The sequence below is a fragment of the Morganella sp. HSTU-ASny43 genome, from assembly GCF_022819185.1.
GTDB lineage: Bacteria > Pseudomonadota > Gammaproteobacteria > Enterobacterales > Enterobacteriaceae > Morganella > Morganella morganii.
This window is the reverse complement of record NZ_WSPG01000030.1, coordinates 1-48,629: the sequence shown is the minus strand read 5'-3', so window position 1 is coordinate 48,629 and position 48,629 is coordinate 1. Positions and strand designations below refer to the sequence as shown.

Sequence of the window (48,629 nt, the reverse complement as noted above, 5' to 3'; positions counted from 1 at the left end):
AAAATAATATTTTTTGTGATATGTCCTGCGAGTGCCCACACAGATTGTCTGATAAATTGTTAAAGAGCAGTTGCAACCTTCGCTGCCGTTGCCGGTCTTCTGCGTTGTTGCGAGGCTGCGTATATTACGTTTTCAGCCCCTTTGAGTCAAGCGTTGTTTTTCAACTTTCCGCGTTTTCTCTTTCTGCCGGAACCGCGTGTTATCGCGTTGTTCCGTGTCAGTGGTGGCGCATTATAGACACTCGCTGAGATCACGCAAGTGTTTATTTCAACTTTTTTTCTGTTTGCAGATAAAACACCCAATCGGGTTACTTTTTAGGTGATTTTGCGCTTTTTTGTACGGGTTTCAGCAGTGCAGGTAAATCCGCGATACTGTTAATCACAATATCTGCCGCCGCTTCGGCGTCTTCCGTTACCGGTTTACCGGTGCGTACCAATACGGTTGTACCCACTTCGGCTGCCCGTCCGGCCAGCATATCGTCGAGCTTATCCCCTACCATATAAGAGTTACTCATATCGATCTTCAGAAATTTCTGTGCATCCAGCAGCATACCCGGCTCCGGTTTACGGCAGTTACATTCCTGACGAAACTCTTCGACAGTACCTTCGGGATGATGAGGACAATAATAGATACCATCCAGGTCAACGCCGCGATCCGCCAGAGACCAGTCCATCCATTCTGTCAGATGCATAAACTGATCTTCGGTAAACATACCGCGGGCAATACCCGACTGATTTGTGACTATGATTAAAGCGTAGCCCATCTGCTTGATGGCCTGCATTGCTTCAATCGCGTTCTCTATAAACTGAAAATCATCAATCTCATGGAGATAGCCGGTATCTACGTTAATGGTGCCGTCTCTGTCCAGAAATACTGCAGGGATACCCATGGTTACACTCTTAGTCCGTCATCAATAATGTATTTAGTATCGCCTATTTGATGCGGAATGAGAATGCGGCCTGATAACTAAATCCTGTTGACTTAGCCGTCCAGACATCTTAACATCCGAAAATCATCTGGTGAACAACCAGTTTCACGTAACAAGGTAATAATAATTACATGATAAAGCTGACGAATATAAATAAGGTTTTTCAGCAGGGTCATCGCGAAATACAGGCACTTTCTGATATTAACCTGCACGTCCCGCAAGGGCAGATTTACGGTGTGATTGGTGCTTCCGGCGCCGGGAAAAGTACGCTTATCCGCTGTGTGAATATGCTGGAACGGCCGACATCCGGACAGGTACTCGTCGGCGGCCGTGACCTCACTAAGATGAACGATAAAGAGTTAACCCGTGCCCGTCGCGGCATCGGAATGATTTTTCAGCACTTTAACCTGCTGTCCTCCCGTACTGTTTTCGGGAACATCGCTCTGCCCCTGGAACTGGACCGCGTACCGGCGGCGGAAATTGAAAAACGGGTTGTGAAGCTGCTTGACCTGGTCGGTCTGTCTGATAAACGGGATGTTTATCCGGCAAATCTGTCCGGTGGTCAGAAACAGCGTGTGGCTATCGCCCGCGCACTGGCAAACGAACCGGAGGTATTGCTGTGTGATGAGGCCACCAGCGCCCTGGATCCGGCAACGACCCGTTCGATTCTGGAACTGCTGAAAGACATCAACCGCCGGCTGGAGTTAACTATCCTGCTGATCACCCATGAAATGGATGTGGTGAAACGCATCTGTGACCAGGTTGCGGTTATCAGCGGCGGACAGCTGATTGAACAGAATACGGTGAGTGAGGTGTTCTCTCATCCGAAAACACCAGTGGCACAGGCCTTTATTGAATCCACGCTGCATCTGGATGTGCCGGAAGATTATCTGGCACGTCTGAAACCGGAGCCGGCGGAAGGACTGGGGCCGCTGCTGAAGCTGGAGTTTGGTGGTCAGTCTGTCGATGCCCCGCTGATCTCGATTGCATCACGCAAGTTCAATATTGATATCAGCATCCTGAGTTCTCAGATGGATTATGCGGGTGGTGTGAAATTTGGTGTCATGCTGGCAGAACTGGACGGTAACAGCCCGCAAGATGTTGAAGCGGCGATTAGTTTTCTGAAAGAACACCACGTAAAAACAGAGGTTCTCGGTTATGTCTGAAGGAATGATTTTACTGTTAGTTAAAGGCATCTGGGAAACCCTGGTTATGACATTTGCATCCGGTTTCCTGGGATTTTTAATCGGTCTGCCGGTGGGGGTACTGCTGTATATCACCCGTTCTGGGCAAATTGCGGATAATAAAAGCCTGTACCGGACCTTGTCCGTGCTGGTCAATATCTTCCGCGCGATTCCGTTCATTATCTTACTGGTGTGGATGATTCCGTTTACCCGGTTAGTCGTCGGTACATCTATCGGGTTACAGGCTGCCATTGTGCCGCTGACTGTCGGCGCTGCACCGTTTATTGCCCGTATGGTGGAAAACGCCCTGCTGGAGATCCCGTCAGGACTGATTGAAGCATCGCGGGCGATGGGAGCCACACCATTACAGATTGTCAGCAAGATCCTGCTGCCGGAAGCATTACCGGGACTGATCAACGCCGCTACCATTACGCTGATCACCCTCGTGGGTTACTCCGCAATGGGTGGTGCTGTCGGTGCAGGCGGGTTAGGTCAGATTGGTTATCAGTATGGTTATGTCGGATATAACGCAGTAGTTATGAATACGGTATTGGCATTGCTGGTTGTTTTGGTCTTTATTATTCAGGTATGTGGTGATCGTCTGGTTAAGGCCGTTACCCACAAATAAGACTCTCTCCGCGCCGCACTGACTGCGAACGCGTATTAAACAGAACGAGGAAAGAAAAGATGGCTTTTAAATTAAAATCGCTTGTCGTTGCCGGTGCTTTGCTGGGTTCATTAGTGCTGGCGGGTTGCGGACAGAATGAAAAAGATCCGAAAAGTATCAAAGTCGGCGTGATCGTCGGTGCTGAACAGCAGGTGGCAGAAGTGGCGAAAAAAGTCGCCAAAGACAAATACGGCCTGAATGTGGAACTGGTTACGTTCAACGACTACGTCATGCCGAACGAAGCGCTCAGCCGTGGTGATATCGATCTGAACGCATTCCAGCACAAACCGTATCTGGATCAGCAGATTAAAGACCGTAACTACAAATTAACTCCGGTGGGCAATACCTTTGTTTATCCGATTGCCGGTTATTCAAAGAAAATCAAATCACTGGATGAATTACAGGACGGCGCACAGGTCGCTCTGCCGAATGACCCGACTAACCTCGGCCGTTCACTGCTGTTATTACAGAAGCAGGGATTAATCAAACTGAAAGAAGGCACCGGTCTGCTGCCGACAGTTCTTGATGTGGTTGAAAACCCGAAAGGTCTGAAACTGATCGAGCTGGAAGCCCCGCAGCTGCCGCGTTCACTGGATGATAATAAGATCGACCTGGCCGTGATCAACACCACTTACGCCAGCCAGATCAACTTAACCCCGGCTAAAGACGGCTTATTTGTTGAAGATAAAGATTCACCTTACGTCAACATTATTGTCTCCCGCGAAGATAATAAAGACAGTGAAGCGGTGAAACAATTTGTTCAGGCATATCAGTCTGATGAAGTCTTTAACGAAGCAGATAAAGTCTTCAACGGCGGTGCGGTGAAAGGCTGGTAAAAGACCGGGAGTTCAGAATAACTGCTAAGTTCTTTTATCTTTAATCAAAGAATATTACACTGAGGGTGAACAATTGTTCACCCTTTTTATTTTGTTATAATCATTAAATGTTCATCATATAAATAATAATATTTCATCTGCCCTTACTTTTCTGTTTTGTACAGCCAGAGGATTGTTTTCCATGCGAGTGCTTATTATCAGCCTGCTTGCTCTTCTCATCGCGGGATGCTCTTTCCGTCAGAGTCATTCTGAACAGGAGCAGGCGCAATACGCCGATATGCGGCTGAAAAAATCGGCCGGTAAAAAAGCCAAATCAACATCCGCAGCATCACGCGTCAAACTCTATCTCCACCCGGAAGAACTGCTGGGTAAACCTTTCCGTGACCTTGGTGTGGTTTTGGGTCAGAATTGCCGTGAAGCGGCAAACCCTGCACAGTCCGGTATTCCGGCAGCCCGTAAGCAAATGCTGTCCCGGGCCGGAAAACTGAAAGCAGATGCCGTGTTACTCCACCAGTGCGCCGTGAACCCCGCGCAGGGTTGTAAGCAGCTGGCGGTATGCGAAGGTACTGCGATTAAGGTTGATGATGTCTGAGTTTTCATTTTCGCCCGTGGGGTTTATCCGCTCACCGTGGCAGGAAAAATTTGCGATTCCGCGCCAGCCGGGGCTGGTTGAGGATGGTACCGGGGAACTGCACTTTGTGGCGCCCTATAATCACGCCGACTGCGTGCGCGGACTGGAACAGTTCAGTCATGTGTGGGTCATCTTTGTTTTCCATGATATTCCGGCCGGCAGCTGGCGTCCGCTGGTACGCCCGCCGCGCCTTGGCGGTAATGCAAAAATGGGCGTGTTTGCCACCCGCTCCACCTTCCGCCCGAATCCGATCGGGATGTCGCTGGTTGAACTGAAAAAAGTCTGTTACGACGGCGATACGGCGTATCTCTCCCTCGGCAGCCTGGATCTGCTTAACGGCACACCGGTGCTGGATATCAAACCCTATCTGCCCTATGCTGAATCCGTGCCCGGCGCACTGGCCGGTTTTGCGCAGGAAGAGCCGCCGGCGGATATGCCGGTCGTGTTCAGCCCTGCCGCGCAGCAATTCATAACAGCTCAGGCCGCACAATATCCTGATTTGGCGCGTTTTATCACACAGGTACTGGCGCAGGATCCGCGTCCGGCGTATAAAAAACAACAGGCTGACGATAAAATTTATGCCGTGCACCTGCTGGATTTAAATGTCCGCTGGCATATCCGTGACGGCGTGACCGAAGTCATCAGTCTGGAAAAACGCTAAACCCCTTTTGGGGCGCGGCAGTCACTGGTAAACTGTCAGGCTTAACTTCACTTCTGCGCAGAATATTTCTGCGATAAGACATGTTTGTCGTTCTAATGGAACCTAAATAATGCGTACTACCCAATATCTGCTCTCTACTCTGAAAGAGACCCCTGCTGACGCCGAAGTGGTCAGTCATCAGCTGATGCTGCGCGCCGGGATGATCCGTAAACTTGCTTCAGGTCTGTACAACTGGATGCCGACCGGTGTCCGCGTATTACGCAAAGTTGAAAAGATCGTACGTGAAGAGATGGAAAATGCCGGTTCACTGGAAATCTCCATGCCGGTGGTTCAGCCCGCAGATTTATGGCTGGAGAGCGGACGCTGGGAACAGTACGGTCCGGAGCTGCTCCGTATTACCGACCGCGGCGATCGCCAGTTTGTTCTGGGTCCGACGCACGAAGAAGTGGTCACGGACATCATCCGTAACGAAGTGACATCTTACAAACAGCTGCCGCTGAATGTGTTCCAGATCCAGACCAAATTCCGTGATGAAGTCCGTCCGCGTTTTGGTGTGATGCGCTCCCGTGAATTCATCATGAAAGATGCGTACTCTTTCCACCTGACTCAGGATTCTCTGCAGGAGACGTACGATACGATGTATCAGGCGTACAGCAAAATCTTCAACCGTATCGGACTGGATTTCCGTGCAGTAATGGCAGATACCGGCTCTATCGGCGGAAGTGCATCCCACGAGTTCCAGGTTCTGGCACAGAGCGGCGAAGATGATGTGATTTTCTCCTCTGAGTCCGATTACGCGGCCAATATCGAACTGGCGGAAGCGGTCTGCAACATTACTGAGCGCCCTGCACCGCAGAAAGCAATGGAACTGGTTGATACACCAAACGCGAAAACTATCGCGGAGCTGGTTGAACAGTTTAATCTGCCGGTTGAGAAAACCGTCAAAACCCTGATTGTTCACGGCAGCAAAGAGAGCGGCCACAAACTGGTTGCGCTGCTGGTGCGCGGTGATCACGAACTCAACGAAGTGAAAGCGGAAAAACATCCGCTGGTTGCTTCTCCGCTGGAGTTCGCGACAGAAGAAGAGATCCGCGCAGCCGTGAATGCGGGCCCGGGTTCACTGGGGCCGGTCAATCTGCCGCTGCCGGTGGTCGCTGACCGTACTGTTGCCATGATGAGTGATTTCGGTGCCGGTGCGAATATCGACGGCAAACACTATTTCGGTATCAACTGGGAGCGTGATGCTGCCCTGCCGGAAGTGGCGGATATCCGTAATGTGGTCGCCGGTGACCCGAGCCCGGACGGCAAAGGTACTCTGATGATCAAGCGCGGGATTGAAGTCGGTCATATCTTCCAGCTCGGTAAAAAATATTCCGAAGCACTGAAAGCGACAGTTCAGAACGAAGCCGGTCACAACGAAGTGGTCTTTATGGGTTGCTACGGTATCGGGGTCACCCGTATTGTTGCGGCAGCGATTGAGCAGAACTTCGACGATCGCGGGATTATCTGGCCGGATGCGATTGCACCGTTCCAGGTTGCTCTGCTGCCGATGAATATGCACAAATCTTACCGCGTGAAAGAAGTGGCGGAAAAACTCTACGCTGATCTGACCGCTCAGGGCATTGAAGTGATCTTTGATGACCGTAAAGAGCGTCCGGGTGTGATGTTTGCGGATATGGAACTGATGGGGATCCCGCATACCATCGTTATCGGTGATCGCAACCTCGACAGCGGTGTGGTGGAATATAAATACCGCCGCAGCGAAGATAAATCTCTTATCGCGCTGGATGACGTTGTCAGTGTGCTGAAAGAGAAAATCATCACTGCCTGATTATCAGTGCTGTGAATACAAAAAGGCTGAACATCTGTTCAGCCTTTTTTATGCCTGCGGGAGCCGGAAGAACTTACTGACAACCGCGTGATTTATCCAGTACGGATTTGCCGGTCTGGATCAGCGCCTGATCAAACTGGCCGTCTTCCATGGACGGACGGATGGTGTAATACCCTTCCACTTCCAGATAGACAGGTTTTCCGCCTTCAACGCCCAGCTTGCCGTAGCCCTGCTCTAAGCCGATATTGCCCGGTACCGCGTAAACCACACCGGTCTGGCAATCTTTAAACGTTGCCGCATCCGCCATATAACGATATTCACCTTTCAGCTGTACCGGTTTCACCATTTTCAGGGTGTAGTTCAAATCCGATTTAACCGGGTTGCCGTCGATATCCAGCATTACCAGCGATTTATCCTGCGGATCATAATAAGCACGCTGCCCGGCAGTATCGGTCAGACGCAGTTTTTCGCCGTCTTTCGCCCAGGTCCCGGTTTCAAAGAAGGTCTGGTTGCCGTCGCGGGTTTCCAGATAGGTGCGCTGCATAACATAGGTGCCGTCACCTTCCAGTAAAACGGTCACATCCATGCCGGAGCAATCGGCACACGGAACCACGCCGTTATAGGCACGGTCAAGAACATGGACTTCCGGAGTTGGTGGCACAACCACTGTCGAACTACAGGCCGTAATGCTGAAAATGCCTGCCGCCAATAAGAGTTTTGTCAGATTTTTCATGTTTCCCCCTGAACATCAGATGAGGTAATGTTAGCAAAATGATTGTCAGTTTTTGTATATTCACGCGCTTTCAGACAATTACGCATTTTTATTTTTAAAATGGCAATGATTTTCCTCAAAACAGTGATAAACAATATGTTTTGCCGATAATAAAATGTAATCAGTAATAGCCAATATGATAACTATGATATAGTCTGCTGGGAGCGATGAGGCTATTTGAATAACCATCCGCGGATGATACCGCAAGCGAAAGTATGGTGAGGGAATATGTCTGCAGAAAACGAATATCAACCAATTAATTGTGATGACTATGACAACCTCGAACTGGCCTGCCAGCATCATATGGTACTGGAAGTGACCTTACAGGGGGGCGATGTTCTGACAGGAAAAGCGACCGATTTGGTGCTCCGGAAGAAAGTGGAATACCTTGTTGTCACGATTGACAACGAACTGCGGGAGCTTCGTCTGGACTCTATTGTCAGCTTCAGTCATCCCGAACTGGGAACAGTGGTTATTGATCACTCACCGTCCTGAATAACTCTGCAACCCCGTCCGCGGGGTTGTTTTTTTCCTGCATAATCATCAGTTTTGCCTCATCCGCTTCTCCCTCTTTCGTGACAAATACCCCGACCGCCGCTATCAGCGTATCGTTATACCAGAGCAGCGGTGTGCGTTCGCGCAGCCAGGGCGCAACGCCGCATTCCTGCCACAGCTTTTTGGCTGATCGCCCGCGATCACGGCCGCAGATATGATAATGCCCCTGCAAACCAAAACGGACAGTCACCTGTTCATCCGGGCGCGGCGGACGCACCACAGAAGCCACATCCTGTGTAGTGACCGTTTCCGCCATCCGCAAAATGCCGGCATCATCAGGCAGTTGCAGCGCAGAGTGCAGATCCCACGGCAGGCAATAGTCTGATAACCCAGCGGTTTTTTCTGTCACATGCAGTTTATTCTGATAACGGCGGATGGTGACCGGTTTCAGATAATAGCCCGGCTCTGCATCCGGTTTCGCCAGTGCCACTTCCTGCCAGAGCAGTGCCAACTGATGCTGTGACGGCATCTGCACACCACAGTGTTTCAGCCAGCGGCGCAGTATGCCGTTGCGTTTCGCCGTCCCGGCGCTGAGCAGCGGGATAAAAGATAACCCGTTATCCGCATCCGTTAACTGCATAAGTTCCGGCAGCAGCAGTTCATCCAGCAGGGCTTCCTGTTCACCGCAAAGCGCGGCACTGCGGGAAACTGCCTGAGCAAAGTGCGGCCAGCGGGCATTCAGTTGCGGTAATACCGCATGGCGCAGAAAATTGCGGTCATAACGGCGATCCTGATTACTGTCATCCTCGACCCAGGAAAGCTGATAATATTGTGCATACTGTTCGAGCTGAGCACGGCTGAAGGAGAGTAACGGACGGATCAGCGGATTGGCACCGAATGCCATCTGTTCCGGCATTGCAGAGAGACCGGCAGGGCCGCTGCCGCGTTTTAAGGCAAGAAAGAAGGTTTCGCTCTGATCATCCAGATGCTGTGCGGTTACCAGCGCCTCATCCGGAGCTATCACTTCACGGAAAGCCTGATAGCGGGCATCTCTGGCGGCAGCTTCGATCCCTTTTTTGCGGGGATCCACCTGCACGCGGCACACCTGAAACGGAACAGAGAGTGAATCGCAGAATGTCCGGCAGTGATCTGCCCAGTCATCCGCCAGCGGATTTAATCCGTGATGAATGTAGACTGCCCGCAACCGCAATGCCGGACGCTCAGCGGTCTGCCACTGCCGCAGAGCATGCAGCAGGACAACGGAATCAAGCCCGCCGCTCAGTCCCGCCAGGATTGCCTGCTGAGAGGCAAACACACGGCGGAACACGGCAGACAGTGATTCACAAAAGGCAGTATCCACAACCGGTTATCAGCAGTAGCCGTAGCTCATCAGGCGCTCATAGCGGCGATTAGCCAGAGACTCGCTGTCCAGTTTATCCAGCTCTTCCAGATCAGACAGGATCTGTGCTTTCAGGGATGCGGCAACCGCTTCATAATCACGGTGCGCGCCGCCCAGCGGCTCAGGGATCACATTGTCGATCAGTTTCAGCTCTTTCAGACGCGGCGCGGTGATCCCCATCGCTTCTGCGGCGATCGGCGCTTTATCCGCACTTTTCCACAGAATCGAGGCACAACCTTCCGGTGAAATCACAGAGTAAGTGCTGTATTGCAGCATATTCACTTTGTCGCCCACTGCAATCGCCAGTGCACCGCCGGAACCGCCTTCCCCGACCACGGTACAGACAGTCGGTACTTTCAGGCGGGACATTTCACGCAGGTTACGGGCAATCGCCTCAGACTGGCCGCGCTCTTCCGCGCCCACGCCCGGATAGGCCCCCGGGGTGTCGATAAAGGTGATCACCGGCAGATTAAAGCGCTCTGCCAGTTCCATCAGACGCAGGGCTTTGCGGTAACCTTCCGGTGCCGGCATGCCGAAGTTACGGCGGATTTTTTCTTTGGTTTCACGGCCTTTCTGATGGCCGATAATCATCACCGGACGACCGTCCAGACGGGCAATCCCGCCGACAATCGCTTTGTCATCCGCATATGCGCGGTCGCCTGCCAGTTCCTGAAAATCGGTAAAGATCAGTTTGACGTAATCCAGGGTATACGGACGACGCGGATGGCGTGCCAGCTGAGCAATCTGCCAGGCACCCAGGTCAGCGAAAATCTTACGTGTCAGTTCCAGACTCTTCGCCCGTAAGCGTTCAACTTCTTCGTCAAGATTGATATCGAGTGATTCATCCTGGCGGCTGACCGCGGTCAGCGAATCAATTTTCGCCTCTAACTCGGCAATCGGCTGTTCAAAATCCAGAAAATTAAGACTCATAATGTTCCTATTTTAGTCAAATTCTAATTCTACCTGCTCATTACCCAGCAGAGTCCGCAGATCCGTCAGAAGGGTATCGGTCGGGGTGACCCGCCAGGTTGCACCGAAACGCATCCGCGCTCTGGCATCGTCCTTCTGGTAATAAAGGTGAACCGGTATTGTCCCGGAGCGGTGCGGTTCAAGCGCACCGCGCAGCCGGTGCAGCAGTTGTTCGTCAATTTGCCCGTCCGTGAGCGAGATAGCAAGCCCGCGCGCATATTTTTCGCGTGCTTCGCTGATATCCAGCAGCTCCCTGACCACCATTTTAAGCCCGCCGCTGAAATCATCAAAGCTGACCTGCCCGGAAGCAATCAGAATGCGATCCTGTTCGAGCAGATGCTGGTAACGTTCCAGTGCATCGGAAAATAGCATAATTTCCAGCCGGCCGGAACGATCATCGAGGGTACAGACACCAATCCGGTTTCCCCGTTTGGTGGTGATCACCTTGGAAGCCAGCACCAGACCGACTACCGTGGTCATCTGACCACGCGGTGTCGGGTTAACATCTTTCAGACGTAAACCATGAGTATAGCGCTCAATCTCTTTCAGATAACGGTTTATCGGATGTCCGGTAAGATACAGCCCGAGTGTTTCCCGCTCCCCTTCGAGGATAATTTCGTCCTGCCATTTCGGAATATTGGCATAAGAGCGCTCTACCTGCTCCGGTGCCTCTGCCAGTACCCCGAACATATCCGCCTGACCGATGGCTTCCGCTTTGGCGTGCTGATCCGCTGCTTTCAGCGCATCCTCCAGTGAGGACATCAGCGCGGCGCGGTGCGGCCCCAGCCGGTCAAACGCGCCGGACATAATGAGTTTTTCCATTACGCGGCGGTTCAGTTTTTTGGTGTCCGTACGGGCACACAAATCAAAAATATCCTTGAAATACCCGTCCTTACGGGCTTCCAGAATCGCTTCGATCGGGCCTTCGCCGACACCTTTAATCGCACCGATACCATAGACTATCTCACCTTCATCATTGACATGGAAGTGATACAGTCCGCTGTTGATATCCGGCGGCAATACTTTCAGACCCATCCGCCAGCATTCATCCACCAGCCCGACGACTTTTTCGGTGTTATCCATATCCGCCGTCATCACGGCAGCCATAAATTCCGCCGGATAGTGTGCTTTCAGCCACAGTGTCTGATAGGAAACCAGCGCGTAGGCAGCGGAGTGAGATTTGTTAAACCCGTAGCCGGCGAATTTCTCCACCAGGTCAAAGATTTTCATGGACAGCTCGGCATCGATGCCGTTTTTCACCGCGCCCTCTTCAAATACCGAGCGCTGTTTTGCCATCTCTTCCGGCTTTTTCTTACCCATTGCACGGCGCAGCATATCCGCGCCGCCCAGGGTATAGCCCGCCAGCACCTGGGCAATCTGCATCACCTGTTCCTGATAGAGGATGATGCCGTACGTCGGTTCCAGTACCGGCTGCAGGGATTCATGCTGCCATTCCACATCCGGGTAAGAGATGGCCTCACGTCCGTGTTTACGGTCGATAAAGTTATCCACCATGCCCGACTGCAGCGGGCCGGGCCGGAACAGCGCCACCAGGGCTATCATGTCTTCAAAGCTGTCCGGACGCAGACGTTTGATCAGATCCTTCATGCCGCGGGATTCAAGCTGGAAGACCGCTGTGGTTTCCGAGCGCTGCAGCATATCAAAGCTTTTCTGGTCGTCGAGCGGGATAGCCGCGATATCCACCGGCGGCTTGCCTTTTTTCTCATTGCGCGGGTTAATCATGCCCAGCGCCCAGTCGATAATCGTCAATGTACGCAGACCGAGGAAGTCGAACTTCACCAGACCGGCATATTCCACGTCGTTTTTATCAAACTGCGTGACCGGGTTATTCCCTTCCGGGTCGCAGTAAAGTGGTGCGAAATCGGTAATTTTTGTCGGCGCGATCACCACACCACCGGCGTGTTTGCCGGCGTTACGTGTCACCCCTTCCAGGATACGCGCCATATCGATCAGCGCCCTGACTTCCTCATCGGCCTCATACACCTCGCCGAGCTGCGGCTCTGCCGCAAAGGCTTTTTCCAGTGTCATACCGGGATCCGGCGGCACCAGTTTGGAAATTCTGTCGACAAACCCGTACGGATGCCCCAGTACACGGCCGACATCGCGGATAACCGCTTTTGCCGCCATCGTACCGAAGGTAATAATCTGAGAAACGGCATCACGCCCGTACATTTCGGCTACGTGATCAATCACGCGGTCACGTTTTTCCATGCAAAAGTCGACGTCAAAGTCAGGCATGGAGACACGTTCCGGGTTCAGGAAGCGTTCGAACAGAAGGTCGAACTCCAGTGGATCCAGATCGGTGATTTTCAGGGAGTACGCCACCAGTGAACCGGCACCGGAACCACGTCCCGGCCCCACCGGCACATTGTTATCCTTCGACCACTGGATAAACTCCATCACGATCAGGAAGTAGCCGGGGAAGCCCATCTGGTTAATCACTTTCAGTTCAACATCCAGACGCTCGTCATATTCCGGGCGGCGCTGCGCACGCACTTCCGGATCCGGGAACAGGAACGCCAGGCGCTCCTCCAGTCCCTCTTTCGAGCGTTTGACCAGATAATCTTCCGTGCTCATGTCCCCGGTCGGGAACTGCGGCAGGAAATACTCGCCGAGACGGATAGTGACGTTACAACGCTTAGCAATTTCGACGCTGTTCTGCAGTGCTTCCGGGATGTCGGCGAACAGTTCGCACATCTCGTCCTCACTGCGCAGATATTGCTGAGGGCTGTAGAGTTTCGGACGTTTCGGATCCGCTAACGTATAACCATCATGAATGGCTACGCGGATTTCATGGGCGTCAAAATCCTCACTGCTGATAAAGCGGACATCATTGGTCGCCACCACCGGCAGAGATTTCTCTGTCGCCAGCTGTACCGCAGCATGCAGATAGCTTTCCTCATCCTGGCGGCCGGTACGGATAAGCTCCAGATAGAAGCTGTCCGGGAAGTGGGTCTGCCAGAATTCCAGCGCCTGCTCCACCAGGGCGCTGTTACCGCGCAGCAGAAACTTACCCACATCCCCCTTGCGCCCGCCGGAGAGAATAATCAGCCCTTCTTTATGATTAACCAGCCAGTCGCGCTGAATGGTCGGTCCCTGTGCACCGTAGCCTTTCTGATAGGCTTCGGAGATAAGCAGGGTCAGGTTCTGATAACCGGTATTATTGCGTGCCAGAATCGTGAGTGACGCCAGTTCATCACCCAGCAGCTCGCTTTCCATCAGGAAATCCGCGCCGACAATCGGTTTCACCCCGGCGCCGTGCGCACTGCCGTAAAATTTCACCAACCCGCACAGGTTAGTGAAGTCCGTAATCGCCATCGCCGGCATATTCATCGACGCCACTTTCTTGACCAGCGGGCCGGTTTTAGCCAGTCCGTCAATCATGGAATAGTCGCTGTGAATATTAAGATGAATAAAACGCGGTTCCGCCATTACGCCATCCTCACTTACTGATACCGGCCAGCGCGCGGCGGACCGGGCCAAAACTGGTGCGGTGATGCTCTGTCACCCCATACTGTGCCAGCATCTCAAGATGCAGCGCCGTCGGGTAACCTTTGTGTTTTGCAAATCCGTACTGCGGGAATTGTTTATCCAGCTCCGCCATTTCGCGATCCCGCGTGACTTTTGCCAGTATCGATGCCGCACTGATCTCAGGCACCAGACCGTCACCCTTGATCACTGCCTGAGCAGGGACACCAAAATCCGGCGCTTTGTTGCCGTCCACCAGTACAAAACCCGGACGCACCGGCAACCCGGCAACCGCCCGCTGCATCGCCAGGAATGTGGCCTGTAAAATATTGATTTGATCAATTTCCGCCGCTTCCGCGCGGCCGATACTCCAGTACAGTGCCTTTTCCTGAATTTCAGCAAACAGGCGCTCACGTTTTTTCTCCGTGAGCTTTTTGGAGTCCGCCAGACCGTCGATCGGGTTCTGCGGATCAAGAATAACGGCAGCGGTTACCACCGCGCCGACCAGCGGCCCGCGGCCGACTTCATCGACACCGGCAATCAGTGCCGCGTCCGGATAAACAAAATCCATTAATTACTCGCTATATCTGATACGGCCTGTGCCGCCTGATTATCCGCATCAAGACGGATTTTCTGATGAAGTTCCAGGAAGGTTTCTCTGAGTTTATCCACGGCTTCACCGCCCTGCAACAGCGGCAGCAGTGCATTTGCCAGCAGATCACTGCGGCACTCATCCTGTAACAGTTCCGGCACGATCTCACGCCCTGCCAGCAGGTTCGGCAGTGACACATACGAAGTTTTGACCAGCCGTTTCGCCAGCCAGAACGTGAACGGCTTCATGCGATAGCCCACGACCATCGGGCATTTCGCCAGCATGCACTCCAGTGCCGCCGTACCTGACGCCAGCAGTGCGGCGTCCGAGGCAATCATGGCATCACGGGCGCGGCCGTCAAGCAGGTGCACATCCAGTTCCGGGGCAATTTCCTGTTTGATAGCTTCAAATTCAGCGCGGCGTTTCGCATTTACCAGCGGCACCACAATCTGTAAATCCGGCAGTGCCTGCCGCAGCAGTTGCGCGGTTTTCAGAAAATCGCCGCTGAGCATCGAGACTTCCGCGTGACGGCTGCCCGGCAGTATTGCCAGACACGGCACGGACGGATCCAGCCCCAGCGCGTCACGGGCAGCGGTTTTGTCCGGCTGCAACGGCAGTGCATCCGCCATGGTGTGGCCGATAAAGCGGCACGGTACATTGTATTTGTCGTAAAACGCTTTTTCGAACGGCAGGAAAGCCAGCACCAGATTGGTCGCTTTGGCGATTTTAAAGACCCGGTTCTGCCGCCACGCCCAGACTGACGGGCTGACATAGTGGATCGTTTTGATCCCGGAAGACTTTAACCGTCCTTCCAGGGTGATATTGAAATCCGGCGCATCAATGCCGACAAAAACATCCGGCTGCAGTTCACGGAAGCGGCGGGTGAGATCACGGCGGATGGAGAGCAGACGCGGCAGGCGCCCCAGCACTTCCACAATGCCCATCACGGCCAGTTCTTCCATTTCATACCAGGTTTCACAGCCTTCCGCCTGCATCAGCGGACCAGCGACCCCGAAGAAACGAACATCCGGATATTTTTCTTTCAGTGCGCGCATTAAACCTGCGCCGAGAATATCGCCGGAGGTTTCTCCGGCGACAATACCTATCGTGAGCGGACGAGGTGATACCGACATGGCAGCCCCCGCAATTACGGACGGATGATCCCGCGTTCAGCGGTATCCAGGAAGTCAGCGAAGGTTTTTACATGGACATTTTCTTTCGCCAGTTCAGCCAACTGCACTTTGGCTTCTGCCAGCGTCAGATTACTGCGGTACAGGACTTTATAGGCATTCTGTAACGCACTGATATCGTCTTTATCAAAACCACGGCGTTTGAGGCCGATAGCATTGAGGCCGAAGGCGGTCACATGGTTACCCTGCGCGATTAAGAACGGCGGGATATCCTGCGCCACACCTGAACAGCCGCCGACCATCACGTGCTCACCGATACGGCAGAACTGATGAACAGCCGATAAGCCACCCAGGATGACATAATCATCCAGCGTGACATGACCCGCCAGGGTTCCGTTGTTGGCAATGATACAATGGTTGCCGATCACACAGTCGTGAGCAACATGGGCATTGATCATCAGCAGGTTGTCGTTACCGATACGGGTAACGCCGGTGTCCTGCGCGGTGCCGCGATGAATAGTCACACTTTCGCGGATACGGTTACGATCACCGATTTCAACGCGGGTCGGTTCACCTTTGTATTTCAGATCCTGGTTTATCTCACCAATGGAGGCAAACTGGAAAATCTGGTTATCACGACCAATTTTGGTATGACCATTAATCACAACATGGGACTTGATTTCAGTCCCCTCACCGATCTCAACATCCGCACCAATACAGCAGAAAGGACCGATGGTGACATTGGCACCAATAACGGCGCCGTCTTCGATAATGGAAGACGGGTGGATCCGGGCGGTTTTATCGATCATTTATTACCCCTCACGGCGGCGTGCACACATCATGGTAGCTTCGCAGGCAACTTCTCCGTCAACTTTCGCAACACCCGTGAAACGGGCAACGCCGCGGCGTTCCTTATGGAAAGTCACTTCGAGGATCATCTGGTCTCCCGGCAGTACCGGGCGTTTAAAGCGACAGTCATCGATGGCGGCAAAATAATACAATTCGCCCGGCTCTAATTTACCCAGGCTTTTGAACGCCAGAATGCCGGTGGCCTGAGCCATCGCTTCCAGAATAAGAACGCCCGGAAAAATTGGTTTGCCCGGGAAATGCCCCTGGAAAAACGGCTCATTGAATGATACGTTTTTCACGGCACGTAAAAATTTACCTTCTTCAAAATCCAGCACGCGATCCACTAATAAAAACGGATACCGGTGCGGAAGAAGCTCTAAAATTTCATCAATTTTGAGAGTATGGTTGTCACTCATCAGAATACTCTTCCTGTCTCTTTGTCATATGTCTTATTAATAACACGGCCTGCTATACCCGTCACGCGGTTAGCAGGCCGCAAAAATACCGCAAAATGCGCTGTTATTTATCGTCGTTATCCAGCTGCCTTTCGACCGCCTTCAGGCGTTTATTCATTTCGCTGATGTTCATCACCAGCGCGGCAGTTTTACGCCATGTTTTATTTGGCTGTAACGGAATACCGGAGGAGTATACACCCGGTTCGGTGATAGGCCGCATTACCATGCCCATGCCTGTCACGACGACGCGATCGCAGATTTCCATATGACCATTAATGACGCTTGCTCCGCCAATCATACAGTTGCGGCCGATTTTCAGGCTCCCGGCCATAATCACACCACCGGCTACTGCGGTGTTGTCGCCGATTATGACGTTATGGGCAATCTGGCACTGGTTATCAATGATAACACCATTACCGATTACCGTATTTTCTAATGCACCACGGTCGATAGTAGTACAGGAGCCGATTTCAACCCGGTCACCGATAATAACGGAACCCAGCTGAGGGATTTTAACCCACTGACCGCGATCGTTGGCATAACCGAATCCGTCCGCACCGATAACGGTGTTGGAATGAACCAGGCAGCCTTCGCCAATCACGATCCCGTGGTACACGGTGACATTTGCCCAGATACGGGTTTTGGCACCGATGGTGGTATTTTTGCCGACAAACGATCCTGCGCCGATGATAACATCGTCACCCAGAACCACGCCGGACTCAATGACAGCATTCGCACCGACCGACACATTTGCCCCGAGAGAGGCTGACGGGTCAATCACGGCAGACGGATGGATATTCTCAGCCGGAGCCGGTGTGGTATCCATAATCTGCGCCATATGCGCATACGCCAGGTACGGGTCTTTCACCACAAGGGCCGCGACCTGACAAAACGGTAAATCGTCTTCACGCAATACCACAGCACCCGCCTGACAACCAGCCAGTTTTTCCCGGTAACGGGCATCAGACAGAAAGGTAATTTGCCCGCTGTTTGCTGAATGCATAGGCGCGATACCGGTGATGACGAGATCGCCATCACCGTGTAACGTTGCATTCAACTGCTGAGCGAGATCAGCTAATCGAATGGAAGACATTAATTATTTAACCTGTTTCAGAACGTCAGCAGTGATATCAATGCCGGAAACAGAGTAAGCAACTGCGTTAGCATCGATCACAACGTCATATCCGCCTTTTGAAGCAACAGATTTCACTGCATCTTCAACACGCTTCATGACTTTGTTGCGTTCTTCCATCTGACGTTTCTGGAAATCCTGGTCAAATGCCTGGGCTTTTTTCGCGAAGTCAGCACGTTTGGTGTCGAATTCACCTGCCAGTTTCTGACGCTCGCTGTCTTTCATGGTCGCGCCGTCTTTCTGCAGTTTCTGAGCACGGGTCTGCAGATCTTTTTCTAAACTCTGCAGTTCAGTACCACGGCTTTTGAATTCGCTTTCCAGTTGTTTTGCTGCCGCTTCACGGCCCGGCATTTTCTGGACAACTTCACCGATGTTGACAACCGCGATCTTGTCAGCAGCCTGAGCAGCACCGGCAGACATCGCTAATACCATACCCACGCTGGCAGCAGTTAATAACTTTTTCACAATAAAACCCCTTAAACACCATTTACTGGTTGGATATTAAACCCAATGGTAAAGATTCCCTTTGCACACTGAGCGTACTGGTTATTACGCATGGTAACCCTGTACTGCAATTACCAGGTCTTACCGATATTAAACTGGAACTGTTCTGTCCGGTCACCCTGGTAGTCTTTGATTGGCTTCGCATAAGAGAAGACCAATGGTCCGAGCGGAGAAATCCACTGGAACGCAACACCAGTAGAAACACGGATGTTCCCTGCTTTACTGTAATCAGGAATACCATACTTCTGCATAAGCTCAGTATTGTCCCAATTGGTATCCCACACTGTACCGGCATCCACAAAGAGTGATGTGCGGACAGAATTCGTGTATTTTTCGTCGATAAACGGTGTCGGAGTGATCAGTTCCATACTGGCCACCGCCATCGCGTTACCCCCGATAGCATCACGGGACGGGCTGTCGCTGCGTAACTTATCGGATGCCCCGTCATAGTAGACTGCTTTCGGACCGATGGTATTGGAACGGAAACCACGGACGGTACCGGACCCACCGGCATAGAAGTTCTCATAGAACGGCAGTTCTTTGCCGCCGAGACCATCACCGAAGCCTAAACGACCGCGTCCCATCACAACCCAGCTGCCGTTTTCGTCAATCGGGTAGTAGCCGGTGGTATCTGCGATCAGTTTATAGTATTCGTTATCAGAGCCCGGAACCGTGACTTTCGCACTCACAGTGGATTTCACACCGGAGGTCGGGAAGTAACCACGGTCGAGGTTGTTATAAACCCACGCAGTTGTCAGGGTAAAGTCATCGGCACGGAATTCCGCACGATCTTTATAGTTCGGCTCTTCACCCATTGAGTGCAGATAACGCCACATATTAACCTGTGGTTCCATACGTGACAGGGTGTTATGCACATAACCCAGACCTAAACGGAGGGAGTTATTTTCGTTGATCGGGAAGCCGAGCGTTCCGTCCACACCATAGGTTTTGTTGGTGTAACCGGACAAGTCTGCATCATCCGCACGGAAGTCGTTGTAGAAAATACGGCCGCCGAGGCTCACACCATCAACCGTGAAGAACGGGTCAGTCAGTGACAGTTCAGCGTATGTTGAGTAGTCGTTCTTACTGGCGTTAGCACCAACCTGATAACCGGTACCTAACCAGTTATCCTGGGTGACACCCACCTGGAAGCTGACGCCGCTCTCTGTACCGAAGCCCACACCAAAGTTCAGGGAACCGGTGTTACGCTCTTTGACTTTATAGACGACATCGACCTGATCCGGCACACCCGGCACACGCTGGGTTTCCACCTCAACGGTTTCAAAGTAACCGGTACGGTTCAGACGTTCTTTACCGGCTTCAACCAGATCGTTACCTAACCATGCCCCTTCCATCTGACGCATTTCACGGCGCAGAACGGAGTCTTTACTCACGTCGTTACCGGCGAAACGGATCTGGCGGACATAGAAACGGTTACCGGCATCCACATTCACATGCAGAACCACGGTTTTATCGGCTTCATTAATTTCCGGCTGGGTCATGACGCGCGGATACGCATAGCCGTAACGGCCGAGCATATTTTTGACATCATTCTCCATTTTGGTGACCTGAGCACCATTATAGAGTGAACCCGGCTCAATGGCGGTCAGCTCGGTGATTTCAGCGGAGTGACCGGCCGTTTCACCTGCAACCTGAACCCCGGCAATCTGATACTGCTCGCCCTCGGTCACGTTGATGGTGATATAGATACCTTTTTTGTCCGGCGTCAGGCTGACCTGAGTCGAATCAATATTGAATTTCGCGTAACCGCGATCCAGATAGAAGCTGCGCAGGGTTTCAAGGTCACCGGCCAGTTTCTGTTTCTGGTATTTCTGATCAGCCGCCAGGTTCCACCACGGTACATCATCACGCAGCTGGAAACGGTTAACCAGTTCAGCCGTGGTAAACTGAGTGTTACCGACGATATTGATTTGCTGAATAGTCGCGGATACACCTTCCGCAAAAACGAATTTCACATCAATACGGTTGCGCGGCAGTGGTGTGACAACGGCTTTTACCGTCGCGTTATACTTACCGACACTGTGATAGAAATCTTCCAGCCCCTTTTCAATGTTTGACAGCATCGTCCGGTCAAGGGCTTCCCCGACGCGGATACGGGATGCTTCCAGGTTCTGTTTGAGCATGTCGTCCTTCACGGATTTGTTACCCGAGAAGGTGATATTTGCAATGGTCGGACGTTCCTTCACCTGAACCAGCAGTACATTACCTTCACGCAGGACGCGGACATCTTCAAAGTTACCTGTCGCGAACAGTGCGCGAATGGTACGTCCGATATCCTCATCACTGGCCGTGTCTCCGACACGGACAGGCATGTTCAGTAATGCAGCACCAACGGCGACGCGCTGAAGACCTTCAAACTGAATGTCCTGAACCACGAATCCGTCTGAACCGTATGCAGTGAAGCTGCCAAGCAGCAGCGACGCTATGAGCAACTTTTTCATCGCCATCGTTGTTATGCGTTTTCCTTACCGGTCCCGGTCTTCCTTAATCAGAAGCGGGAGAAATCATTGAAAAGTGCAAGCCCCATCAACAGTACCAGTGCCATTACACCAATACGATAACTGAAGTCTTGTACACGCTCAGACACCGGCCCGCCTTTTATCTTCTCGATAAGCAGGAATAACAGGTGTCCACCATCTAAAACTGGCAGCGGGAACAGATTTATGATCCCTAAATTGACGCTGATGAGCGCCAGAAACATCAGATAATACACTAAGCCGGAATCGGCGGAAATACCGGCACCTTTCGCAATCGATACCGGACCGCTGAGATTATTCAGTTTTACATCACCGGTCACCAGCTTGCCGATCATTTTCACGGTCAGATTCATTAACTGCCAGGTTTTCCCGGTTGCCTCGGCAACCGCTTCCACCGGCCCGTACTGATGTTCCGTAATATACTGCGGGTCGAGCGGAATAACCTTTAATTCGACACCAGCAAAACCAATTTGTTTACTGCCGCCGCTGTTTTTTATCTCCGGTGTGAGAGGCACATTAATATGTTCTCCGCCCCGCTCAATCAGTAAATCGAGCGTTTTACCGGGACTATTACGTACAAAGAGCGTAAACGGCTGCCAGACCGTAAGCGGCTCCCCGCTTACTTTAACGATCCTGTCCCCCGGTTGTAAACCGGCTTTTTCAGCAGGCCCCCCGGGCGTCAGTGCATTAATCTCATTACTGACCTTTGCGGACACCGGCATGATCCCCAGAGACAGGACAGCATCCTGTTTTTCCGGATCAAATTTCCAGCGGGTGAGATCGAGGCGTTTTTCCGCCGGTGCTGACCCCGGTTCCGGAATCACATTCAGAACGGTAAAATCATCGCCGATTTTACTGATCATCGCCATCCGCACACTATTCCAGTCAGGCGTTTCGATGCCGTCAACAGCATTTAGTTCCATCCCGGGCAAAATATTTGCCTGTTCTGCGACCGACCCCGCGCGGATATCCGCCACGACCGGACGAACCGCCGGCACACCGATCATAAACACAATCCAGTACGCCACGATGGCTAACAGAAAGTTAGCGATCGGCCCGGCGCTGACCACCGCCGCCCGCTGGCCGACGGTTTTGTTATTAAACGCCTGATGGCGACGCTCCGGTGCTACCGGTGCCACACGCTCATCCAGCATTTTCACATAGCCGCCGAGCGGAATCATTGCGATGACAAATTCTGTCCCGTGTTTGTCTGTGCGCCGCCAGAGTGCTTTGCCGAAACCGACGGAGAACCGTTCGACAAAAATACCGCAGCGCCGGGCCACCCAAAAGTGCCCGAACTCATGTACGGTAACCAAAATCCCCAGCGCGATAACAAACGCGGCTGAGTTCCAGATAAAAGTCATCATGCGTTTTCTGTCTGCTCCCGGTGTGCTTAAAAGCCGGAGAATACTAACAGGATCAGACCGGCAAATACCGGTACTGCCGCGGTCAGGCTGTCAATGCGATCCATCACGCCGCCATGCCCCGGGATCAGCTGACTGCTGTCCTTCACGCCGGACTGACGTTTAAACATGCTTTCGGTCAGATCACCGAACACGGAAATCAGAACCACAATCACCGACACAATAATCAGGTTTTCCGGCAGTGTCTGCAACGGCGAATAGTGACTGAACAGCCAGGACACCAGACCGGCGGTAATCAGGCCACCGGCCAGACCTTCCAGGGTTTTGCCCGGCGAGACACGCGGTGCCATTTTGTGTTTGCCCAGCAGACGGCCGAAGGCATACGCCCCGGAATCCGCCGCCCAGACCAGCAGCATGACATACAGCAGCCACCAGGCCCCCTGATACACATCACCGCCCGCATATCCCTGGGTACGCAGTACCATCATGCCGCTGTAAAACGGAACAATGGTCACCACACCGAAGATCAGGCGGATAATCACAGAATCTTTCCACAGCGCGGCGGATTTCGGGAAACTGATCACCAGCAGCACCGCACATACCCACCAGACCAGCGCCGCCCACAGGCTGATCTGTACAGCAGCATCCGCCATCAGGTTATTCATATCCAGTGTCAGCTGCCACGCAGCCAGACCGGCGGCAAACAGCACACCGGTGACAATACGCTGTCCGGCACCTTTCAGACCGGCAAACTGCGCCCATTCCCAGCCGGCCAGACCACACACGGCAATCACCACCCAGCCGAAATGTGCCGGTGCGAGCATAAACATCGCCAGCAGTACCAGCGGAATTAAAATAATGGCAGTAATTAGACGGTACTTAAGCAACATTTCCTCCCGGAGCCTGCTCAGACTGATCATCAGGTGTGGTTCCGCCGAAACGGCGCTCACGCTGTGTAAAAGAAGTCACCGCATCGCTGAATGCGTTTTCATCAAAGTCAGGCCACAGCACTTCTGTAAAATAAAATTCGGCGTACGCAACCTGCCAGAGCAGGAAGTTACTGATACGATGCTCACCACCGGTGCGGATCACGAGATCAATCGGCGGCTGGTCATGAAGCGAGATATGACGGCTGATATCCTGTTCGCTGACATCTTCAGCGGACAATTCCCCGCGCTGCACCTGTGCTATCACCTGTTTCACACTGTGGGTGATATCCCAGCGTCCGCCGTAGTTGGCGGCGATATTCAGCTGTAAACCGGTGTTATTGGCGGTCAGCACCTGACCACGGCGGATACGCTCCTGCAGACGCGGGCTGAACCGGCTGATATCACCGATGACAGATAATCTGACATTGTGCTTGTGCAGACTTTTGACTTCGTTGTCCAGCGCAAAGACAAACAACTCCATCAGTGAGTGGACTTCCTGTTCAGGACGGTTCCAGTTTTCACTACTGAAGGCATAAAGTGTCAGGGATTTTATCTGGTTTTTGATGGCAAAACTGACCGAGCTGCGGACCGATTTGATCCCTGCGCGATGGCCGGAAACCCGCAATTTTCCGCGTTTTTTTGCCCAGCGGCCGTTGCCGTCCATAATAATGGCGACATGCTGAGGTCCCGGCTTTTCTGAGGCATTTTCACTGGATACTGTCACGCAAGTTAATCCTTTGAGGTATCGGTTAATACATGGCGTCAGACACAAAAACACCGTGCAGGTTCACGGTGTTGTCTCTGTTTGTCAGTGATAACGTCATGGTGTTATTAACCGGTCATTAAAAATCTGATTTACAGAAATCGCAACGCTGAACTATATCACTTGCGCTATTCACCGACAAACGCAACCCGTTAATATAAATTAATTACTTCGCGATTTTTCCGATTGATTTACGGGTCAGTTCCCGCGCCTGTTTATCAATAATAAGGACATCATCAATTGACTGAGGTTCCGTGAACCGGTGATTTTCCACTACCATACGGTTTATTTGCGCGATATCTGTGAAACGGATTCTGTTTTGTAAAAATGCCTGCACAGTTTCTTCATTCGCCGCATTCATTGCCGTGGTTGCCGCCTGCCCGTCATCACAGGCTTCGATCGCCAGTTTCAGGCACGGGTAACGGTTATAATCCGGCTCAGTGAATGTCAGGCCGCCCATACGGGTAAAATCAAGGCGTTCAGCTCCGGCGGTAATACGGCCCGGATAACTCATGGAATAACTGATCGGGGTGCGCATATCCGGTGTGCCCAGCTGCGCGATAATGCTGCCGTCAGTATAGCGGACCATGGAGTGGATCACCGACTGCGGATGCACAATCACTTCCATTTGTTTTGCTGATGCATTAAAGAAATAACGTGCCTCAATATATTCAAGGCCCTTATTCATCATCGTCGCGGAATCCACGGAAATTTTACGTCCCATTGACCAGTTCGGATGTGCACAGGCCTGATCCGGGGTCATATTGGCCAGCTCAGATAAGGTGGTTTCGCGGAACGGGCCGCCGGAGCCGGTCAGGATAATGGAATCAATACCTGCGGCAGTCAGGTCAGCATGCCCGAGAGATAACTGTACGCCGGCCGGCAGGGACTGGAAAATCGCGTTATGTTCGCTGTCGATAGGAAACAGTTCAGCGCGGCTGGTGCTCATGGCGGCAAAAAACAGACGCCCGCTGGTGATCAGCGCTTCTTTGTTTGCCAGCAGAATACGTTTGTCAGCGCGGATAGCCGCGAGAGTCGGCAGCAGCCCGGCCACCCCGGTAATAGCGGCCATCACCTGATCCACTTCATCAAGCTGAACCACTTCACAGATAGCGGCACTGCCGCTGAGTACCTCGGTTGCACTGCCGTGGAGTTTCAGCTGAATGCGCAATTCACCGGCAGCCACTTCGTCGGATAACACCGCATAGCGGGGTTTAAATTCCAGACACTGTTCAAACATCGTCTGAACATTTTTCCCGGCTGCCAGAACCACCGCACGGAACAGATCCGGGTGCTGACGAATAACCGAGAGTGTGTTTTTACCGATAGATCCTGTGGATCCGAGAATTGCCAAACCTTTCATGATAAATACTCAATGTTACTTTATCGTTATTTCGAATCGCAAAAGTATAGCACTTTGGTCAACAGAGAGTGAGAAGTCATTTCCGCAACTGATAAGTAAAAAAATAGTGCCCTCGGGCACTATTTTTATATGTTCTGTTCAGCACAGCATCCGAATCAGAATTCCATCAGCTCTTTTTCTTTTGCTGCCAGTGCATCATCGATTTTTTTGATAAACAGGTCAGTCATTTTCTGAACGTCGTCCTGGGAACGGCGGTCATCATCTTCACTGATTTCTTTATCTTTCAGCAGTGCTTTGACTTTATCGTTCGCGTCACGGCGGACGTTACGCACAGCAATACGACCCTGCTCAGCGTCACCGCGGACGACTTTGATCAGGTCTTTACGGCGTTCTTCAGTCAGTGCAGGAAGCGGAACACGGATAACCGTACCGGCAGATGACGGGTTTAAACCGAGGTCAGAGGCCATAATCGCTTTTTCGATAGCCGGTGACATTGAACGGTCAAACACAGTGATAGCCAGGGTGCGTGAATCTTCCGCAACCACGTTAGCTAACTGACGCAGCGGAGTCGGTGTACCGTAATATTCAACAACGATACCGTCCAGCAGGCTCGGGGAAGCACGGCCGGTGCGCACTTTACTGATTTGGGATTTCAGCGACTCGACGCATTTTTCCATGCGTTCCTGCGCGTCTTTCTGGATTTCATTAATCACGTTATGAGTCCTTGGAAACGGGTAATTTTTCAGACCGTGCCTGTCGCGCGGCCCGCATTATAATTTTGGCGAATCGATTTATAAATGATACCGTCAAATTCCGCCGGTGTCCCGGCGTTTAGTCACGCGAAATCAAGGTACCTTCGTTCTCGCCCATCACGACACGGCGTAATGCACCGGGTTTGTTCATGTTGAAAACACGGATTGGCAGGTTATGGTCACGGGCCAGGGTAAAGGCCGCCAGATCCATCACTTTCAGTTCGCGTTCCAGCACATCCTGATAGTTGAGTTTTTCATACAGCACCGCATCCGGGTCTTTGGCCGGATCGGCTGAGTAAACGCCATCCACTTTTGTGGCTTTCAGCACCACATCCGCTTCAATTTCGATCCCGCGCAGACAGGCCGCAGAATCTGTGGTAAAGAATGGGTTGCCTGTTCCGGCAGAAAAAATAACCACACGGCCGTGACGTAAAAGACTGATTGCCTCAGCCCAGCTGTAATTGTCACAAACGCCGTTGAGCGGAATCGCAGACATCAGCCGCGCATTCACATAAGCGCGATGAAGTGCATCACGCATTGCCAGACCGTTCATCACGGTTGCCAGCATACCCATATGGTCACCGACAACGCGGTTCATACCGGCTTCGGCCAGCCCTGCGCCGCGAAACAGATTGCCCCCGCCAATAACGACACCGACCTGAATCTGCAGTTCAACCAGTTCCTTAATTTCCTGCGCCATACGGTCAAGTACAGTCGCATCAATTCCGAAACCTTCATTCCCTTGTAAAGCCTCGCCACTGAGCTTCAGCAGAATACGTTGATAAACAGGTTTTGCATTGGTAGCCATGGTGTTCTGTCCTAAACAGATGAATTTATTGCCAGAGATACCCGGACGGATGCCCGGATGATAAACAGGGGTACTGCAGATAAAACAGAACCGCCTTCCGGCGGCTCTGATATGCAATGATTATTTGCTCATTGCCGCGACTTCTGCAGCGAAGTCAGCTTCAGCTTTCTCGATACCTTCACCCACTTCGAAACGGATGAATGCAGTCACGTCTGCTTTGTTTTCTTTCAGCAGATCGCCGACAGATTTGCTTGGATCCATAACGAACGGCTGACCGGTCAGAGAGATTTCGCCGGTGAATTTGTTCATACGGCCGATAACCATTTTCTCTGCGATTTCCTGAGGTTTACCGGACTGCATTGCGATATCCAGCTGGATTTGTTTCTCGTGAGCAACAACATCAGCAGGAACATCTTCAGGTTTGGTATATTCAGGTTTGCTTGCCGCAACGTGCATAGCAATGTGTTTGATCAGTTCTTCGTTAGCGCCGGTTGCAGCAACCAGAACACCGATACGTGCGCCGTGCATGTAAGAACCGACCATGTCGCCTTCTAAGATAGCAGCACGACGGAAGCTGATGTTTTCACCGATTTTGGCAACCAGTGCAACACGCTGTTCTTCGAATTTCGCAACGATAGCTTCTGCATCAGCAGTTTTCTCAGCCATAACGAAATTCAGGATGTCCTGTGCGAATGCCAGGAAACCGGTATCTTTTGCAACGAAGTCTGTTTCACAGTTAACTTCGATCAGTGCGCCGAATTTAGCATCTGCGCTGACAGCAGATAAGATAACGCCTTCAGCAGCAACGCGGCCTGCTTTTTTCGCTGCTTTAGCCTGGCCGGATTTACGCATGTTATCGATAGCTAATTCGATATCACCGTTTGCTTCAACCAGTGCTTTTTTACATTCCATCATACCTGCGCCAGTACGTTCACGCAGTTCTTTTACCAATGCAGCGGTAATTCCAGACATGTTATTTCCTCGATGAGCTCGCAGAAACTGTTTCTGCGGGGAGTTGTTCGTATATCAGATGCGTATAGGGAGCCATGACGGCTCCCTAACCATTTGCAGCAATACCTGGTTAATAAGAGCGCTCAGAGAGCGGACTCAGATTATTCAGCGGCTAATTCTTCAGCCTGAACAGCCAGATCCTGTGAACGGCCTTCGCGGACAGAAGTCGCGACTGCGCCCAGGTACAGCTTGATTGCACGGATTGCATCATCGTTACCCGGGATGATGAAATCAACACCGTCCGGATCAGAGTTAGTATCAACGATAGCAAATACAGGGATACCCAGGTTGTTTGCTTCTTTGATTGCAATGTGCTCGTGCTCAGCATCGATAACAAACAGAGCGTCAGGTAAACCGCCCATGTCTTTGATACCGCCCAGGCTATTTTCTAACTTACCAAGTTCACGGGTACGCATCAGCGCTTCTTTCTTGGTCAGTTTGTCAAAAGTACCGTCCTGAGACTGTGCTTCCAAATCTTTCAGGCGTTTGATTGACTGACGGACTGTTTTCCAGTTAGTCAGCATACCGCCTAACCAGCGGTGGTTCACGAAGAACTGGTCACAGCTGATTGCAGCTTCCTGTACCGCTTCGCTTGCAGCACGCTTGGTACCTACGAACAGGATTTTACCTTTGCGTGAAGCGATTTTGTTCAGTTCAGCTAATGCGTCGTTGAACATCGGAACAGTTTTTTCCAGGTTGATGATATGCACTTTGTTACGGGCACCAAAGATGAATGGTTTCATTTTCGGGTTCCAGTAACGAGTCTGGTGACCGAAGTGAACGCCCGCCTGGAGCATATCGCGCATGGAAACAGTAGCCATTTTAAACCTCTGTAAATAATAAGTTGGGGTTATGCCTCCACGAATCCCATGCTTCCGACTCCCTGTCAGCGTTAAGCTTCGGAGCACCCCGGCGCACGTGCCGATTCGTGTGTGTTATAACAGTTGAGTTAATTTAAGTTTCCGGCAACCGGGCAAAATACACGGAATGCCGGCGCGCTTTATACCATAAAAGCCGCAGCGATACCACATTTTCTTCAGTTTTCATGCCGGCGGTTATCCGTTGTCCGCCGGGTTTCCGCGCAATGATTGGCATCCTTTTCTCCGGCTGATAACATACCGCGTTTCAGTACCAGTATTCCTAAGTAAAGTCACGGGGCATTCCCGGTTCGGATATCAATAATTATGGCAATCACAATCAAAACAGAAGACGACATCGCGAAGATGCGTGTCGCCGGTCGTCTTGCGGCCGAAGTGCTCGAAATTATCGCCCCGCATGTTGTGCCGGGTGTCAGTACCGGTGAACTCGACCGCATCTGCCACGAGCATATTACGGTAAAACAGCAGGCTATTTCTGCCTGTCTCGGCTACCACGGCTTCCCGAAATCTGTCTGTATCTCCGTCAATGATGTGGTCTGCCACGGCATTCCGAGTGAAGATAAAATCTTAAAAAACGGCGATATTGTGAATATCGATGTCACTGTTATCAAAGACGGATTCCACGGCGACACCTCTGCCATGTTTATCGCCGGAAAACCGACGATTCAGGGCGAGCGTCTGTGCCGCGTGACACAGGAGAGCCTCTATCTGGCACTGCGTATGGTTAAACCGGGCATCCGCCTGCGGACTATCGGCGCGGCTATCCAGAAATTCGCGGAAGGCCATGATTATTCTGTCGTGCGCGATTACTGCGGTCACGGTATCGGCGAAGGTTTCCACGAGGAGCCGCAGGTGCTGCATTATGACGGCGATGACGGCGGTGTGGTGCTGAAAAAAGGCATGGCATTTACCATCGAACCGATGCTCAATACCGGCGATTACCGCATCCGTACCATGAAAGACGGCTGGACTGTCAAAACCAAAGATCGCGGCTTATCCGCGCAATATGAGCACACGCTGGTTGTCACCGATGACGGCTGTGAAATCATGACCCTGCGTAAAGATGAGGAAGGCGCGCTTTCCCGTATTCTCGTTGCGCAGTAACCGCCCTGTATTCATGTCCGGCGCACATGCCGGGCATGATACCTCCCCGCCGTCAGGACGCTGAGGAATAACCGGAATGACAACTTCCCCCCGGAAATCTGCCTGTATCATTATTGGTATTGTCACATTGATCCTGCTTGTCATGCTGATACCGTTTTATTTCCTGACCAAGTCATCCGGCTGGTGGCAGAAAGAGTTTGTCGCACGCGGGTATGCTGTCGGTGTGCAGATCCACCAGAATGTTTACGAACTGAATCTGTTTGATCTGGCCTTTACCAAACCGGTGTTTGATCACCAGTCAGTGTATGTCCCGGCAAGCAGCCTCGGCTCCTATTTCACACTGGTTGCGTTGTCACAACAGTCGTTTCCGACGCGGAAAAACATTCTGCTGCCGACGGAAAATCCCTATTTCAACGGCCGGATCAGCATCACTGCCCTGAATATTGATACCGCCGCGCTGGCAAGCGAGAGCAGACAGTACCTGAATGCCGGGGAGAGCTACCGCATCACCCGTCTGACTGCTTCACCGGACCGCTCTCTGTTCAGTTTCAGTACCGATGATAATGCGCCGGAAATACTGCAATCCTCCCCGTACCTGAAGGATATCGTCAATCAGGGCATGTGCCGCACTGACGGACAAAGCAACGGCTGCGGGATCGCCGAAGATACCTATATTAACCTCAGTGACGTCCTGCATAACTACTTCCGCAGCTGCCTGATTTACCGGGTGGATGATGAAAACAAACGCATTATTCTGCAGTTTATCCCGATGCCGGGCCCTGTGCTGATATAACCCCGGCGGACCGGCAAAAAACTGGTTATTTCCCCGCTGACGCAGTAACCTTGCAGCAGAACACCTCTGCCACAAGGATCCCGCATGGACAACGCCCGGAGTACCGCATCAGCCCTGAAACCCGCCTCGCCGTTATCCTTTACTGATGATGATTTGCAGCTGCCTGTGCTGCGGGAACACCTGGAGCATTACCGCCGCTGGCAGGCAGAGGCTTTCCGCGAAGGCCAGCCGGTTCATACCCTGCTGCTGACCCGCAGTGATTATATCGATCAGCTGCTGATCCGCCTGTGGCAGTTTTTCAGTTTTGATGAGGTGGCGGATTTCGCCCTGGTGGCGGTCGGCGGTTACGGTCGCCGGGAGCTGCACCCGTTGTCGGATATCGATATCCTGCTGCTGAGCAGAGCCCCGCTGCCGGAAGCACTCACGCCGAAAATCGGGGAGTTTATTGCCGTGCTGTGGGATCTGAAACTGACGGTCGGCCACAGTGTCCGTACCCTGGATGAGTGTATCCGCGAAGGACTCGGCGACCTGACTGTCGCCACCAACCTGATTGAATCGCGCCTTATCTGCGGCACTCTGCCGCTGTTCCTGCAGTTACAGCGGCAGATATTTAATGACAGCTTCTGGCCGTCACCGCGCTTTTTTGCCGCCAAACTGGCAGAGCAGAAAGAGCGCCACGCCCGCTATCACAGCACCAGTTATAACCTGGAACCGGATATCAAAAGCAGTCCGGGCGGGCTGCGTGATATCCATACCCTGCTCTGGGTGGCGCGCCGCCATTTCGGTGCGACGTCGCTGTATGAAATGGCCGGTTCCGGCTTCCTGACCGATGCCGAGCGGGAAGAGCTGAATGAATGTCTGGATATGCTCTGGCGCATCCGCTTTGCCCTGCATCTGTCTCTGAGCCGCTACGATAACCGCCTGCTGTTTGATCGCCAGCTCAGTGTGGCGGAGCAGCTCGGGTATGACGGCGAGCACAATCAGCCGGTCGAGCGGATGATGAAAGCCTATTACCGCGTCACCCGCCGCGTGTCCGAACTCAATGAAATGCTGCTGCAATTGTTCGACGAAGCCATTCTGCACGCAGGGCACCACGATACCCCCAAACCGCTTGATAAGGATTTTCAGCTGTACGGCCACCGTATCGGGCTTATCCGTGATTCGCTGTTCAGTGAGGATCCCGCTGCCATTATGCGGATGTTTTACCGCATGGCCTGTGATGACACCATCACCGGCATTCATTCCGGCACACTGCGTCAGCTGCGCCATGCCCGGCGGCATCTCAGCCGTCCGCTGATGGAGTATCCGGAGGCCAGAGAGCTGTTTATCGCGATCCTGCGCCATCCGCGCGGTGTGAGCGCCGCGTTTGTTCCGATGCACCGTCATGGTGTGCTGGGTGCCTATATGCCGCTGTGGGGCAATATTGTCGGGCAGATGCAGTTCGATCTGTTCCATGCCTATACCGTGGATGAACACACACTGCGGGTGCTGGGAAAAATCGATACTTTCAGGCTGGAATCCGAGCGGGTGAATCATCCGGTGTGTGTGGATGTCTGGCCGAAACTGCCGCAGCCGGAACTGCTGCGCCTGGCGGCTCTGTTCCACGATATCGCCAAGGGCAGACAGGGCGATCATGCCGTTCTTGGTGCGGCAGATGCACGGGAATTCTGTGAATATCACGACCTGAATGAAGCAGACACAGCTCTGGTCAGCTGGCTGGTGGAAAAACACCTGCTGATGTCGGTGACCGCGCAGCGCCGGGATATTCAGGATCCGGAAGTGATCCGCACCTTTGCCGGTGAGGTGCAGAGCACAGAGCGGCTCCGTTACCTTATCTGCCTGACCGTTGCCGATATATGGGCGACCAATGCCTCGCTCTGGAACGGCTGGCGGCGCAGTCTGCTGCGCGAACTGTTTATCAGCACCGAAAACCAGTTATTACGCGGAGTGCATAATAAACCGAATCTGCGCCAGCGGATCCGCCACCACCGCGACCGTGCACTGGCCCTGCTGCGTCAGGACGGTGCCGATGAGCAGAAACTGAACCGGTTCTGGTCGCGCTGTCATGCAGATTATTTTCTGCGCCATACCCCGGAACAGCTTGCCTGGCACGCCGGGGCACTGCTGAAAAATGATATGGCATCACCGCTGATCCTTATCAGTAACCAGCGCAGCCACGGCGGCAGTGAAATTTTTATCTGGTGCAACGACCGCCCTTCCCTGTTTGCTTCGGTGGTCAGCGAGCTGGATCGCCGCAATCTCAGTGTCCAGAACGCCCAGATTTTCACCAACCGCGACAATATGGCAATGGATTCCTTTGTGGTGCTGGAGCCGGACGGCAAGCCTCTCGCCGCCGATCGCCATGACACTATCCGTAAAGCACTGGCCTGCGCGGTTACCACAGATTATGTACCGAACCACCGCACCCGGACCGCCCCCGCCAAATTGCGCCATTTTGATGTGCCGACGCGGGTGAAGTTTATTCACAATAAACGCGGCCTGCGCAGCTACATGGAATTATATGCGCTGGATAAACCCGGACTGCTGGCGCAGGTTGGTCAGATTTTTGCCGTACTCGGCCTTCAGCTGCACGGCGCGCGCATCACCACAACCGGCGAAAAAGTCGAGGATATTTTTATTCTGACGGATAAGGATAATAAAGCGCTGGATAAAAATATTCAGGAAGAACTGACTGAACGGTTGACAAAAGCCCTCAATTCAAAGGATAAAACAGAGTAAATTCATCAAAGCACCAGATAAAAGGAAACGAACACCGATGCAGCAATTACAGGCCATTATTGAATCCGCCTTTGAAGATCGCGCCGCTGTGACACCGGCAACTGCCACCCCTGTACTGCGTGACGCAGTTAATCAGGTGATTGAGTTACTGGACAGCGGAAAACTGCGCGTCGCTGAAAAAATCGGCGGCACCTGGGTGACACATCAGTGGCTGAAAAAAGCAGTGCTGCTCTCTTTCCGTATCAGTGACAATCAGGTGATGGACGGGGCTGAATCCCGTTACTTTGATAAAGTCCCGATGAAATTCGCGGATTACGACCAGGCGCGTTTTGAGCGCGAAGGGTTCCGTGTGGTACCGCCTGCGGCAGCCCGCCGTGGTGCGTTTATCGCCCGCAATACCGTACTGATGCCATCTTACGTCAATATCGGTGCCTATGTGGATGAAGGCACGATGGTGGATACCTGGGCGACGGTCGGCTCCTGTGCGCAGATCGGTAAAAACGTGCATCTCTCCGGCGGTGTCGGTATCGGCGGGGTATTAGAGCCGTTACAGGCCAATCCGACCATTATCGAGGACAACTGCTTTATCGGCGCACGTTCCGAAGTGGTGGAAGGAGTGATTGTGGAAACCGGTTCCGTGATTTCCATGGGTGTGTATATCGGCCAGAGCACCAAAATTTATGATCGCGAAACCGGCGAAATCCATTACGGCCGTGTCCCGGCGGGCTCTGTGGTTGTCTCCGGTAATCTGCCGTCAAAAGATGGCCGTTACAGCCTCTATTGTGCGGTGATTGTCAAAAAAGTAGATGAAAAAACGCGCGGCAAGGTCGGAATTAATGAATTGTTACGCACCATAGACTAATCTCAGAAATAGCGGATAATAACTCCGCTATTTTTTTATCCGTGCATCTTATCTTCCGCCTTTTGCGGCGGGAACAGGACAGAATAACAATCAATAGGTGGCGCACATGTACGACAATTTAAAAAGTCTGGGAATTACGCATCCTGAAGATATTGATCGCTATACTCTTCGTCAGGAAGCGAACAACGACATTCTGAAAATCTATTTCCGCAAGGATAAAGGCGAGTTTTTCGCCAAGAGCGTGAAGTTTAAGTACCCGCGTCAGCGCAAGACTATCCAGGATGCACAGGGTTTCAAAGAGATTAATGAGATCAACAGCAACCTGCGTTATGTCATCGAAGAGCTGGATACCATCTGCCAGCAGACAGAGAGCGCGATGCCGGAAATCGATCTGAAACGTAAGATCCTCGACGATCTCCGCCATCTGGAGCATGTGGTGTCCAATAAGATCGCTGAAATTGAAAGCGATCTGGAAAAACTGACCCGCAAGTAACCGGATGAAACACTGCCGCAGTGCTGCAAAGCTGCTGCGGCGTTGTTTTCCGTGATCAGCTGACCAGTGCCGCCCAGGTTTTCAGCCACGGCTGTGCAAACTCTTCCGGTGCAGCGACTTCCGCGCCGTCAATCACCAGCATCTCGCCGATGCGCTGCGCATGCTGTTCCTGCAGTAACTCATTGAACTGATGGCCGCCACCGGCAAAATTATCATAACTGCTGTCGCCCAGCGCGATAATACCGTAGCGCAGTGACGGCTGATAACCGATGTCATCCCGCAGACCGGCAAACAGTTCGCGGATATTATCCGGCAGATCGCCCTGTCCGGTGGTGGAGGTGATCACCAGTGCCACATCTGTAAGGTAATCTTTCCACTGTGACAGTTCCGGTTCATCAAATAACACCACTTCATGACCGGCCTGCTCCAGAATGGTCTGCGCCTCTTCACCCACAGCCAGCGAGTTGCCGTAAACTGTGCCGATAAAAATACCGATACGTGCCATTATCCGTCCTTTTTCATCAGTAAAATCAAATTATTAATAAATCAGGGTAATGTCCAGCCAAGCTGTTCCGCCACCCGCTGCCAGGTTTCATCGAAACCGGCATGCAGTACCAGCGGCTCTCCGCTGACCGGGTGTGTCAGCGCCAGTTCAGATGCATGCAGCATCAGCCGGCGGCTGCCGAAATGTTCTGTGAATCCCCGGTTCTGACGCAGATCGCCGTGCGCGGTATCACCGATAATCGGATGCCGCAGATGCTGCATATGGCGGCGCAGCTGGTGTTTGCGTCCGGTTTCCGGTTTCAGTTCCGTCAGGGTAAAACGGGATGTCGGGTAACGCCCGATAGCCACCGGACACTCCACTTTCGCCAGCGGGCGGTAGTGTGTCACTGCCGGTTGCGCCGGTTTTTCCGCCGCAAATTTATCGGCGATTTTATCCAGCTCTTCCACCAGCGGGTAATCCAGCGTCGCCGTTTCTTCTATCCAGCCGCGCACCACCGCATGATAGGTTTTCTGCATTTCATGCCGCTCAAGCTGTTGTGACAGGAGGCGTGCTACCTCAGACGATAATCCCATCAGCAAAACGCCGGAGGTCGGTCTGTCGAGACGGTGAACCGGAAAAACATGCTGACCTATCTGGTCGCGCAGTGTCTGCATCACAAATACCGTTTCATGACGGTCAAGCCAGCTGCGGTGTACCAGCCATCCGGCGGGTTTATTCACCGCGACGATATGTTCATCCTGATAACAGATTTCCAGTAATGGTTTTTCCGGTAATGGCGTGTCCTGCAATGGTTGTGTCACGCGAAAAGCCCGTCCAGTGCCCGTAAATGGTCAAGCAGCACCAGATAGCGTGCAGCCTGTTCGTCCCCTCTGTAGTGCTCTTCAAAATACGGGGCTATCTGAAAGGCGGACGGCAGTGCCGCGCCCTGTTCAATCATGGCATACAGACGCGGGATAAGGATCCACTGTAACCATTCATGGGCATTCATGGTATCCACCGCAAACGGCAGTTCGCTTTCAAATGCTTCTGCTGCCGGAGGCTGCCCCTGCCACAGCTCGACGGCGCGCATCTCATTCTCGATGTCCGTCAGGATCGCAGTAATCTGCTGATGTTTTGTCATAACTGAAACCTGTTTACGCTGTAAAATTCATTTTCCGCAGCCAATGCCGCTGATATCTGTAGCGTAACATTGAGGTCAGATAAGTAAAAATCAATTCCTGTCCGGAAGACATAAAAAGGCATAACGGGGAGTTGCGGGGGGATTAAAAACGAGGGGGAAAAATCCCCCTCGTTTTTAATAAAATAACATCCTGTCTCTGCTGAAAATACATCCGTGTATTTCCGTCCACTTCCTTATGGGCACAGACAGCATGCCGCAGCACGGCGTGACAAACAATAATACCGGCGGGAAATCACAGTGACACAGAAATATTAACCACATGAATTTATTGGTTATTTTCAGAGAATCATCACTTTGCGGCAGACCGTATTACAGCCATCACCGGTAAAATCCCACACCGCTGTCAGTGATATTTATGCTGTGCATACCGCCGTCAGCTGTGACAGGAATGATGCCGTATCCGCCGCCAGCACCCGGCGCTTTGTGGTACCGAACGTTTCGAGGATCACTTCACCGCTCAGGTTACAGACAGAAATCATGTCAAATTCCGATTCCAGTGTGGCGATAAACTGTGTCGGCGGCAGTTTCAGACGGCGCTGCGTGACCAGATGACCAATCAGGTTTTCCTGTAAGCGGATAAAATCATCCTCACTCCAGACCTGCACCAGACTGAGCTGAATATCCTCAAAAACAGCCTGCATATCCCCCGCAAACTGCTGCGTGTAGAATTCACTGATATCCGGGTGCAGCTGAATATCCAGCGCTTTCTCAACCGGCTGCAAATGCTTGTCTGCGGTGAATTCCGCCGGCTCCCAGTACACACATTCATCACCGGTGCGGATAATACACGGGGAAGGAATACCATAAAGATCGTGACTGATCGGCGGTAAACCTGTTTTTTCCTGCCATAAACCGACATAATGCCGGGTAAACTGATGTAACGCCTGAGAAACTGTGCGGGTCATATCGCAAAACCTGTTAAACATAAAAGTATCATGCCGCTATAGTAACGTATGACAGACTGTATTGGCGACAGGCGGTACTATTTTTCACCTGAGGTAAAAGGGTTATTTATGTCTCTGTATGAAGGAAAGGCGGAACTGGCGTCACTGACGCTCGGTAAAAAAACCGGTTATGAGCAGCATTACAATCCTGCCTTATTGCAGGGTGTGCCGCGCAGCCTCAACCGGGATGCCCTGCATCTGCATGCGGATAATCTGCCTTTTCGCGGTGCGGATCTGTGGACACTCTATGAGCTCTCCTGGTTACAGCCGAACGGCGTGCCCTGCATTGCGCTCGGCTATGTTTCCCTCGATGCCGCCGGGCTGAATCTGATTGAATCCAAGAGCTTCAAGCTCTATCTTAACAGCTTTAACCAGACAGTATTTGCCTCTGCGGATGATGTCCGCCGCACACTGGAGCAGGATTTAAGCGCCTGTGCACAGGGAAAGGTGACAGTGGAGTTGCTGCGCCCGGATCAGTTCACCGGACAAAAAATCATTGATTTTACCGGCGAGTGTATCGATTATCAGGATATTACGATTACTGATTATCAGTTCAGCAGTGATTATCTTATTGATGCCGTCAATGAAAATGACGATGTCGTTGAAGAAACGTTAGTCAGCCACCTGCTAAAATCAAACTGCCTGATTACACAGCAGCCTGACTGGGGCTCCGTCGCCATACAGTATCGCGGCCACAAAATTGATCGTGAAAAACTGCTGCGGTACCTGGTGTCATTCCGCAACCATAACGAGTTTCATGAGCAGTGCGTTGAGCGGATTTTTACCGATCTGAATACACACTGCCGCCCGGTTGCCCTGACTGTCTATGCCCGTTATACACGGCGCGGCGGGCTGGATATCAATCCGTGGCGCACCAATACGGACTTTACACCGTCTGCGGACCGTCTTGCCCGTCAGTAAGGCAGACAGCGCGCAACCTGTACGACTACAATTTATCCACGGGATAACAAGGAGTTTTACTTGATCACACATATCAGCCCGTTAGGCTCTATGGATCTGCTTTCCCAGCTTGAAGTTGATGTTCTGAAACGGACAGCAAGCAGTCACCTGTACCGTCTGTACCGCAACTGTTCGCTGGCGGTACTGAATTCCGGCAGCCAGATGGATAACAGTCATGAATTACTGTCCCGTTTCCCGGACTTTGATATTAACGTGCTGCGCCGTGAGCGCGGGGTAAAACTCGAACTGGTGAACCCGCCGCAGAATGCGTTTGTTGACGGCAAAATTATCCGTTCACTCCAGGCTAACCTGTTTGCCGTGCTGCGCGATATTCTGTTCGTACAGACTCAGATCACCGATGCCGAGCGCTGCCGCGGCCTGAATCTGGACAACAGCGCACATATTACCAACCTGATTTTCTTTATTCTGCGTAACGCCCGCGCCCTGCATATTGATGAAGATCCGAATATGATCGTCTGCTGGGGCGGTCACTCCATCAATGAAACCGAATACCTGTACGGACGTAAAGTCGGTAACGAGCTGGGGCTGCGCGAGCTGAATATCTGTACCGGCTGCGGACCGGGTGCTATGGAAGCGCCGATGAAAGGCGCGGCTGTCGGCCATGCCCAACAGGGTTACAAAAACAGCCGTTTTATCGGCCTGACCGAGCCGTCCATTATTGCTGCCGAGCCGCCTAACCCGCTGGTGAACGAACTTATCATCATGCCGGATATCGAAAAACGTCTGGAAAGCTTTGTCCGCCTGGCACACGGGATCATCATCTTCCCGGGCGGGGTCGGTACGGCTGAAGAGCTGCTCTACCTGCTGGGGATCCTGATGCATCCGGAAAACAAAGATCAGGTGCTGCCGCTGGTACTGACCGGGCCGAAAGAGAGCGCCGACTATTTCCGTGTGCTCAATGATTTCGTGATCAACACCCTGGGCGAAGAAGCTACCCGCCATTATCAGATCATTATTGATGATCCGGTGGAAGTTGCCCGCGTAATGAAACGCGCCATGCCGGAAGTGAAAGATAACCGCCGCAGCACCGGGGATGCTTACAGCTTCAACTGGTCGATTAAAATTGCCGGTGATCTGCAGCATCCGTTTGAGCCGACACATGAAAATATGGCCGCGCTGAACCTGTACCGCAATCAGGAGCCGGAAAAACTGGCGGCAGATCTGCGCCGTGCGTTCTCCGGTATTGTCGCCGGTAACGTGAAAGAAAATGGTATGCAGGCCATCGCACAGCACGGGCCGTTCAAAATCCACGGCGAAGAAGCCATTATGCAGCGGATGGATGTCATGCTGCGCGGATTTGTTGAACAGCACCGGATGAAATTACCGGGCGGCACGGCTTACGAGCCATGCTACGAAATCATCCGCTGATACTTTTTATCTGAACTGTTTCCCCGCCGCCGGCGGGGAAATTATATATAGCGACTATGATCCATTTACTGATTATCGATGCAATGAATCTGATCCGCCGGATCTACGCCGTGCAGAGCCAGTCCGGCCTGCTGGTCTGTGAGCAGGCGCTGATGCAGATCCTGAATCATGCACAACCGACACACGCGGTCACTGTCTTTGATGAGGACGACCGCAGTCACAGCTGGCGTCATCAGCTGTTGCCGGGTTACAAAGCGGGACGCAGTGAGATGCCGGAGGTTGTCCGGCAGGAACTGCCGCTGCTGCGGGAAATGTTTGCCCGTCACGGCATCCGGGCATGGCATTCCGAAGGGGATGAGGCGGATGATCTCGCCGCCACACTGGCGCACAAAGTCGGTCAGGCGGGACACAGAGTGACGATTATCTCCACCGACAAAGGCTACTGCCAGCTGCTCTCCCCGCAGATTCAGATCCGCGACTATTTTCAGAAACGCTGGCTCGATATGCCGTTTATTGCCGCCGAATTTGGTGTTACCTCGCAGCAATTACCGGACTTCTGGGGCTTAAGCGGCATCAGCAGCAGTAAAATTCCCGGCATCACCGGTATCGGCCCGAAAACAGCGGCCACACTGCTCAGCACCTTTGCTGATCTGGACTCACTTTACAGCGACATTGACCGGGTACCGGAAAAATGGCGTCAGAAACTGATCGACGGAAAAGCCATGGCTTACAGCTGCCGTGACGTCGCCACCCTGAAGCGGGATCTGCATTTACAGGGCAATCTCAGCCAGTTGCGCTTACCAGCGGGAAACAGCAGCTCTTAAACCAGACAACGGAGTGCCTGTGTTTACTCAGCTTCGTTCGGAATAATCCCGGTCAAATTTAGCTTAAGTTAAAATCGTTAGATAAACCGGCGGACATCCCCTACACTCGGTTTTATTAATATATTAACCAGCTAGCGGATGGCTTATGTTTACGAAAGCACGCATTATTTTAGGGGTTTTTGCTGTTATTGGTTTGCTGATGCTGATGGGCGGCAGTTACTTTTACCTTTCCGGTTATTCACAGGAAAAAAGCGGAATAGTGGTCACCGGACAAATTATCGATCTGTCTGTTCATCGCTCTGATGACGGTACTACTTATTGTCCTGTGGTGAAATACACTGACGGGCAGGAAGAGTATGTCATAGAGTCCTCTTATTGCAGCAGCGGTTACCACAATGCACTGGGTGACGATATTGATGTTATTTACCAGCCGGGCAACCCGGATAACGCGGTTATCCACTCTTTCGGCGGTCTGTACGGCGGAGCCGTGATTCTTCTCGGAATGGGTGCGGTATTTGCACTGGTCGGTACGCTGCCGCTGATTATCATGTATCTGCGGAGTAAATCCGGTCAGCGCCTGCTGCGGGAAGGAATGCCGGTCAAAGCCCGGTTCAGTGAAGTGATCCTGAATACCACGATCAATATCAACGGCCGCAGCCCGTTTCAGATTGTGGCACAAATGCATGACACTGCGGCAAACACGGTGAAACTGTATTACAGCCACAATATTGCGTTTGACCCCTCACCGTTTATTAATCAGGAGTTTGTCACCGTTTATGTGGACAAGAAAAATCCTGATAAATACTACATGGATATCTCTTTCCTGCCGAAGGTGAAGTGATACAAAAAAAATCCCGGCAATCATTGCCGGGATTTTTCATCAGAAGACCCGATCCGGGTTATATGCACCCCACACCCGCTGGACATGCACCGTAATTTCCTCACGGTCATGATACAGATGTTTCGCGTGGATCAGCGCATTCACGCCCTGCTCTTTCATTTCAGCAGCCATTTTTTCGAGGATATGAGATACCTCTTCATAGCGCTTTTTCATCGGCAGTTTAAGGTTGAAAATCGTCTCGCGGCACCAGCCATTAACCATCCATGTGGTCATCAGCGCGGCCACTTTCGCCGGTTTTTCCACCATATCGCAGACCAGCCAGGTAATATTTTTGGATGTCGGCACGAACTTAAAGCCATCCTCACGGAGATGGCGCACCTGACCGGTTTCCATCAGGCTTTCAGCCATCGGGCCGTTATCCACGGCCTGAACACGCATACTGTGTTTCACCAGCTGATACGTCCAGCCGCCCGGGCATGCCCCCAGGTCCACCGCCTGTAATCCGCCTTCCAGACGCTCTTCCCATTCGTCGTACGGAATAAACATATGAAATGCTTCTTCCAGCTTGAGGGTGGAGCGGCTCGGTGCATCTGACGGGAACTTCAGACGCGGGATCCCCATGTAGAACGCAGAGTTATTATTCGAGTAAGAATAACCGACATAGCAACAGCCCGGCGCGATAAAGAAAACGTGAATGACCGGACGGCCCCGGTTCTCTTTTGCCAGCAGCAGTTTTTCCTGACGCAGTGCCGAACGCAGCGGTACCGTGAATTTACGGCAGAACTTCATCAGCTCTTTGGCTTCGTTGGTGTCAGGCACTTCGACGCGCAGATCACCCGCACGCTCCACCACGCCGGTCAGCATCCCCATGATCGGCGAAATCCGGTCATTTTCGGGTAAGTTTTTCAGCAGTTCGCCGACAACTATCATCTGACGGGCAAAAATCAGTTCTTTAAACGGGATCTCTTTTGCAATGCGATCGGCATCATCCGGCTGATAGCATTCAAAAATGACATAACCGCTGTTCTCTTTAACCCGCGGGAAACCAAAAATCTCAAGACGCCCGGCTTTATCCGTGATCTCAGCTGCACACTCTTTTTCAAAACCCGGACGGCAATATAATGCTATTTTATTCATGGCCGGAAGCCACTTTCCTTAGACGCAGCGCGCCAATCAATACACAAAACCAGCCTAACAGGAAACTTACCCCGCCAACCGGCGTAAAATAGGCAAAATATTTCATCTGTAACAGCGCCATACAATACAGGCTGCCGGAAAACAGCAGAATGCCGATCCCGAAAAACAGTCCGCTCCAGTAAAACCACAATACCACTTTGCGCATCAGCACAGCGGCCAGCCCCATCAGGGCGAGTGTATGTGAGATCTGGTACTGGAGACCCAGATTAATCCAGTCCATCTGGTGCTTTGCCAGAACCGGTGTTAAAAGGTGCGATCCGATTGCGCCGAATGCAACATAAAAAAAGCCGCTGAAACCGGCAAAAATTAACATCAACCGACTATTCATTTGCCATACCTTATGTGAAGTTCAGGTTAATCCTGCTCACTTGTCATCCAACCTAGTTTTTCCTGTTCACTCGCCGCCTGCGCCATAATCCACTGACGGAATGCTGCGATTTTACCGGAATCAGCCTGACTGTCCTGACACACCAGATAAAACGCATTCTTACTGACCAGAATATCTTTAAACGGGCACACCAGGCGACCGGCATCCAGTTCATTTTTTGCCATAACATTATTGACCAGTGCCACGCCCTGCCCGTGCACTGCGGCCTGAATCACCATCGCACTGTGGCTGAAAATCGGCCCGTGCTGCACATTAACCTGCTGCTGCAAATCCGCCTGACGGATATACGCCTGCCAGTCACGGCGGGATGAATCATGCAGAAGTGTATGATACGACAAATCGGTCAGCGTTTTGAGCGGCCGTTCACCGGTCATCAGTGACGGCGCGCACACCGGGATCAGATATTCCGCATACAGCCGGTCTGTACGCAGACCCGGCCAGTTACCCCTGCCGTAAAAAATCGCCACATCCACATCATCGGCCAGTTTATCTTCTTCGCGGTCAACCGCCTGGATCCGCACATCAATGCCCGGATAGGCCTGATGAAAGCCGGACAGACGCGGCACCAGCCACTGGATCGCGAAACTCGGTGACAGACTGACTGTCAGCGCCCCTTTGGCACTGCGTGCCTGGAGTTTGCGTGTGGCGTCGTTTATCGCTGAGAAGATTTCCTTAATATCGAGATAATAACTCTGCCCCTCTTCCGTCAGCAACAACGAACGGTTCCGGCGGCGGAATAATTTCAGCCCGAGGAAATCTTCCAGGCTTTTCATCTGATGGCTCACTGCGGCCTGAGTCACAAAAAGCTCTTCCGCCGCCTTAGTAAAACTTAAATGGCGGGCGGCAGCATCGAAGACACGCAAAGCATTGAGCGGAGGCAATCGTTTGGACATTTTCTGGTTTTTCTGTCAGATCCGGATACCGGTAACGTAAGTTTAGTCGGGATTAGTTTTTGTAATCCGAAGCATTATAAATTGTCCCTTGATGATACACCAGCAAATACCTATAGTATGCCCACTTCCTAAGCCGGAACGAAAAGTTGAACGGTAGCGATACTGCAAAACTTTTGGCTATGTGGTTGTGATGTTGTGTTTGCAAGTTGTCCGGGAGTTCCGGACATAGTAGCTTAAGCTACTGTTTTTTTCACTTCCTGTACATTTACCCTGTCTGTCCATAGTGATTTTTTGAATGCACCGCCGATTGCGGTGCTTTTTTTTGCCTTCCGTCCGCAGATACGTTTCCCCCGTCTGGAAAGCCGCCACGATGTTGATTATAGTAAACCGTCGCTGACGGTGCTACCGCCGCGATCCGGCCGGTCACCACCGGGCTCCCGCCTCTGATGTACCGGATACCGCACTTTTTGCATAAGCTCTGTTTATCTCAGACTGCCGTTGATAACACTGATGAAAACCTTTTCTCCCGATACATTCCGCCGCGCCTTTCCCGGGACTGCCGGTGACACTATTTTTCTCGACAGCGCCGCCACCGCCCTTAAACCGGAGGTGATGACACAGGCCACCGCCCGCTATTATCAGCATGACAGCGGCGCGACCGTTCACCGCAGCCATCACCGGCAGGCCAGAGCCGTCACTGAACAGTTTGAGCAGGCCCGTGACGCTGTGCGGCAGCTGATTCAGGCTGAGGACGCTCGCAGCTGTATCTGGACAAAAGGCACCACCGAATCCCTGAACCTGGTCGCTCAGGGCTTTTTCCGCCCGCGTCTGCAGCCGGGGGATGAAATCATTGTCAGTGAGATGGAACACCATTCCAACCTGATCCCTTGGATCATGCTGGCACAGCAGACCGGAGCAACCCTGGTGAAATGGCCGCTGACAGCGGACAAAACACTGTGCTGTGATCAGCTGGAAACCCTGCTGTCACCACGCACCCGGCTGGTGGCGGTCACACAGATGTCCAATGTCACCGGCTGTCAGCCGGATATTGCCCGCGCGGCGCAGCTGGCACATCAGCACGGCGCACTGATTGTCGCTGACGGTGCTCAGGGCGTGGTTCACCGCCCGCTGAATGTCACCCTCAGTGATGTTGATTTCTATGCGTTTTCCGCCCACAAACTCTATGGCCCGAACGGGCTGGGTGTGCTGTACGGCCGTCCGGAGCTGCTCAGTGACATGCAGCCGTGGCAGGGCGGCGGCAAAATGCTGACGGATACCGACTTTTTCAGCTTCACCCCGGCTCCGGTTCCCGCCCGTTTTGAAGCAGGAACGCCCAATGTGGCCGGTGTTACCGCGTTCGGAGAAACCCTGCGCTGGCTGGATACAATCGATCTCACCGCCGCCCACGATTACACCATTGCACTGTGTGACAGTGCAGAACAGCAGCTCGCGGCACTCCCCGGTTTCCGCAGTTACCGCAGCCCCGGCAGCCCGCTGCTGGCCTTTAATATCGATGGTATTCATCACAGTGATATCGCCACGCTGCTGGCGGAAAAAAATATCGCCCTGCGCCACGGGCAGCACTGTGCGCAGCCGCTGTGTCAGGCGCTGGGCACGGAAGGCTGTCTGCGGGTCTCCTTTATGCCGTATAATCAGCCGGATGATGTCCGTCAGCTGGTGCAGGCGGTACAGTTTGCCCTTGAAATTCTGGCTGACAACTGAGAGAAAAAGATGACACACACATTCCCGGCAAACCCGTTCGGCCACACTATCCGCCGTGAGCAGCTCACGGAAACCTTTTCCGCCTGCCGCTCATGGGAGGAAAAATACCGTCAGCTGGTGATGCTGGCACGTCAGTTACCGGCACTGCCGCCGGAAAGCAAAGGTGAAGAGACAGAAATTAAAGGCTGTGAAAACCGCGTCTGGCTGGATGGCACACTCAGCAGTGACGGTACACTGCATTTTTGGGGGGACAGTGACGGACGGATTGTTAAAGGCCTTCTGGCAATACTGCTGACCGAAGCGGAAGGTCTGACACCGGCAGCTCTGTTATCCGCGGATTTATCTGCAGCGTATGAACAGTACGGGCTGAGTGCGCAGCTCAGCCAGTCCAGACAAAACGGGATTCAGGCACTGATTGATGCCGCCCGCGCCATTGCACAGCGGTTCAGCGCCTGAAAGGCTTATTCCGCCGCAGCACGCTCCGCTTTTGCCACCAGTTTTTTCAGTGCATGAGAGACCGCCACAAACCCGAAGGATGCCGTGACCACGGTGGCGGCACCGAATCCGGCGGCACAGTCCATCCGCATACTCCCTTCCGCACTGTTTTTCATACCACAGGCCGCGCTGCCGTCCGCCTGCGGGTAACGCAGCGGTTCTGTCGAGAACACACAATCAATCCCGAGCCGCCCTTTGCCGTTTTTACGCACACCATAATCTGATTTCAGACGTTCACGCAGTTTCGCCGCCAGCGGATCCTGTAAGGTTTTCGCCAGATCCGCGACCTGAATCTGTGTCGGGTCGATCTGCCCGCCGGCACCGCCGGTGGTAACCAGCGGAATTTTATTGCGGCGGCAGTAAGCCAGCAGCGCTGCTTTCGGGCGGACGCTGTCGATAGCATCAATCACATAATCAAACCCCGGGCTCATCATGTCTGCGACATTATCCGGCGTGACAAAATCATCCGTACAATGCACCTCACATTCCGGGTTGATAGCCAGGATCCGCTCCCGCATCACCTCAATTTTCGGCTGTCCGACCGTGCCCTGCATGGCGTGGATCTGCCGGTTGGTATTGGTTATGCACACATCATCCATATCAATCAGTGTAATGGCACCGATTCCGGTACGCGCCAGTGCTTCCGCAGCCCACGAGCCGACACCACCGATGCCGACAACACAGAAATGAGACCGGGCAAATAAACGGAGTGCCTGCTGACCATAAAGACGGCCAATACCGGCGAAGCGCTGTAAGTACGCATCAGATAAAGAAGTTTGTGTCATCGGGAACCTGCGGTGTCAGTCACGGAAAAAGAAGGAGTTGATGCCGGTGCATACATCAGAGTGAAGTATACACCGGACAAAAGGAAGACTACAGCGCCGGGTTCAGGATCGGCGGGATCCCTTTTTTCAGTACCCAGACGCGGCCGTAGTGATTGTAGAAACCAGCCATCAGCCCGGCATCGTGGCCGATACCATGATAGATATCGAAGTGATGCCCCTTGATAGCCCCGCCGACATCCAGTGCGATCATCAGACGCATATCATAACGGCCGGTAAAATTACCCTGGTTATCCAGCACCGGAACTTCCGCCAGAAGCGTGGTACCCGGCGGGATCAGAGTTTTATCCGAGGCCACAGAGGCTTTGGCAATCAGCGGTACCGCGCTCGCCCCTTTCACCGGTGCAAACTGCTTCGGTGTGAAGAAGACAAAAGAGGCGTTTTGCTCCAGTAATTCCTGCACTTCCTGCGGAGAGTGATTATCGGCCCACTGGCGGATCGCCAGCATCGACATATCTTTCTTCTCCACCTCGCCGCGATCGATCAGAACACGCCCGATACTGGTATAACCGTGCCCGTTCTTCCCGGCATACGCGAAAAAGTTCAGCTCAGAACCATCACCGAAATCAATATAAGCACTGCCCTGAACATCCATCAGGAAATTATCCATCAGTGAGTTGCTGTAGGCGAGGACATAGTTATCACTCAGCGCGCCGTTATAAATCTGGGCCCGGCTCGGCAGACGGCTGCCTTTTTTCGGCGGCATGCGGTAGATAGGATACTGAAACTCCCCCTGACGGGTATGACGGGCCTGAACGACCGGGGTGTAATAGCCGGTAAACTGCACATTTCCGTAGTTATCTTTGCCTTCCATCTGATAGCTGTGCAGGTTGAACTGCCGCAACTGTGCGGTATCCGCACCGGAGCGCAGCCAGTTTTCAACCGCACGGAAGTTCTCGCTGTACTGATTGTACAGGCGTGGCGAGGTTGTCCGGATGGCTTCCACCTGTTTCAGAAAGTCCGGGCCGTTGACCGGCACACCGGGACTGTTGACGCTCGCCACTTCCTGTAAATTCTGTGTCAGATGCCCGTCTTTATACTGCTGACCTTTATCTGTCGGACGCGATTCACAACCAACCAATAAAGAAAATAATACGCCGCACAACAAATACCTGCCGGTTTTGCTCATACCCATCCGCCAACCAATAATTTGAATTAATGCAATATGTATGCGAACGATATCAAATCGCTTTTATTATGCAACCGCTTTAATTTTTGCTGCTGAACAATCATCCGGTCAAATGAATAAAAAACACGCAATCAGCCGGATAATTAACCAAATCAGGGGGTAGCATAGCTTTTTATCAAGAAAAAACTTGCATCAGCTCTCATCCTGAGTATAGTAAGCGCCTCACAGACGCGGGATGGAGCAGCCTGGTAGCTCGTCGGGCTCATAACCCGAAGGTCGTCGGTTCAAATCCGGCTCCCGCAACCAATTTTGAAGTGCGCTGTCTGTGAATACAATGTGATATGCTCAGTTAATGATATTCGGACGCGGGATGGAGCAGCCTGGTAGCTCGTCGGGCTCATAACCCGAAGGTCGTCGGTTCAAATCCGGCTCCCGCAAC

General features: G+C 52.5%; 47 protein-coding genes and 2 tRNA genes. 20 read left to right on the top strand and 29 right to left on the bottom strand.

Annotated features, from left to right (window positions below; translation table 11 throughout):
* Positions 1–307: 307 nt before the first annotated feature.
* Positions 308–889: a D-glycero-beta-D-manno-heptose 1,7-bisphosphate 7-phosphatase gene (gene gmhB, locus GN208_RS14930; protein WP_004237249.1), complete on the bottom strand. Its 582-nt coding sequence runs from the start codon at positions 887–889 to the stop codon at positions 308–310.
* Positions 890–1,059: 170 nt separating this feature from the next.
* Between gmhB and metN the strand changes: the two genes are divergently transcribed.
* The 6 genes from metN (at position 1,060) to proS (ending at position 6,738) form a co-directional block, all read left to right on the top strand.
* A complete protein-coding gene (gene metN / locus GN208_RS14925; RefSeq protein WP_004237248.1) occupies positions 1,060–2,094 on the top strand; it encodes a methionine ABC transporter ATP-binding protein MetN in 1,035 nt (344 codons plus the stop codon).
* Entirely contained in the window at positions 2,087–2,740 is a 654-nt protein-coding gene (locus tag GN208_RS14920; RefSeq protein ID WP_004242237.1) for a methionine ABC transporter permease MetI, read from the top strand. The genes metN and GN208_RS14920 overlap by 8 nt, the downstream gene beginning before the upstream one ends.
* Before the next feature lie 59 nt (positions 2,741–2,799).
* On the top strand, positions 2,800–3,615 hold the full coding sequence (locus tag GN208_RS14915) for a MetQ/NlpA family lipoprotein (protein WP_004237246.1): 816 nt from the start codon (positions 2,800–2,802) through the stop codon (positions 3,613–3,615).
* Between the two features lie 181 nt (positions 3,616–3,796).
* Positions 3,797–4,207 (top strand): Rcs stress response system protein RcsF, encoded by a 411-nt coding sequence (gene rcsF / locus GN208_RS14910; RefSeq protein WP_004237245.1) that lies wholly within the window; start codon positions 3,797–3,799, stop codon positions 4,205–4,207.
* Complete coding sequence (tsaA, locus tag GN208_RS14905) at positions 4,200–4,907, top strand: tRNA (N6-threonylcarbamoyladenosine(37)-N6)-methyltransferase TrmO (RefSeq protein WP_004242235.1); 708 nt, start codon at positions 4,200–4,202, stop codon at positions 4,905–4,907. The genes rcsF and tsaA overlap by 8 nt, the downstream gene beginning before the upstream one ends.
* A 109-nt stretch (positions 4,908–5,016) precedes the next feature.
* Positions 5,017–6,738, top strand: coding sequence for a proline--tRNA ligase (gene proS / locus GN208_RS14900; protein WP_004237243.1), 1,722 nt, complete (start codon positions 5,017–5,019; stop codon positions 6,736–6,738).
* Between the two features lie 73 nt (positions 6,739–6,811).
* Here the strand turns inward: proS and nlpE are convergent, their stop codons facing one another.
* On the bottom strand, positions 6,812–7,471 hold the full coding sequence (gene nlpE, locus GN208_RS14895) for an envelope stress response activation lipoprotein NlpE (RefSeq protein ID WP_004237242.1): 660 nt from the start codon (positions 7,469–7,471) through the stop codon (positions 6,812–6,814).
* Positions 7,472–7,738: 267 nt separating this feature from the next.
* Between nlpE and rof the strand changes: the two genes are divergently transcribed.
* Positions 7,739–8,005, top strand: a complete 267-nt coding sequence (rof, locus tag GN208_RS14890) for a Rho-binding antiterminator (protein WP_004237241.1) — start codon at positions 7,739–7,741, stop codon at positions 8,003–8,005.
* On the opposite strand, the gene tilS is transcribed toward rof, so the two are convergent.
* From tilS to rpsB, 18 genes are all read right to left on the bottom strand, one after another.
* Positions 7,983–9,365: a tRNA lysidine(34) synthetase TilS gene (gene tilS, locus GN208_RS14885; RefSeq protein ID WP_015422462.1), complete on the bottom strand. Its 1,383-nt coding sequence runs from the start codon at positions 9,363–9,365 to the stop codon at positions 7,983–7,985. The genes rof and tilS overlap by 23 nt on opposite strands.
* A 9-nt stretch (positions 9,366–9,374) precedes the next feature.
* Complete coding sequence (gene accA, locus GN208_RS14880) at positions 9,375–10,334, bottom strand: acetyl-CoA carboxylase carboxyl transferase subunit alpha (RefSeq protein WP_004237239.1); 960 nt, start codon at positions 10,332–10,334, stop codon at positions 9,375–9,377.
* 12 nt (positions 10,335–10,346) lie between these two features.
* Positions 10,347–13,826: a DNA polymerase III subunit alpha gene (gene dnaE / locus GN208_RS14875; protein ID WP_004237238.1), complete on the bottom strand. Its 3,480-nt coding sequence runs from the start codon at positions 13,824–13,826 to the stop codon at positions 10,347–10,349.
* Positions 13,827–13,836: 10 nt separating this feature from the next.
* Positions 13,837–14,433: a ribonuclease HII gene (gene rnhB, locus GN208_RS14870; RefSeq protein ID WP_004237237.1), complete on the bottom strand. Its 597-nt coding sequence runs from the start codon at positions 14,431–14,433 to the stop codon at positions 13,837–13,839.
* Entirely contained in the window at positions 14,433–15,587 is a 1,155-nt protein-coding gene (gene lpxB / locus GN208_RS14865) for a lipid-A-disaccharide synthase (RefSeq protein WP_004237236.1), read from the bottom strand. The genes rnhB and lpxB overlap by 1 nt, the downstream gene beginning before the upstream one ends.
* 14 nt (positions 15,588–15,601) lie before the next feature.
* Positions 15,602–16,393: an acyl-ACP--UDP-N-acetylglucosamine O-acyltransferase gene (gene lpxA, locus GN208_RS14860; protein ID WP_004237235.1), complete on the bottom strand. Its 792-nt coding sequence runs from the start codon at positions 16,391–16,393 to the stop codon at positions 15,602–15,604.
* Positions 16,394–16,396: 3 nt separating this feature from the next.
* Positions 16,397–16,849 (bottom strand): 3-hydroxyacyl-ACP dehydratase FabZ, encoded by a 453-nt coding sequence (gene fabZ / locus GN208_RS14855; RefSeq protein WP_004237234.1) that lies wholly within the window; start codon positions 16,847–16,849, stop codon positions 16,397–16,399.
* 103 nt (positions 16,850–16,952) lie between these two features.
* Positions 16,953–17,981, bottom strand: a complete 1,029-nt coding sequence (gene lpxD, locus GN208_RS14850) for a UDP-3-O-(3-hydroxymyristoyl)glucosamine N-acyltransferase (RefSeq protein WP_015422461.1) — start codon at positions 17,979–17,981, stop codon at positions 16,953–16,955.
* 3 nt (positions 17,982–17,984) lie between these two features.
* Positions 17,985–18,485, bottom strand: coding sequence for an OmpH family outer membrane protein (locus GN208_RS14845; protein ID WP_004242223.1), 501 nt, complete (start codon positions 18,483–18,485; stop codon positions 17,985–17,987).
* A gap of 110 nt (positions 18,486–18,595) precedes the next feature.
* Positions 18,596–20,992 (bottom strand): outer membrane protein assembly factor BamA, encoded by a 2,397-nt coding sequence (gene bamA / locus GN208_RS14840; RefSeq protein ID WP_004237231.1) that lies wholly within the window; start codon positions 20,990–20,992, stop codon positions 18,596–18,598.
* 41 nt (positions 20,993–21,033) lie between these two features.
* Positions 21,034–22,389 carry a sigma E protease regulator RseP gene (gene rseP / locus GN208_RS14835; protein WP_004237230.1) on the bottom strand — a complete coding sequence of 452 codons (1,356 nt, stop codon included), beginning with the start codon at positions 22,387–22,389 and terminating at the stop codon, positions 21,034–21,036.
* Between the two features lie 26 nt (positions 22,390–22,415).
* Positions 22,416–23,273 carry a phosphatidate cytidylyltransferase gene (gene cdsA, locus GN208_RS14830; RefSeq protein ID WP_036415726.1) on the bottom strand — a complete coding sequence of 286 codons (858 nt, stop codon included), beginning with the start codon at positions 23,271–23,273 and terminating at the stop codon, positions 22,416–22,418.
* Complete coding sequence (ispU, locus tag GN208_RS14825; RefSeq protein WP_004242218.1) at positions 23,266–24,039, bottom strand: (2E,6E)-farnesyl-diphosphate-specific ditrans,polycis-undecaprenyl-diphosphate synthase; 774 nt, start codon at positions 24,037–24,039, stop codon at positions 23,266–23,268. The genes cdsA and ispU overlap by 8 nt, the downstream gene beginning before the upstream one ends.
* A gap of 205 nt (positions 24,040–24,244) precedes the next feature.
* Positions 24,245–25,441 carry a 1-deoxy-D-xylulose-5-phosphate reductoisomerase gene (ispC, locus tag GN208_RS14820; RefSeq protein WP_004237227.1) on the bottom strand — a complete coding sequence of 399 codons (1,197 nt, stop codon included), beginning with the start codon at positions 25,439–25,441 and terminating at the stop codon, positions 24,245–24,247.
* 155 nt (positions 25,442–25,596) lie between these two features.
* A complete protein-coding gene (gene frr, locus GN208_RS14815) occupies positions 25,597–26,154 on the bottom strand; it encodes a ribosome recycling factor (protein WP_004242216.1) in 558 nt (185 codons plus the stop codon).
* Between the two features lie 118 nt (positions 26,155–26,272).
* Positions 26,273–27,001, bottom strand: coding sequence for a UMP kinase (gene pyrH, locus GN208_RS14810; RefSeq protein ID WP_015422460.1), 729 nt, complete (start codon positions 26,999–27,001; stop codon positions 26,273–26,275).
* 120 nt (positions 27,002–27,121) lie between these two features.
* A complete protein-coding gene (gene tsf, locus GN208_RS14805; protein ID WP_004237224.1) occupies positions 27,122–27,973 on the bottom strand; it encodes a translation elongation factor Ts in 852 nt (283 codons plus the stop codon).
* A 140-nt stretch (positions 27,974–28,113) separates the two neighbouring features.
* The gene (gene rpsB, locus GN208_RS14800; RefSeq protein WP_004242214.1) at positions 28,114–28,833 is read right to left on the bottom strand and encodes a 30S ribosomal protein S2; all 720 of its coding nucleotides are present in this window, start codon (positions 28,831–28,833) and stop codon (positions 28,114–28,116) included.
* A 363-nt stretch (positions 28,834–29,196) separates the two neighbouring features.
* Here rpsB and map point away from each other — a divergent pair, with 363 nt between their 5' ends.
* The 5 genes from map (at position 29,197) to GN208_RS14775 (ending at position 34,881) form a co-directional block, all read left to right on the top strand.
* A complete protein-coding gene (gene map / locus GN208_RS14795) occupies positions 29,197–29,994 on the top strand; it encodes a type I methionyl aminopeptidase (protein WP_004237221.1) in 798 nt (265 codons plus the stop codon).
* Positions 29,995–30,070: 76 nt separating this feature from the next.
* Positions 30,071–30,787 carry a hypothetical protein gene (locus tag GN208_RS14790; RefSeq protein ID WP_004237220.1) on the top strand — a complete coding sequence of 239 codons (717 nt, stop codon included), beginning with the start codon at positions 30,071–30,073 and terminating at the stop codon, positions 30,785–30,787.
* An 84-nt stretch (positions 30,788–30,871) separates the two neighbouring features.
* The gene (gene glnD, locus GN208_RS14785) at positions 30,872–33,526 is read left to right on the top strand and encodes a bifunctional uridylyltransferase/uridylyl-removing protein GlnD (RefSeq protein ID WP_004237219.1); all 2,655 of its coding nucleotides are present in this window, start codon (positions 30,872–30,874) and stop codon (positions 33,524–33,526) included.
* Between the two features lie 37 nt (positions 33,527–33,563).
* A complete protein-coding gene (dapD, locus tag GN208_RS14780; RefSeq protein WP_004237218.1) occupies positions 33,564–34,388 on the top strand; it encodes a 2,3,4,5-tetrahydropyridine-2,6-dicarboxylate N-succinyltransferase in 825 nt (274 codons plus the stop codon).
* A gap of 106 nt (positions 34,389–34,494) precedes the next feature.
* Positions 34,495–34,881: a DUF3461 family protein gene (locus GN208_RS14775; protein WP_004237217.1), complete on the top strand. Its 387-nt coding sequence runs from the start codon at positions 34,495–34,497 to the stop codon at positions 34,879–34,881.
* A gap of 55 nt (positions 34,882–34,936) precedes the next feature.
* Here the strand turns inward: GN208_RS14775 and GN208_RS14770 are convergent, their stop codons facing one another.
* From GN208_RS14770 to syd, 4 genes are all read right to left on the bottom strand, one after another.
* Positions 34,937–35,386, bottom strand: a complete 450-nt coding sequence (locus GN208_RS14770) for a flavodoxin (RefSeq protein WP_004237216.1) — start codon at positions 35,384–35,386, stop codon at positions 34,937–34,939.
* Between the two features lie 41 nt (positions 35,387–35,427).
* Positions 35,428–36,186, bottom strand: coding sequence for a tRNA pseudouridine(65) synthase TruC (truC, locus tag GN208_RS14765; protein WP_015422459.1), 759 nt, complete (start codon positions 36,184–36,186; stop codon positions 35,428–35,430).
* Positions 36,183–36,506 (bottom strand): YqcC family protein, encoded by a 324-nt coding sequence (locus GN208_RS14760; RefSeq protein ID WP_004237214.1) that lies wholly within the window; start codon positions 36,504–36,506, stop codon positions 36,183–36,185. The genes truC and GN208_RS14760 overlap by 4 nt, the downstream gene beginning before the upstream one ends.
* A 413-nt stretch (positions 36,507–36,919) precedes the next feature.
* Positions 36,920–37,471: a SecY-interacting protein gene (syd, locus tag GN208_RS14755; protein ID WP_004237213.1), complete on the bottom strand. Its 552-nt coding sequence runs from the start codon at positions 37,469–37,471 to the stop codon at positions 36,920–36,922.
* Between the two features lie 108 nt (positions 37,472–37,579).
* On the opposite strand from syd, the gene queF reads away from it, so the two are divergent.
* The 4 genes from queF to GN208_RS14735 all read left to right on the top strand — a co-directional run bounded on the left by queF (position 37,580) and on the right by GN208_RS14735 (position 41,524).
* The gene (gene queF / locus GN208_RS14750; protein WP_243828465.1) at positions 37,580–38,431 is read left to right on the top strand and encodes an NADPH-dependent 7-cyano-7-deazaguanine reductase QueF; all 852 of its coding nucleotides are present in this window, start codon (positions 37,580–37,582) and stop codon (positions 38,429–38,431) included.
* Between the two features lie 60 nt (positions 38,432–38,491).
* Positions 38,492–39,859, top strand: a complete 1,368-nt coding sequence (gene ppnN / locus GN208_RS14745; protein WP_004237210.1) for a nucleotide 5'-monophosphate nucleosidase PpnN — start codon at positions 38,492–38,494, stop codon at positions 39,857–39,859.
* A 56-nt stretch (positions 39,860–39,915) separates the two neighbouring features.
* On the top strand, positions 39,916–40,683 hold the full coding sequence (xni, locus tag GN208_RS14740) for a flap endonuclease Xni (protein ID WP_004237209.1): 768 nt from the start codon (positions 39,916–39,918) through the stop codon (positions 40,681–40,683).
* A gap of 145 nt (positions 40,684–40,828) precedes the next feature.
* Positions 40,829–41,524 (top strand): DUF3592 domain-containing protein, encoded by a 696-nt coding sequence (locus GN208_RS14735; RefSeq protein WP_004237208.1) that lies wholly within the window; start codon positions 40,829–40,831, stop codon positions 41,522–41,524.
* 39 nt (positions 41,525–41,563) lie between these two features.
* On the opposite strand, the gene rlmM is transcribed toward GN208_RS14735, so the two are convergent.
* The 3 genes from rlmM to GN208_RS14720 are packed head-to-tail and all read right to left on the bottom strand — an operon-like array spanning position 41,564 to position 44,002.
* Positions 41,564–42,661, bottom strand: coding sequence for a 23S rRNA (cytidine(2498)-2'-O)-methyltransferase RlmM (gene rlmM / locus GN208_RS14730; protein WP_004237207.1), 1,098 nt, complete (start codon positions 42,659–42,661; stop codon positions 41,564–41,566).
* Entirely contained in the window at positions 42,654–43,049 is a 396-nt protein-coding gene (locus GN208_RS14725; RefSeq protein ID WP_015422457.1) for a DUF423 domain-containing protein, read from the bottom strand. Before GN208_RS14725 ends, rlmM begins: the two co-directional genes overlap by 8 nt.
* Positions 43,050–43,075: 26 nt before the next feature.
* Positions 43,076–44,002 (bottom strand): transcriptional regulator GcvA, encoded by a 927-nt coding sequence (locus GN208_RS14720; protein ID WP_004242201.1) that lies wholly within the window; start codon positions 44,000–44,002, stop codon positions 43,076–43,078.
* A gap of 510 nt (positions 44,003–44,512) precedes the next feature.
* Here GN208_RS14720 and csdA point away from each other — a divergent pair.
* A complete protein-coding gene (gene csdA, locus GN208_RS14715; RefSeq protein WP_004242200.1) occupies positions 44,513–45,724 on the top strand; it encodes a cysteine desulfurase CsdA in 1,212 nt (403 codons plus the stop codon).
* A 9-nt stretch (positions 45,725–45,733) separates the two neighbouring features.
* Complete coding sequence (gene csdE, locus GN208_RS14710) at positions 45,734–46,180, top strand: cysteine desulfurase sulfur acceptor subunit CsdE (protein ID WP_004237202.1); 447 nt, start codon at positions 45,734–45,736, stop codon at positions 46,178–46,180.
* Positions 46,181–46,185: 5 nt separating this feature from the next.
* Here the strand turns inward: csdE and tcdA are convergent, their stop codons facing one another.
* Together tcdA and mltA are read right to left on the bottom strand one after the other, a co-directional pair.
* A complete protein-coding gene (gene tcdA, locus GN208_RS14705; protein ID WP_004237201.1) occupies positions 46,186–47,004 on the bottom strand; it encodes a tRNA cyclic N6-threonylcarbamoyladenosine(37) synthase TcdA in 819 nt (272 codons plus the stop codon).
* Positions 47,005–47,092: 88 nt separating this feature from the next.
* Entirely contained in the window at positions 47,093–48,190 is a 1,098-nt protein-coding gene (gene mltA, locus GN208_RS14700) for a murein transglycosylase A (RefSeq protein WP_015422456.1), read from the bottom strand.
* A gap of 229 nt (positions 48,191–48,419) precedes the next feature.
* Here mltA and GN208_RS14695 point away from each other — a divergent pair.
* Positions 48,420–48,496: transfer RNA gene (locus GN208_RS14695), tRNA-Met, on the top strand.
* A gap of 58 nt (positions 48,497–48,554) precedes the next feature.
* A tRNA-Met gene (locus GN208_RS14690) sits at positions 48,555–48,628 on the top strand.
* Position 48,629 lies beyond the last annotated feature (1 nt).

Excerpts from the sequence above, each read along its gene's own strand:
- gmhB (WP_004237249.1), bottom strand. The coding sequence starts at position 889 with ATGGGTATCCCTGCAGTATTTCTGGACAGAGACGGCACCATTAACGTA.
- metN (WP_004237248.1), top strand. The coding sequence starts at position 1,060 with ATGATAAAGCTGACGAATATAAATAAGGTTTTTCAGCAGGGTCATCGC.
- GN208_RS14920 (WP_004242237.1), top strand. The coding sequence starts at position 2,087 with ATGTCTGAAGGAATGATTTTACTGTTAGTTAAAGGCATCTGGGAAACC.
- GN208_RS14915 (WP_004237246.1), top strand. The coding sequence starts at position 2,800 with ATGGCTTTTAAATTAAAATCGCTTGTCGTTGCCGGTGCTTTGCTGGGT.
- rcsF (WP_004237245.1), top strand. The coding sequence starts at position 3,797 with ATGCGAGTGCTTATTATCAGCCTGCTTGCTCTTCTCATCGCGGGATGC.
- tsaA (WP_004242235.1), top strand. The coding sequence starts at position 4,200 with ATGTCTGAGTTTTCATTTTCGCCCGTGGGGTTTATCCGCTCACCGTGG.
- proS (WP_004237243.1), top strand. The coding sequence starts at position 5,017 with ATGCGTACTACCCAATATCTGCTCTCTACTCTGAAAGAGACCCCTGCT.
- nlpE (WP_004237242.1), bottom strand. The coding sequence starts at position 7,471 with ATGAAAAATCTGACAAAACTCTTATTGGCGGCAGGCATTTTCAGCATT.
- rof (WP_004237241.1), top strand. The coding sequence starts at position 7,739 with ATGTCTGCAGAAAACGAATATCAACCAATTAATTGTGATGACTATGAC.
- accA (WP_004237239.1), bottom strand. The coding sequence starts at position 10,334 with ATGAGTCTTAATTTTCTGGATTTTGAACAGCCGATTGCCGAGTTAGAG.
- dnaE (WP_004237238.1), bottom strand. The coding sequence starts at position 13,826 with ATGGCGGAACCGCGTTTTATTCATCTTAATATTCACAGCGACTATTCC.
- rnhB (WP_004237237.1), bottom strand. The coding sequence starts at position 14,433 with ATGGATTTTGTTTATCCGGACGCGGCACTGATTGCCGGTGTCGATGAA.
- lpxB (WP_004237236.1), bottom strand. The coding sequence starts at position 15,587 with ATGTCGGTATCACCTCGTCCGCTCACGATAGGTATTGTCGCCGGAGAA.
- lpxA (WP_004237235.1), bottom strand. The coding sequence starts at position 16,393 with ATGATCGATAAAACCGCCCGGATCCACCCGTCTTCCATTATCGAAGAC.
- fabZ (WP_004237234.1), bottom strand. The coding sequence starts at position 16,849 with ATGAGTGACAACCATACTCTCAAAATTGATGAAATTTTAGAGCTTCTT.
- lpxD (WP_015422461.1), bottom strand. The coding sequence starts at position 17,981 with ATGTCTTCCATTCGATTAGCTGATCTCGCTCAGCAGTTGAATGCAACG.
- bamA (WP_004237231.1), bottom strand. The coding sequence starts at position 20,992 with ATGGCGATGAAAAAGTTGCTCATAGCGTCGCTGCTGCTTGGCAGCTTC.
- rseP (WP_004237230.1), bottom strand. The coding sequence starts at position 22,389 with ATGATGACTTTTATCTGGAACTCAGCCGCGTTTGTTATCGCGCTGGGG.
- ispC (WP_004237227.1), bottom strand. The coding sequence starts at position 25,441 with ATGAAAGGTTTGGCAATTCTCGGATCCACAGGATCTATCGGTAAAAAC.
- pyrH (WP_015422460.1), bottom strand. The coding sequence starts at position 27,001 with ATGGCTACCAATGCAAAACCTGTTTATCAACGTATTCTGCTGAAGCTC.
- tsf (WP_004237224.1), bottom strand. The coding sequence starts at position 27,973 with ATGTCTGGAATTACCGCTGCATTGGTAAAAGAACTGCGTGAACGTACT.
- rpsB (WP_004242214.1), bottom strand. The coding sequence starts at position 28,833 with ATGGCTACTGTTTCCATGCGCGATATGCTCCAGGCGGGCGTTCACTTC.
- map (WP_004237221.1), top strand. The coding sequence starts at position 29,197 with ATGGCAATCACAATCAAAACAGAAGACGACATCGCGAAGATGCGTGTC.
- GN208_RS14790 (WP_004237220.1), top strand. The coding sequence starts at position 30,071 with ATGACAACTTCCCCCCGGAAATCTGCCTGTATCATTATTGGTATTGTC.
- glnD (WP_004237219.1), top strand. The coding sequence starts at position 30,872 with ATGGACAACGCCCGGAGTACCGCATCAGCCCTGAAACCCGCCTCGCCG.
- dapD (WP_004237218.1), top strand. The coding sequence starts at position 33,564 with ATGCAGCAATTACAGGCCATTATTGAATCCGCCTTTGAAGATCGCGCC.
- GN208_RS14775 (WP_004237217.1), top strand. The coding sequence starts at position 34,495 with ATGTACGACAATTTAAAAAGTCTGGGAATTACGCATCCTGAAGATATT.
- GN208_RS14770 (WP_004237216.1), bottom strand. The coding sequence starts at position 35,386 with ATGGCACGTATCGGTATTTTTATCGGCACAGTTTACGGCAACTCGCTG.
- GN208_RS14760 (WP_004237214.1), bottom strand. The coding sequence starts at position 36,506 with ATGACAAAACATCAGCAGATTACTGCGATCCTGACGGACATCGAGAAT.
- syd (WP_004237213.1), bottom strand. The coding sequence starts at position 37,471 with ATGACCCGCACAGTTTCTCAGGCGTTACATCAGTTTACCCGGCATTAT.
- queF (WP_243828465.1), top strand. The coding sequence starts at position 37,580 with ATGTCTCTGTATGAAGGAAAGGCGGAACTGGCGTCACTGACGCTCGGT.
- xni (WP_004237209.1), top strand. The coding sequence starts at position 39,916 with ATGATCCATTTACTGATTATCGATGCAATGAATCTGATCCGCCGGATC.
- GN208_RS14735 (WP_004237208.1), top strand. The coding sequence starts at position 40,829 with ATGTTTACGAAAGCACGCATTATTTTAGGGGTTTTTGCTGTTATTGGT.
- rlmM (WP_004237207.1), bottom strand. The coding sequence starts at position 42,661 with ATGAATAAAATAGCATTATATTGCCGTCCGGGTTTTGAAAAAGAGTGT.
- GN208_RS14725 (WP_015422457.1), bottom strand. The coding sequence starts at position 43,049 with ATGAATAGTCGGTTGATGTTAATTTTTGCCGGTTTCAGCGGCTTTTTT.
- GN208_RS14720 (WP_004242201.1), bottom strand. The coding sequence starts at position 44,002 with ATGTCCAAACGATTGCCTCCGCTCAATGCTTTGCGTGTCTTCGATGCT.
- csdA (WP_004242200.1), top strand. The coding sequence starts at position 44,513 with ATGAAAACCTTTTCTCCCGATACATTCCGCCGCGCCTTTCCCGGGACT.
- csdE (WP_004237202.1), top strand. The coding sequence starts at position 45,734 with ATGACACACACATTCCCGGCAAACCCGTTCGGCCACACTATCCGCCGT.
- tcdA (WP_004237201.1), bottom strand. The coding sequence starts at position 47,004 with ATGACACAAACTTCTTTATCTGATGCGTACTTACAGCGCTTCGCCGGT.
- mltA (WP_015422456.1), bottom strand. The coding sequence starts at position 48,190 with ATGAGCAAAACCGGCAGGTATTTGTTGTGCGGCGTATTATTTTCTTTA.